A 56,515-nucleotide genomic window follows, 5' to 3' on the forward strand; every position below is an offset into this window, starting at 1 on the left:
GACTTCGCCGTTTTCGACATCGCGGATGAACTTGGCGCCGATAATGTCGAGCGCGCAGGTTTCCGAGCAGAAGATCGGCTTGCCGTCCAGTTCGCCCATGACGAGCGGGCGGATGCCGGTCGGGTCGCGCGCGGCAATCAGCTTGGTGCGCGTCATGGCGAGCATCGAATAGCCGCCTTCCATCTGGCGGATCGCATCGATGAAGCGGTCGGAGGTGGACGCGTGGCGGGAGCGAGCGATGAGATGAAGGACGACTTCCGTATCGGAGGTCGACTGACAGATGGCGCCGGTGGCGATGATCTGGCGGCGCAGCGTCAGGCCATTGGTGAAATTGCCGTTATGGGCAATGGCGATACCGCCTTCTTCCAGTTCGGCAAAGAGCGGCTGCACGTTGCGCATGGCCACTTCGCCTGTTGTGGAGTAGCGCGTATGGCCGATCGATATGCTGCCGGGCAGGCGGGCGAGCGTCATCGGATTGGTATAATGATCGCCGACGAGGCCCATATGGCGCTCCTGATAGAAGCGCTTGCCGTCGAAGGAGACGATGCCGGCTGCTTCCTGTCCGCGATGCTGCAGGGCGTGCAGGCCGAGAGCCGTGAGGGCGGCGGCATCGGGATGTCCCAGAATTCCGAAAACGCCGCATTCCTCATGCAGCGTATCTCCGTCGAGCGGATCGTCGGTCGGGAAGGAATGGGACTGGTTCATTTCTGCGGGCCTCTGCTCTCACAAGAATGGATCGGCATTTCCAGTATCATATATCGGAAACTTGGCAGCTTTCCGATAACGTCATGCTGAACGACATCCGCTGCCAAAGCCCGCTCGCCGGCTCTGAAACGGCTGAGGTCCGGCGGAGCTGAATACCCGGCCGGACCTTTATTTCACGTCCCGCTCAAATGGCAATTGCCGGACGGCGGGTCAAGCTCTTGAACACTGTGTCAATTCGCCGGCTGCTGTGTGCCGGCTGCAGGCGCGTCTTCCGCCGGAGCCTGATCGGTGGTCGGCGGCGTGGCGCTTTCGCCGCCCTGTGCCGGAGACTGCATCTTATCACGGAAGCTTGCCTCGATCATCTGGGCAAATTGCTCCGGCAGAACCGCCTTCAGCTTCACCACCATCGAATCCAGGAAGGGCTTCGACTTGGCCTCGTTGACCCAGGCCGGGCGGTGGTCGACATCGACGAGCCAGTTCCAGAAAGCGACGGCGACCACCATCAGCAGCAGGCCGCGCGCCGCGCCGAACAGGAAGCCGAGCGTGCGGTCGAGCGCGCCGATGCGGCTGTCGATGATGAAATCGGCGATCTTCATGGTGATGAAGGAGATGACGATGAGTGCGATCAGGAAGACGACCGCGGCCGAACCGGCGATCGCGATGCGGTCGTCATCGGTGTATTTCTGCGCATAGGGCAGCAGGTAGGGATAGAGGTAGTAGGCGGCGGCGGCCGAACCGCCCCAGCTTGCGATCGAAAGAATCTCGCGGGAGAAGCCGCGGACCATCGCCAGTACGGCGGAGAAGAGCACGACGCCGATGACAATACCGTCGAAAATCGTAATGGGCATGTAATATCAACTCCAGGACTGCCGCTTGGCGGCCGTGTCGTGCCTTATCGTGTGCTTCCTATATCATCACCGTTCCCGGCAATGAAAGGATCAAACCTCGTCTTCCACACGCAGCGCTCCCTTCGATCCGGCGATGCGCGCGACCAGATCCGGCAGGCTTTCGACCTCGTTCCATCGCCCGCCGGAACCCTTCGGCAGCTCGGCGGAGGCGGAAGGAAGCAGCGCTGTGGAAAAGCCCAGCTTCTCGGCTTCCTTGAGGCGCTGGGCGGTGTGCGCAACCGGTCGGATGGCGCCCGACAGGCTGACTTCGCCGAAATAGACGCAATCGGCGGGAAGGGCAATACCGGCGAGCGACGAAACGAGCGCCGAGGCGACCGCGAGATCGGCCGCCGGTTCGGAGATGCGGTAGCCGCCGGCGACGTTAAGATAGACGTCGTGCTGGCCGAGCCTGACGCCGCAATGGGCCTCCAGCACCGCCAGGATCATCGACAGCCGGGCCGAATCCCAGCCGACCACGGCACGGCGTGGCGTGCCGAGCGAGGTTGGCGCCACCAGCGCCTGCACCTCGACGAGAACGGGCCGTGTGCCCTCCATGCCGGCGAAGACGGCCGCACCCGGCGATTTTTCGTTGCGCTCGCCGAGAAAGAGTTCGGATGGGTTGGCGACTTCGCGCAAGCCTCTGTCGGACATTTCGAAGACGCCGATCTCGTCGGTCGGGCCGAAGCGGTTCTTGACCGTACGCAGGATGCGGTAGTGATGGCCGCGATCGCCTTCGAAATAGAGCACGGCATCGACCATATGCTCGACGACGCGCGGCCCGGCGATCTGCCCGTCCTTGGTTACATGACCGACAAGCACCATCGCCGCACCCGTCTGCTTGGCGAAACGGATCATCGACTGCACGCCGGTGCGCACCTGCGTCACCGTTCCCGGCGCGGATTCGGCAAGCTCGCTCCACAGCGTCTGGATGGAATCGATGATGACGAGGTCGGGACGCTTGCCTTCGGCGAGCGTCGCCAGAATATCCTCGACATTGGTTTCGGCCGCCAGCATCACGTCGGTATCGGCTGCCGCAAGGCGCTGCGCCCTGAGGCGAACCTGAGCCACCGCTTCTTCGCCGGAGACATAGATGATCCTGTGGCCGCGCCGCGCAAGGGCGGCGGCCGCCTGCATAAGCAGCGTCGACTTGCCGATGCCGGGATCGCCGCCGATCAAGACCGCCGAGCCGCGCACGAAGCCGCCGCCGAGCGCACGGTCGAGTTCCGACATGGCGGTATGGATGCGCGGCGCCTCCTCGATCTCGCCGGAGAGCGCCGTTAGCGTCACCGGCCGGCCCTTCTTCGGCGTCTTGCCGGGGCCGGAGCCGATGCCGCCCATCGGATCTTCCTCGACGATGGTGTTCCACTCGCCGCAATTGTCGCATTTGCCGGCCCAGCGGTTGTGAACGGCGCCGCAACTCTGGCAGATGAATTGTGTCCTGGCCTTCGCCATCAAATGTTTCTTTCAGTCGCGTTCTACAATGAAGCACTCGAGGTCTTCATCGAATCATTGTCGTGCTTGAGATAATGGCTATCGCGACGGATCAAAACTAATGATTTCCCCATCAGCCTTCGCCGTGCCTATGCTTTTCACCTCTGATCACAGCTATGGTGGAAGATGTTCGACTATTCGCTCGCGCACTGGCTTGCATTTCTATCGGCGGCGGTTTTGCTCAACCTCTCGCCAGGCCCCGACATCGCCTTCATCCTCGGCCACACGATGAGGGGAGGGAAACGCGCCGGTTTTTCCGCATTGTTCGGCATCTGGTCAGGCGCCTGCCTGCATGTGCTGATGGCGGCATTGGGCCTTTCAGCCGTGCTTGCCGCCTCTGCCGTCGCTTTCTCAACCGTCAAATGGCTCGGCGCCGCCTATCTCGTTTGGCTGGGCATCCAGGCTTTGCGCACCGGTGGGGGCAGCGGCCTGATCAAGGCGGCCGGTGAAGAATTGCCGACCGCAAGCATCTACCGGCAGGGAATCCTGGTGTCGCTCCTCAATCCGAAAGTGGCGATATTCTTCCTGGCCTTCCTGCCGCAATTCGTCGTAGAGGGGGTGGGGCCGGCATGGGCGCAGCTCATGCTGCATGGTGGCCTCATCATCGTTGTGGCCGCATTCATCGAGCCGCCGCTCGTCCTTGTCGGAGGACGGCTTGCCGATGCGCTCAGGCACAATCAAAAGGTCGGGCTATGGCTCGACCGCGGTCTCGGCGCGCTTTTTGTGGCGCTCGGTGTCCGCCTTGCGCTAAGCAGCCGTTGAGGGGCGAGCTTTATTCTTCGGCGACGTAGCGCCGCTCGTGGCGTAGCCCCATGCTGGTCAGAATCTCGTATCCGATCGTGCCAGCCGCCCGCGCCACGTCGTCGAGCGGCATGTTCTTTCCGAACAGCTCGACATAGTCGCCAGCGCGCACGGCGTTTTCGGGCAGGTCGGTGACATCGAAGATCGTCAGGTCCATGGTGATCCGGCCGGCGACCGGGACCTTGTGTCCGGCGATGAAGCCTTGCCCGCCCTGCGGCACGGCCTGGCGCAGCGGCACGCCGCCGCTCGACTGGCTGCGCATGTAACCGTCGGCGTAACCGGCAGAGACGATCGCTAGCCGGCTGTCGCGGGGAAGCTGCAGCGCGCGGCCGTAGCTGACGGTCTCACCGGCCCCGACGGTTCGCACCTGGATGATGCGCGCTTCCGCGGCGGCGACCGGGCGCATCGGGTTCGCCATGCCGCAGACCGCCTCACCGCCGTAAAGAGCGATGCCCGGCCGGGTCAGGTCGAAGTGGTAATCCTCGCCGAGAAAGATGCCGGCCGAGGCCGCAAGACTTGAATCAATGCCTTCATAGGCGGCGGTAACCCTGCGGAATGATTCGAGCTGCTGCCGGTTCATCGCGTTAGTGGGATCGTCGCCGCAGGCGAGATGGCTCATGACCAGCACCGGTGCGAAGCTTGCCGGCCGTGAGACGTCGTCGGCAAGCGCGATCGCATCGTCGATATGCAACCCCAGCCGGTTGAAGCCGGTGTCGACATGCAGCGCGCAAGGGTAATCGCCATAATCGGCAAGCACCGCCATCCAGAAGGCAAGCTGCTCGTCGGAGGAAATCACCGGCACCAAGTCATTGTCGAAGAATCGACATTCCGTGCCCGGCCATATGCCTGACAGCACGAAGATGCGCGCATCCGGCGCATAGAGGCGAAGTGTCACGCCCTCATCTACGGTCGCGACGAAGAAATCCCGTGCGCCTGCCGTGTAGAGCGCTTCGCCGGCATCCTCGATGCCGAGGCCGTAGGCATCCGCCTTGACGACGGCTGCGGCGCGCGCAGCGCCCGAACGATGCGCCATGTCGCGCCAGTTCTCAGTCAGCGCGGTCAGGTCGACGGTCAGCCGCAGGCCTGCCGAGGCAAAGGTGTCGTCTTCGGGGACGTCGAGAAATTCGCTCATGATCCACATCGAAAAGAGGCCGGAGAAGGATTCTCCGGCCAGATTAAAGGTCGATCTTGTCCAGGGAAAGCCCGATGCTGCAGCATCGCCGGCGATCAGTGCTCTTCATAATGGATGAAGGAGGGATCAGCGAGATCGGCGAAGCGTGTGAATTCCGCCTGGAAGGCGAGCTTCACCGTGCCCGTCGGCCCGTGGCGCTGCTTGGCGATGATGACGTCGGCCGTGCCCTTCACCTTGTCGAACAGCGCTTCCCATTCCGGATATTTCGGATCGTGGGGATCGCGCGGCTCCTGGTTCTTGACGTAATATTCCTCGCGGAACACGAAGAGCACGACGTCGGCGTCCTGCTCGATCGAACCGGATTCACGAAGGTCGGAAAGCTGCGGCCGCTTGTCGTCACGGCTTTCGACCTGACGTGACAACTGCGACAGCGCGATGATCGGAACGTTGAGCTCCTTGCCGAGCGCCTTCAGGCCGGTGGTGATCTGGGTGATTTCCTGGACGCGATTGTCGCTCGATTTGCCCGAACCGGTCATCAGCTGCACGTAGTCGACCACCAGCACGTCGAGGCCGCGCTGGCGCTTGAGCCGGCGCGCGCGCGCCGAAAGCTGGGCGATCGAGATACCGCCGGTCTGGTCGATATAGAGCGGCACCTTCTGCATCATCATCGAGCAGGCGACGAGCTTTTCGAAATCGGCATCGTTGATGTCGCCGCGGCGTATCTTCGAGGAGGAGACTTCCGTCTGCTCGGAGATGATGCGGGTGGCGAGCTGTTCGGACGACATTTCGAGCGAATAGAAGCCGACGACGCCGCCATTCCTGGCCTTCATGCTGCCGTCCGACTGCACCTCGCCCTCGTAGGCGGCGGCGATATTGTACGCGATGTTGGTGGCAAGCGAGGTCTTGCCCATGCCCGGGCGTCCGGCGAGGATGATCAAGTCCGAACGCTGCAGGCCGCCCATCTTGGCGTCCAGCGAGTGGATGCCGGTGGAAATGCCGGAAAGGCCGCCATCGCGTTCCTTGGCGACGGCCGCCATGTCGATCGCCAGCGCCACCGCATCGTTGAAGGACTGGAAGCCGCCGTCATAGCGCCCGTTTTCCGCGAGTTCGAAAAGACGGCGTTCGGTATCCTCGATCTGCGACTGCGGCGGCATGTCGAGCGGTGCGTCATAGGCGATGTTGACGACGTCTTCGCCGATCGTGATCAGCGCCCGGCGCAGCGCCAGGTCATAGATCGCCCTTCCGTAATCCTCGGCATTGATGACGGTGACAGCGTTGCTGACCAGGCTCGCAAGATATTGTGAAACCGTCATGTCGCCGACCTTTTCGTCGGCCTTGAGGAAGGTCTTGATCGTTACCGGGTTGGCGATCTTGCCCATGCGGATAATGTCGCCGGCGACCTCGAAGATCTTCCGGTGCAGCGGTTCGTAGAGATGGATCGGCTTGAGGAAATCCGACACCCGGTAATAGGCGTCGTTGTTCATCAGGATTGCACCCAGAAGCGCCTGCTCGGCTTCGATGTTGTTGGGTGCTTCGCGATAATGCTGCTCCGAGGGAGCAACAGCTGCAATCTTTCGAGCGGCGTCGTTCATCATCATCCGTTCTGTCTTTTTCCAACTCCCGATTTGCAATTCCGGATGGAGAAAATCAAGGGGCTGCAAAAGGCGCGGAGGCCCGCATCGCCTAAATCCCGAACGCTGTGCACGTTGTTCGACTTCTCCACAGTCCGGGGGCGACACAAGCGAGAAATACCGGGAGTGTCACCCTGAGGACACGGCACGGAGCCGACTCAGCTCATTCGTTCCGGAGATGGACATGGTAGCGCGACGACATCGGGCACGCAGCAAAAACATCAGGAAATCCCCCGGTAAAAGGGGATCTCCCCGGTTGTTTCCCCTCAAGCGGATGAAACGAAAAAGCCCGGCGCAACGGCCGGGCTTCCCTCACGCGGATCGTGTCCGGCGCGACTTATGCTTCGTCTTCGTCGATGCCGTCGGCTTCCGGATCGAAGAAGTCTTCCGGACGCAGTGCGTCTTCGTCGACGCCGTAGATCGCGTCGACCGAGGTGAGTTCTTCGCCCTTCGCCTGGCGCTCAGCCTCATCGGCGGAACGGGCAACGTTCAGCTCGACATTGATTTCGACTTCGGCATGCAGCTGCAGCTCGACCTTGTGCAGGCCGATTGCCTTGATCGGCGTGTTCAGGTGAACCTGGTTGCGGCCGATGTTGAAGCCTTCGGCGGCGAGAATCTCGACGACGTCGCGGGCAGCGACCGAGCCGTAGAGCTGGCCGGTTTCGCCGGCGGAGCGCACGACGATGAACGACTTGCCGTCGAGAACGTCGGCGACCTTCTGGGCTTCCGACTTGCGCTCGAGGTTGCGGGCTTCGAGCGTCGCACGCTCGGCTTCGAAGCGGGTCTTGTTGGCGGCGTTGGCGCGCAGCGCCTTGCCGAGCGGCAGCAGGTAGTTACGGGCAAAGCCGTCGCGAACCTTTACGGTTTCGCCCATCTGGCCGAGCTTGGAGATGCGTTCGAGAAGGATGACTTCCATTTTCTTGTCCTTTCTTGTGTCTCAGATTTTCGTATCGGGTTGTTTGGGGGCATCGGCATCTTTCGTCGGGGTCAGCGCGATCGCCTTGCGCGTATCGCTAAGACCCACGACCAGGATGAGCAGAGCTGGCAGCAGCATGAGCATGGACGCCAGGTAGCAGAGGATGAGGGCCGGCAAACGCCAGTCCTTGCCGCGCGTGCGGAAATGCAGCGAGGCGAAGCCGGAGAGCATGAAGCCGGCGCCGAAAGTGCCGATCACGGTCGCGCCGATCAGCGCCGGAACGCCGCCGAAGAAGCAGGCGGCAAGCCCAGCGAGGAAGATGAAGATCGAGTTGCGGTTCATGCGTAGCGACGAGGGAATGTCCTCGCGGGGGCGAAGGCCGCGGCCGGATGCTGCGACGATGCGCACCGCGAAATAATAGGCTGCGAACAGCATCGTCACCCACATGCCGCCCTGCAAAGCCGGCAGCATCAGCAGGATCAGCGATTTGGTCTGCGCGGTCGCCGCCGGATCGGGCATGAATTCCGGCTGCTGCTGCTTGAGAGAGGTAATCAGCAGATCGACGATCGGATCGGTGATCTCGGGCCCGTAGCCGATTATCACACCGATGACGATGACGGCGAACGTCACCAGGCCGCAGAGATGCAGCACAATATCGGAGAGCGGATACCAGGCGAGCAGGTCGTCCGGACCGCCGAGCTCGGACGCGGGACGGGCGAGGTTGGCGAGGTGGCTGAGCCAGCCGGCCGGCAGCAGCGTCACCAGCGTCATGATCAGCGCGAAGGACGGCGAGATGAACACCGCGCCGAGCGCGGCTGCGGTGACGACGGCCACAATTGCGGCGACATTGCCCCAGCCGAGCCCGACAAGCAGGATCGGCATTGCCGAAGCAGTATAGAGGAGCGCACTGAAAAACGACGGCTGCACGCTTGCACCCAGCACCAGCAGGGCAGCGGTCAAGCCGGCGAGGGCGCCGGTCAGCAGCGTTTTAAGATCGAGTCGTTTCAAGGTCGCTGTCCTGCTTCATCAAGCAGTTAGAGGATGTTGCTGAATCGAATTCAGAAACGTCTCAACATGGGTTTTAACAGTTCCGATCCGCGCCCATCGCGGAAGGGAGGCACCCCCCGGATCAGAAATCCGGGGGTCACATATTCTATTAGGCCACGACGTACGGCAGCAGGCCGAGGAAACGGGCGCGCTTGATCGCCTGGGCGAGTTCGCGCTGCTTCTTCTGGGAAACGGCCGTGATGCGGGACGGAACGATCTTGCCGCGCTCGGAAATGTAGCGCTGCAGCAGACGGACGTCCTTGTAGTCGATCCGCGGTGCGTTTGCGCCGGAGAACGGGCAGGTCTTGCGGCGGCGATGGAACGGGCGGCGGACCGGTGCGGAGGAAGCTTCAGACATTCTTATATCTCCTTATGCACGGTCTTCGCGGGGAGCGCGATCCGGACGCGGGCCACGCTGGAAGTCGCCGTCACGGCGCGGCGGACGGTCGCCGAATTCGCGGCGCGGGCCACGGTCGCCGCCTTCACGCGGGCCGCGGTCGTCGCGGTCGCGCTTCTGCAGCATGGCAGACGGGCCTTCTTCGTGCTTTTCGACGGCGATGGTCATGTAGCGAAGAACATCTTCGCTGATGCGCATCTGGCGTTCCATTTCCTGGATCGCAGCAGCCGGAGCATCGATGTCCATCAGCGCGTAATGCGCCTTACGGTTCTTCTTGATGCGGTAGGTGAGGGACTTAAGGCCCCAGTTCTCGATACGCCCGACTTTGCCGCCGTTTGCTTCGATCACACCCTTGTACTGTTCTACGAGGGCATCGACCTGCTGAGCGGAAATATCCTGCCGGGCAAGGAATACATGTTCATAAAGAGCCATGACAGCTTTGCCTTTCTTGCGTTTGGTTCAACCCGATATTCGGCGGCTAAGCCTCAACGACTGCTCCTGATAGGGCGGACCCAGGCAAGAAAAGCGTTTCCGAGACGGTCGAGAGCGGAGACACGGGAGGCTGGAACGCTTCCGTTCCGAACGATTTGCGACTTGCAAACCGGCCCTCCGTTCAGCCACCAGCCAGAAGACCGGGTTAACGAACAGGGCGGCTTATACGGATTTTTCGAGGAAAGGCAACCCCAATCGGACATGCGAGCCCGAAGGGGACCAATCGGCAGCGCCTGGCCGCGTCATCACAGCGTCAGTGGATACTGCCGGTGCACCTTGGCAATCTCCGCCAGCACCTCTTCTGAAAGCGTCAGCTCGGCTGCGCCGAGATCGGTTTTCAACTGCTCCATCGAGGTTGCGCCGATGATGACCGAAGCCATGAAGGGTCTCGACCGGCAGAAGGCGAGCGCCATCGCCGCCGGGTCGAGACCGTATCGGGCGGCGATTTCCAGATAGGCCTTGGTCGCCGGCTCCTGCAGCGGCTGCAGGCGGCCCCCGATATCGGGATTGATCGAAGCGCGCGACCCCTTCGGCCTGCCACCATCGACATATTTGCCGGTCAGGATGCCGCCGGCGAGCGGCGAATAGGCGAGAAGCCCGACATCCTCGTAATGCGAGAGCTCGGCGAGATCGAGGTCGAAATGACGGTAGAGCAGATTGTACTCGTTCTGAACGCTGGCGACGCGCGGCAGGCTCTTCTGTTCGGAGAGGGTCAGGTATTTCTGGATGCCCCAGGTGGTTTCGTTGGAAAGGCCGATCGCCCGGATCTTGCCTTCCTTGACCAGTGCCCCCAGCGTTTCCAGGATGTCGCGCATGTTGGCGACGGCCTTGTCGCGATCCTGGTTGAAGGGGTTGTAGCTCCAATTCTGCCGGAAGTGGAAATGCCCGCGGTTCGGCCAGTGCACCTGGTAGAGGTCGACATAATCCGTCTTCAGCCGCTTCAAGCTGGCCTCGAGCGCCATGCGGATATTCTTTGCATCCGCGCCTTCGCCGCCGCGTATATAATCGCGGCCGCGGCCGGCGACCTTGGTGGCGAGCACGATCTCCCTTCGCTTGCCGGTCTTTTCGAACCAGCTGCCGATATAGTCTTCGGTCCAGCCCTGTGTTTCAGGCGAAACCGGGGTTGTCGGGTAGAGCTCGGCGGTATCGAAGAAATTGACGCCTTTCTCGACGGCATAATTCATCTGCGCATGCGCGTCGCTTTCGCTGTTCTGCGAGCCCCAGGTCATGGTGCCGAGGCAGATCTCTGAAACGGAAATCTCGGTCCGGCCTAGCGATTTGTACTTCATGGGAAAACCTTGGGAGAGAGGTGGAAGTCTTGGGAAGCTCAGCGCGAATCTAAGCCGGATTTGGCGGAGCGCAAGAGCAAAAGCCGGGCTTTTGCGCCGGTGCGAAAGGCTTTGCGCAGAAGGTGCCGCCACTTGACTCTGCCGGAAAGAATGTCAATTGGAGGCAAAACAGCCTCGAGGGGCGCAATCAGGGACATCAGAATGACCATTGCTTTCACTTTCCCCGGCCAGGGCAGTCAGGCCGTCGGCATGGGCAAGGATCTGGCCGAGAATTTCGCGGAAGCCCGCGCCGTTTTCGACGAAGTCGACGAGGCGCTCGGTGAAAAGCTTTCGGACGTCATGTTCAACGGTCCGGAGGACACGTTGACCTTGACGGCAAACGCCCAGCCGGCGTTGATGGCCGTCTCGATCGCCGTCGTCCGTGTTCTCCAAGCCAAGGGGTTGGATCTGAAGTCCAAGGTCGCCTTTGTCGCCGGGCACTCGCTCGGCGAATATTCCGCACTTTGCGCCGCCGGCACCTTTTCGCTCGCCGATACGGCGCGGCTGCTGCGCATTCGCGGCAATGCCATGCAGGCCGCCGTTCCCGTCGGCGTCGGCGCCATGGCGGCGATCATCGGGTTGGAACATGCCGACGTCGCAGCCGTCTGCGACGAGGCCGCCGCCACCGGCGCCTGCCAGATCGCCAACGACAATGGCGGCGGCCAGATCGTCATTTCGGGTGAGAAAGCGGCCGTCGAAAAGGCCGCCGGGCTTGCAACCGACAAGGGCGCCAAGCGCGCCATCCTGCTGCCGGTCTCGGCCCCTTTCCATTCCAAGCTGATGGCGCCTGCCGCCGAGGCCATGCGCGCGGCGCTGACAACGGTTGCCAAGTCCGATCCCGTGGTGCCTCTCATTGCCAATGTTCGCGCCGCCCCGGTAACGGGCGCCGACGAGATCGCGAACCTCCTGGTCGAGCAGGTGACCGGCCAGGTCCGCTGGCGCGAGACGGTGGAATGGTTCGCCGGCAATGGCGTGAGCACACTTTATGAACTCGGTTCCGGCAAGGTGCTGACCGGCCTTGCCCGCCGCATCGACAAAACAGTCAACGGCATCTCCGTCGGCGGTCCGGCGGATATCGACGCGGCCGTCGCCGCCCTCATGGCCTGATTGATATCTCCAGATATAAGGAACGTTTCCATGCTCGATCTTTCCGGCCGCAAGGCTCTCGTCACCGGCGCATCGGGCGGCATCGGCGAGGAAATCGCCCGCCTTCTTCATAAGCAGGGCGCCACCGTCGGCCTGCACGGCACTCGCGTCGAGAAGCTGGAAGCGTTGGCGGCCGAGCTCGGCGAGCGCGTCAAGATCTTCCCGGCCAACCTGTCCGACCGCGACGAGGTCAAGGCGCTCGGCCAGAAGGCCGAAGCCGAACTCGATGGCGTCGATATTCTCGTCAACAATGCCGGCATCACCAGGGACGGTCTCTTCGTGCGCATGAGCGACGAGGATTGGGACGCCGTTCTCGAAGTCAATCTGACATCGACCTTCCGCCTGACGCGCGAGTTGACGCACCCGATGATGCGCCGCCGCTATGGCCGCATCATCAACATCACCTCGGTCGTCGGCGTCACCGGCAATCCGGGGCAGGCCAACTATTGCGCCTCCAAGGCCGGCATGATCGGCTTCACCAAGTCGCTGGCGCAGGAAATTGCCACTCGCAACGTGACCGTCAACTGTGTCGCGCCCGGCTTCATCGAAAGCGCCATGACCGGCAAGCTGAACGACAAGCAGAAGGAGGCGATCATGGGAGCGATCCCGATGAAGCGGATGGGCACGGGCGGCGAAGTCGCCTCGGCGGTTGCCTATCTTGCGTCCTCCGAGGCTGCCTACATGACCGGCCAGACGCTGCACGTAAACGGCGGCATGGCGATGATCTGAAACGACAAACCGTCGGCATGGGGGTATTTCCGCCAATAGCATGTTGAGCAATCACGAAGCGTTGATTTTCTGGCTTTGCGGCAGACTTAAACCATGTTAAGCGGGCCATGACTGTGAACAGTCGTCCCGAGAAAGCAGACGGACCGGCGGGCTTTTCGCAAGCCTCGGAAATCTCTGAAGCCGGGTAAACGAGTTTGCCGAGGATGTCTGAAAACATCGCAGGCTGAAACAGGGTAGGGGTGCCGCAAGGGCATTCCGATCAGGACATAAGGTCGAGGAAACCGACATGAGCGATATCGCAGAACGCGTAAAGAAAATTGTTATTGATCATCTTGGCGTCGATGCCGACAAGGTCGTCGAGAGCGCCAGCTTTATCGACGATCTGGGCGCCGACTCGCTCGACACGGTCGAACTTGTCATGGCTTTCGAAGAAGAATTCGGCGTTGAAATCCCCGACGACGCAGCTGACTCGATCCTGACGGTCGGCGATGCAGTGAAGTTCATTGAGAAGGCCCAGGCCTGATCCTATATATTTGAGAAAGGGCGGGCCTGGAGTCCGCCCTTTTCTTTTCGGCCTATTTCTCCATAGAACATAAGAGACGGGGGAAAGCACGCGATGAGACGTGTCGTCATCACAGGTACCGGCATGGTATCACCCTTGGGATGCGGAACTGAGGTGACGTGGTCGCGGCTGCTCGCCGGCCAGAACGGCGCCCGCCTCGTCACCGAATTCGAGGTCGATGACCTTCCCGCCAAGATCGCCTGCCGTATTCCGCTCGGCGACGGTGCCGACGGCACCTTCAATGTCGATCAGTGGATGGAGCCGAAGGAACAGCGCAAGGTCGATCCCTTCATCATCTTTGGCATGGCTGCCGCCGACATGGCGCTTGCCGATGCCAACTGGCATCCCGAGAGCGATGAGGATCAGATCGCCACCGGCGTGCTGATCGGCTCCGGTATCGGCGGCATCGAAGGCATCGTCGAGGCGGGTTACACCCTGCGCGACAAAGGCCCGCGCCGTATCTCCCCATTCTTCATTCCCGGCCGCTTGATCAATCTGGTTTCCGGTCAGGTTTCGATCCGCCACAAGCTGCGCGGACCCAATCATTCGGTCGTCACCGCCTGCTCGACCGGCGCGCATGCGATCGGCGATGCCGCGCGGCTGATCGCGCTTGGCGACGCAGACGTCATGGTCGCCGGCGGCACGGAATCGCCCGTCAGCCGCATTTCGCTGGCGGGCTTTGCCGCCTGCAAGGCGCTGTCGACCCAGCACAACGACGACCCGCAGAAGGCTTCGCGCCCCTATGACCGCGACCGCGACGGCTTCGTGATGGGCGAAGGCGCCGGCATCGTCGTGCTCGAAGAGCTGGAACATGCCAAGGCGCGCGGCGCCAGGATCTACGCTGAAATCGTCGGCTACGGCCTGTCGGGCGATGCCTATCACATCACCGCGCCGTCAGAAGACGGCGAGGGGGCCGGCCGCTGCATGGCGATGGCGCTGAAGCGCGCCGGGCTGACGCCGGCCGACATCGACTACATCAACGCCCATGGTACTTCGACCATGGCCGACACGATCGAACTCGGGGCGGTCGAGCGGCTGGTCGGCAACGCGGCCTCGAAGATCTCCATGTCCTCGACCAAGTCGGCGACCGGACACCTTCTCGGTGCGGCCGGCGCCATCGAGGCGATCTTCGCTACGCTCGCCATCCGTGACAATATCGCTCCGCCGACACTCAATCTCGATAATCCTGAGCGCGAGACGGCGATCGATCTTGTTCCGCACAAGGCTCGCGAGCGAGAAATCAACGTGGCGCTGTCCAATTCGTTCGGATTCGGGGGCACGAACGCATCGCTCGTGCTGCGCCGTTACGGGGAGTAAAGAGGCCCGCTGCAGAGGCGTGCTGGAGTTGAACGACCGGCAGCGGCTTCGTTGAACCGTGGCAGAACCTGTTTTTGCCGCATTGCTTCGCGAAATAGCGGAATAAGGGCCAAGTTTTAGAGGATTGCCGGTGAGCGATACGACGAACCAGAGCAACGACAGCCAGGCGCAGAAGGGACCGATCATCCCGAAGTCGCCGAACGAGGCCCTGCGTCCGGAACGTGTTCCTGAGCCGCCGAAGCGCTCCAGGAACGCACGCAGCCAGATCGTCCTCTTTCTGAACTTCATCATGACGATGGCGGTCCTGGTCTGCGTCGTCGCAGTCATTGGCTTCTACTACGCGACATCGACCTATCAGAGCCCGGGTCCGCTGCAGACGAACACCAATTTCATCGTCCGCAACGGCGCGGGTCTCGCCGAAATCGCTACCAACCTCGAGCGCAATGCGATCATCTCCGACGCCCGCATCTTCCGATATCTGACGGCGACACATCTTTCCGCCGGCGAGAGCCTGAAGGCCGGCGAATACGAGATCAAGGCGAGAGCCTCCATGAGCGATATCATGGAGCTGCTGAAATCAGGCAAGTCCATTCTCTATTCGGTTTCCTTCCCCGAAGGTCTGACGGTTCGCCAGATGTTCGACCGCATGCTGCAGGACCCGGTGCTGGAAGGCGACCTGCCGGCTGCGCTGCCGGCCGAAGGCAGCCTGCGTCCGGATACCTACAAGTTCTCGCGCGGCACCAAGCGTTCGGAAATCGTCGAACAGATGGCGGCGGCACAGCAGAAGCTCGTCGATCAGGTCTGGGACAAGCGTGATTCCTCGCTGCCGCTGCGATCCAAAGAGGAATTCGTCACACTCGCCTCCATCGTCGAAAAGGAGACCGGCGTTCCCGACGAACGTGCCCATGTCGCTTCCGTTTTCCTGAACCGGCTTGGCAAGGGCATGCGCCTGCAGTCCGATCCGACGATCATCTACGGGCTCTTCGGGGGCGAGGGGAAGCCGGCCGACCGGCCGATCTATCAGTCGGACCTGAAGCGGGATACGCCGTATAATACCTATGTCATCAAGGGTCTGCCGCCGACGCCGATCGCCAATCCCGGCAAGGATGCGCTGGAAGCCGTCGCCAACCCTTGGAAAACCGAGGATCTCTATTTCGTCGCCGACGGTACCGGCGGCCACGTTTTCGCCGCGACGCTCGAAGAGCACAATGCCAACGTCAAGCGCTGGCGCAAGCTCGAGGCCGACAAGGGTTCGGATCCGAACATCGCGGTCGATGGCCAGCCGGAAGAGCAGCCGGCCGAGAATGGCGCGACTGTCGCGCCGCCGCCGAAGAAAAAGAAGATCAACTGAAGATTTCGGAGGCTCGCATGGCTTTGCAGTCCATGACCGGTTTTGCGCGGCGAGAGGGAACGAGCGGCCGCTGGCGCTGGGCATGGGAATTGCGCTCGGTCAACGGCAAGGGCTTCGACCTGCGCCTGCGCCTGCCGCCCGGTCTTGAACGCATGGAGGCGGAGGTCCGCCGCCTTGCCGGCGAAAGTTTCAGCCGCGGCAACCTGCAGGCTTCGCTCTCGGTCACCGCCGACGAGAACCGTTTCGAGGCGGTGCTGAACAGGCAAGCGCTTGCCGCCGTGCTTGCCATGCGCGAGCAGCTGGTGGACGTGATCGATCCGGCGCCGCTGAAGCTCGATACGCTGCTTCTGGTGCGCGGCATCGTGGAGTTCCGCGAGGGCGAGGACGGCGAGGAGGCGCTGGCCGCCCGGGATGCCGATATTGCCGCCGGCCTCATGGCCGCGCTTGCCGACCTCCGGGCGATGCGCGAACAGGAAGGGGCGGCGCTCTCCCGCATTCTTCTCGATCATGTCGCAACGATCGAGGGCCTGACGCGAACGATCGAGACGGATCCCTCGCGCTCGCCGCAGGAGATCGCCTCCCGGCTCGCGGCACAGGTCGCCTTGCTGATGGACGGCATGGCCGCTCTCGACCGCGACAGGCTGCATGCCGAAGCCGCGCTGCTGGCGACCAAGGCGGATCTGCGCGAAGAAATCGACCGCCTGAAGGCGCATGTCGCCGCAGCGCGTGATCTCCTGGTGAAAGGCGGACCTGCCGGGCGCCGGCTGGACTTCCTTGCACAGGAATTTAACCGCGAATCGAATACCATCTGCTCGAAGTCGAATGCCTCGGCGGTTACTGCCGCCGGCATCGAACTGAAAGTCGTGATCGACCAGTTCCGCGAGCAGGTCCAGAATTTGGAGTAGGACATGAAACCGGCGAAATCCTCGCCCGTGCAGATCGCCCGCCGCGGTCTGATGCTTGTCATTTCGTCGCCGTCCGGCGCCGGCAAGTCCACCATCGCACGCACGCTTCTGGAGACCGACAAGCATATCGGTCTTTCCGTCAGCGTCACCACGCGCCAGCGCCGCCCGAGCGAGGTCGAAGGTGTGCATTACCACTTCAAGAGCGTGCGCGAGTTCGAGCGGCTGCGCGACAGCGACGCCCTGCTCGAATGGGCCGAGGTGCATGGCAATTTCTACGGCACGCCGCGCGAGCCGGTCGAGCAAGCCATGGCCGAGGGCCGCGATATGCTCTTCGATATCGATTGGCAGGGCGCCCAGCAGTTGCAGGAAAAGATGTCGGCCGACGTCGTGTCGATCTTCGTGCTGCCGCCGACCATGACGGAACTCCAATCGCGGCTGCACCGCCGTGCCGAAGATTCCGAGGAAGTCATTCAGACGCGCCTCGCCAACAGCCGTGCCGAGATCAGCCACTGGCGCGAGTATGACTATGTCATCGTCAACGACGATCTCAACACCGCCTTCGACGCCGTCCAGTCGATCGTCAAGGCCGAACGCCTGCGCCGCGACCGCCGCCACGGCATGTTCGATTTCGTCCGCGAATTGCTGGAAGAGACGCCGTCGCTTTAAAGCGCATCAAATTTGATTCATGCGACGCGCTTTGGCCTTTTTTATATGCATTTCGTTGTCCCGGAACCGCTGCACACTTCCGGGCGACATGCATTAAAGGCAATTTGCTAACAGGCAGAATTCCTCGACGGACAGGGTCTCCGCCCGCCGGGCCGGATCGATCCCGGCCTTGACGAGCAGGCTCTCGCCGCCGAGCGGCTTCAGGCTCTGGCGCAGCATCTTGCGGCGCTGGCCGAAGGCGGCCTGGGTCACCTTTTCCAGATTGGCGACGGAGCAGGGGATGGGATTTTCCCGCGGCGTCAGATGCACCACCGTCGACGTCACTTTCGGCGGCGGCGTGAAGGCTTGCGGCGGCACGTCGAAGGCCATGCGCGCCTCGGTCCGCCAGCCACTGAGCACGCCGAGCCGGCCGTAATGGTCGTCGTCCTCGCCGGCGACGATACGCTCGCCGACTTCCTTCTGAAACATCAGCGTCAGCGACTGCCAGAACGGCGGCCAGGCCTTCGGCAGCAGCCAGTTGACCAGCAGCTGCGTGCCGACATTATAGGGCAGGTTGGCGATGATCTTGACCGGGCCTTCCGGCGCCAGGGACTCGAAATCCGTTTTCAGCGCATCGCCTTCGATCACCTCCAACCGGCCCGGATAGTGGTCGGCGATCTCGGCAAGCGCCGGCAGGCAGCGTGTGTCCCGTTCGATGGCGATCACCTTTTTGGCGCCGAGCGCCAGGATCGCCCGCGTCAGCCCGCCGGGACCGGGGCCGACTTCGAAAACGGTGGTCCCTTCGAGCCCGCCCGCCGTGCGGGCGATCTTCTGCGTCAGGTTCAGGTCCAGCAGGAAGTTCTGCCCGAGCGCCTTGCGCGCATCAAGGCCGTGACGCTGGATGACGTCGCGAAGCGGCGGCAGGCCATCGAGTGCTGCCATCAGCGGCGGCTTTCCCAAGTGCGGCCGAGCTGCGCGGCGAGCTTCAGCGCCGCAACGAGGCTCTGCTCGCGCGCCAGCCCTTTGCCGGCAATGCCGAAAGCGGTGCCGTGATCCGGCGAGGTGCGCACGAAGGGAAGTCCGAGCGTGACATTGACGCTGTCGTCAAAACCGAGCGCCTTGGCGGGGATCAGGGCCTGATCGTGATACATGCAGATGGCGACATCGTACCGCGCCCGCGCCTCGTCATGAAACATCGTATCGGCGGGCAGGGGGCCAATGGCGTCGATACCCTCGTCGCGCAGGCGCTCGATTGCCGGGCGGATGAGATCCTCGTCTTCCCTGCCGATCGTTCCGGTTTCGCCGGCGTGCGGATTGAGGCCGGCAACCGCCAGCCGCGGCGCATCGATACCGAAGCGCTGCCTCAGATCTCCGTGAGCAATCCGGCAGGTTTCCATGACCAAATCCTCCGTCAGCGCCTGCGGCACGTCCCGGAGCGGAATGTGAATGGTGACGGGAATGGCCCTGAGCTTCGGTCCGGACAGCATCATCACAGGGTTCACCGGCCGGCCGGTTGCTCTGGCGGCGAGATCGGCGAGAAATTCGGTATGGCCGGGAAAGCGGAAGCCCGCCTCATAGAGCACGGCCTTGGCGATCGGATTGGTGACGACTGCGAGCGCCTCGCCGCCGATGACAAGCGATACGGCTTTCTCGATCGCCGCGATCGTGCCTTTCGCCGTTGCCGCATGCGGCTCACCCGCCACGACCTCAATGCCAACAGGCACGCTCATGACGGGCAGCGCATCGGCAAATGAGCCGGTAGATTCGTCGGCGCTGTCGATCTCACGGATGGAAACCGCCAGGTTGAGCTGGCGGGCTCGCAAGGCCAGGACATCGGGATCGCCGATCAGGAAAAAAGGCGGCAGGCCGAGTTCACGCCGCCGGAGCCAAGCCATCAGAGTGATATCCGGCCCGATGCCGGCAGGGTCGCCCTGGCTCAGCGCAAGCGGTCGTGAGAACGGTATCGCCATCGTGGTCAGCGATAGGCGATCTGCGCCTTCTTGCGCAGTTCATCCAGGTATTTCTTGCTGTTCTCGTTTTCCGGCGGGCCATTCTTGCCGGCCTTGGACTTGTCGAGATCCTCCTGGCGGAAGACCATTTCAGCGGCCTGGTCGTCGGAAACCTGGCGCTGGCTGCAGATCGCCAGATATTCGACGCCCTTGTCGGTGACGCGGGTACCAGTCGTGTTGCCCTTGGCCTGCTCGACCAGAGGCTTCCAATCCGGCGGGATCTCGGGAGCGAGCATGCGGCCGAGGTCGCGCACGGCGACATCGCGCATCGTTGCGGCAAAGACCTTTGACTGGTCGCAACCGGGGAATTTCGAGCGCGACGCCTCGGCCTCGCCCTTGCGCTTGCCGGTGATGGCGGCGCGCTTGGCTTGCGGGATGACGAAGATGATCTGCTGCAGCATATATTCCGTCGTCACCGGCTTCTGCTTGTTGTTCTGCATCATGCGCGAGACGAGATCGTAATTCGACAGCCGCGAGGTCGAGCCGTAACGCGCATTGACGACACGCGGCCAGCTCATCTGCACGGCGATGAAGCCTTTGAAATGGTCGACGCCGACGCCGGCACGATCGAGGATTTGCGACATCTGTTCGACGGAAAGCTTGTTGCCGGCCGAAAAGCGCGCGAAAGACGCATCGACGTCCTGCTGCGAAACCGACATGCGGACGCGGGCGACCTCCTGCCGCTTGAGCGTTTCGTCGATCAACTGCTCCTTGGCGGTCTTGGCATCGGCCTTCGTATGCTGCAGGCGCAGGAAGGCCTGCCGCTTGGCGACATCGCCGCTGGTGATGGCAGTGCCGTTCACCACGGCCTGGACTTCGCTTGCTGCCAGCGCCGGGCCGGCAAGGCCCATCAAGGCAAGCGCTGCGCCGGCGAGGAAGGCGGTTATGGCTTTTTTCGCGTCAATCATCTGTTGACCTCCCATTAGCGCCGCGTGACGTTGTTCGCGGCGTCCTTACCACAGTGCGAGACACGCGGAAATCGCCTCCGTCACGGCGCAAATCCCCTATGCCTCAGATATCGGCTGGCGGCAATGTCCTGCACAGGCTTACGGCGAAAGAATGACCTGAAGCCATGTTTACGCCGTTCGCCTGCTAGTTGGAGAGGCTATCGGAGCCGATCTTGATGTCGCCGAGCGTGCGGAACGTCAGCCGCGCGCCGATTGTCCAGTCGCTTGCCGACTCGTCCTCGGAATCCCGGCTGTCGGTATAGGCGATCGTGAAGATCGTGCACTCGTCCTCATAGGAAAGGCCGAGCGTCCGGCGGCTGATCACATCATTGTTCAGATCCCAGGCGATGCCGCCGAAGATCGACCAATAGTCCTTGAACTTGACTCTGCTGCTGGTCTGGATCTCGTCATTGTCCTCGGCGAAGCCGTAGGCCGGCTGGGCGCTGAGATGGGTGTAGGTCACCTGCGTCTGGAAGGTGTCGTTCTGGTAGGCCGTTGTCAGGTCGCCGCGCCGGAACTCGAAATCCTTCTCGTCGAGACGGTAGGAAGCGGCGACGGACACACCGTATGGCGTTTCGACGCCGCCGAGACCGACATAATCGGAGCGGTCGGTTTCGAGGCCCGAATCCGCGCCGACATTGACGAGGTCATCGGTCGCGAACGAGTTCTGGCCGGCGATCTGGTAAGACTGGCCGAATATGCCGTGCAGCTTGTAACCGCTGTCGAAAGTCCCGGTATACTGGACGCCGAGATTGGCGCGGGTGCCGCCTTCAATACGGTCGTAGCCTGAGAACTTGTCGCGATCGAAAAGCGACGTCGCGTCGAAGACGAAGCTCTGAGCATCCTCGTTCGGCAGCCGGCCGGCGAGTTGCTCGTCGGGGCGGGCATAGATCTGTGCGATCGGCTCGAGGATATGGGTGCTGTTATCAGTCGTCATCAGAATGGGATAACGCACCTCCAGCCCGGCGGTGAGCATCGAACGGGTGGCGGAATTGTCGTCAAGGTAATTGCCGGCGTAACCTGTGGGGTCGTTCATGTTCAGCGCGAAAGCGTCGCCGCGCGCGGCCAGAAGCGGCGTGATCACCAGGCCGGTCGGCGTAACGTAGGTGCGTTTCCACTGAAGTTCGGCGGTCAGGCGCGACGTCTGGCCCTTCAGGCCGCGGAAGCGGTCGAAGCCGTCGACAGTGTAAAAGTCGTCATGTGTGCGCGAAATATTCGTCAGGTTGACGTCCGCGGAAAGCTCGCCGCCTGCAAGCGGCTGAGGCGCTACATAATGATAATCGAGCGAGGGATAGACGATCGCCTGCTGTTTCTCGGCGGTGTTCGTGCGGTCGGCATCCTGGACGTCGAAATAAAACGCCCGCATGTCGAAATAATTCCGCTTGCCGAGCCCAGTCAGGTAGATCTGGTTCGTGCGATCCGTGCCGCTCAAGCCACGGAGCTTGTAGGTCTTCGAGAAATTGTTGTCGCTCTGCATCATGACGTCCCAGCCGAACGTCCAGCGCGGATTGATGCGGAACTCTGCCTTCGACGCCACCATGCCGCGCTGCTCGGCTTCGGCATCGCTGGTACCGGAGCTGAAATTGCCCGGGTTCGCTTGGTCGATGCCGGCGACGCGCAGAATATGCGTGCCGTTTTCGAAGCGTTGGCGGAATTCGCCTTCGACGAGGAAGCCCTGCGCCGTGTAGCCGGTTGCGGTGACCGTCGCATCCATGCTCGGCGAGATCACGTAATAATAAGGAATGGAAAGACCGAAGCCGAGATTCTGCGACAGGCTCATTGTCGGGAACAGGAAACCGGACTTGCGCTTCACCGTATTGTCGGGAACCTCGATGAACGGCACGAAGGCAATCGGGTAACCGAGCAACTCGAAGCGGGCTCGCTCCAGACGGATCGTATGGGTCTCGCCATTCTGGATCACGCGCTTGGCCTTGACTTGCCAGAAGGGCGCGCGCTTCGGATCTTCGGCGCAGGGAAGGCAGGCGGTGTAGACGCCCTTGTTGAGAATCATCTTCGTGCCGCCGACACGCTCGCCGCTCTCCGCGACGATACGCGTATTATCGGAGGTCTCGATGCGCAGCGAGTTTAGGAATCCGTCGGCAAAATTGTCGGTCACGTCAAGGTTGTCGGCATAGATGCGGTTGCCGTCCGGACTGACCATCTCGACATTGCCGATCGCAGTCATCCGGCCGGTCTTCTGATTGTACTCGACCTTCTGCGCGACCATCTTGTAGCCGCCATAGTTGATCTGCACGCCGCCGACCGCCGAGACGATTTCGGCGTCACGGTTATAGACGAGTTCATTGGCGGAAAGCAGAAGCTTGGCGCCTTCAGGAATCTTATTCTCGATATTTTGCTCAGGCGTGCTGGCCTGGCCGTAGGAGGCCGGGACGCTGCCGAAATAGGAACATAGAGCCGCACCGACAAGCAGGGCAACCGATTGTTTACTAATATACTTGCGGTCGCCTACCGCCACTAGCCGTCCTCCTGATGAAGCAAAATAGTCGCGCCCAAGGCCAGCGCGACGACCACCGGTATCCAGGTCGCCACGAAGGGAGGCACGACTCCACTGCTTCCGAATGCTTTAACAAGCACGGTGATGACATAAAGCATGAAGCCTGACAGGATTCCACCCAGAATCACGGAGCGGGATTGGTTGAACCGGCTAAATTTTAGGGACACTGTTGCAGCAATGAGAGTCATGGCCACCAGCAGCAATGGCTGGGACAACAGAGAGTTGAATTGCGTCTCCAATGCCTTGGTCGAGATGCCGAAGGATTTGGCCGCCGCAATGCGGTTGGAAAGGTCAAAGAAACCAATTGTTTCCGGCGCTGTCAGCCGCTCCTGAACGAAATCCTGTTTCAGATTGGTGCGAAGTTGGACCGAAGCTTTGCGCAGCGGGATTTCGCCAGGCTTGCGCTCGACGACACCGTTAAGCTGCCAGTAACCATCTTCCAACTTAGCCGTGGCGGCATCCTGTCTCATAATGACTCGGCCGCTTGAATCGAAATGGATCAACACGGCGTCGACCAGCTTGGTTCCGTTCTCCTGGACCGTCTGGGCGCCGATGATGACATCGTCCCGGCCGCTGATCTGGCGCAGCCACGGAATCTGGGGCGCCTTGCGCAGAACCGCGTTTTCGCCGCGCCAGTCGGATTCGACGAGCAGCGCCTGGCGCTGTCCCCAGGCGGCAAGCGGGTTGAGCGCCGTCGTCGTCAGCACGCCGAGCGCCAGTGAGCCGGCGACGAAGGGGAACATGAACTGCCAGACCGAGATGCCGGCTGCGCGGGTGACGACGAGCTCATATTTGCGATTGAGCCCGATCAAAACCGTCATGCCGACGAAAAGCGCGACGAAGGGGATTGTCTGCTGCAGAATGAGCGGCAGGCGCACGGCCGTCATCACGATGCCGCCGCCGATCGTGTAGCCGGGCAGGCCGGACATGCGCCCCGCCGTCTCGCTGAAATCAAGCAGAAAGGCGATTGCCGACGCACCGATCAGGAACCAGGCGGTCGTCGCCAGGTAGCGACGAAAGAAATAACGCGACAATGTCCCGAACATCATTGGGCAGCGCCCCCGCCGGACCTGCTGGTCGCGGCAAGCAGTCGTTCCTGCGTTCGTCTCCAGGAAGCCGATATTCGGTCCCTTATGAACGAAGGCATGACCAGTCGCTTGTGCAGGCTGAGGAAGATGATCGAGACGACGCTGCTGACGATCGGAAGGGCGTAGAGAACGGCGATATATTCCGGATCGGTGTCGATCTGGTTCGCCGCATAGAAAGCAGCCCATCGCAGCGCGAAGGCATAGCCGAGCGCGCTCACCATCGGATGCAGCCGCGCTTCGCGGTGCGAGCGCGCGTCGCCGGCGATTGCCAGCGAAAACAGGGCAAAGACGACGGGCAGGATCCAGTCCGTCAGCCGCCGATGCAGTTCGGCGCGATAGCTCTGCGGCCGGATCGTAAAGTCTTTGTCGTTCGGATCCGGATTGAACAGGAACCACAGGTCACGGTCGCTGGCTTTCAGTGTCGCCTGGCCGCGGCTCTCGGTCATGTCCGAGAGGTCGAAGGAATAGGAATCGAAATTGATGACCGAGACGTTGCCGTCGGGCGTTTTGCGATGCACCTCGCCGTCATGCATGATCAGCGTCGTGCCGGTATCGTCGACGGCGCCTTCCTTGGCGTAATAGATCAGCTCATATGCCGGATCCCGCTCGTCGGCGACGAACAGGCCCTTCAGCATGCGGCCCGCCAGGCGCTGCGAGATCTGCACGTAGAGACCCTCGTCGAGCTTACGGAAGGTCTTTTCTTCGATGACCGAGGAGAGAAGATCGGCGTAGGTCTCGGCGATCATCTGACGCGCCACGGTCTTTGCCCGCGGCTCGACGATATTGTCGACGAAGAAGGAAAAGACGCTGATGACGGCGGCGAGCAGCAGGATCGGGCGGATCAGAATGCTGCGCCGTGCCCCGGCCGCGTCGATGACGGTCAGCTCGGAATCGTTGTTCATCGTCGTCAGCGTCTGGGTGATGGCGATGACAAGCGCGAAGGGCAGCACGACAGGAATGATCGACGGCAGGATCATCGTCGCCAGTTTGGCGAACGAACCGATCGACTGGCCGCTGTCGGTGACGAGGTTGATGCGCTGCAGCACCTGTGTCGTCCAAATGATCGCCAGCACCGGCAGGAGCGCCACGAGAAACATCTGGCTGACGCGCCGCAATATGTATGTCTCGAGTAGTTTCATGCCGGCCCTTGAAAGCACCTGCAGGCCCAAACGGCTTGCAGGAGAATCCCTCTACGCTCTTTGTCGCGGTTTTGCGACAAGCAGGTGTCAAAAATTCATTCAAATTTCAGAATTTTTTTGGTGCTGTTGCGACTCAGTTAACGCCAGCAGCGCTGCGAAGACGACCAGCGAGGAGAGCCATCCGAGCGTGACATCGGAGAGATAGTGTGCGCCGAAGGACAGCCGCAGGGCCGGGGTCAGGATGGAGACGGCGACGATCGGGGGCACCAGAGCATAGCGCAGCGATTTCGGAACGAAGAGCAGCAGGCAGAACAGCCAACCGGCGCTCGCCGCCTCGCCGGAGACAAAGGAGCAGTTGGAGACGCATTTGCCGGCAAGCGAACCGGCCTCGACGAAATGCAGGGCGCCGCCGAAAATATCCGTCTGCACCGGCCGCGGCCGGCCCCAATGTTCCTTCAGGACGACGTTGACCAGCAGCACCGGGCCGATCAGCAGCGTTCCCAAGGCGACCTTAAGCTTGCGCGCCCGATCGGCATTGAAGGTCGCGCCATGCTGCTGGTAGCACTCGATCAATTTCCACAGCATCACGATCGCCACGACATAGGGGAGGCGGAAGAAGATGGTGCGCAGCAGGTCGAAGTTCCCCGAGTCGCGATAGGGAAAACCGCCGCAGATGCTTCCGGCAGCGGCGGTCGCGTCACAACCGGTCTCCAGGAAAAAAAGCTGGGAAAAATAGATGTCGATCCCGGGGAAGGCGCGGAAGACGATCAGCAGCCCCCACCACGCCCAGAACAACAGCATGAATGCACCGAAAGTCGTCTTCGGCAGGCGGATCACCGGGCTCCGCCATCGATTTTTCGAAAAATCTGTCAACGCGAATATCTACGAAACTGACGGAAACATGTGGGCCTGGACGGCCGCGGGCGACCATAACAAGTGTCGCAAGCCATTGACAGACCCGGCAAACGCGAAATTATCCGCCAGGGACGGATTTCCAAGAATCCCAGCGGAGAAGACATGTCAGCAAAGTTCGAAATTTCATTCGCGAAGTCGGCAAAGCTCAATAGTGGGCTGGCGATCCTGTTGAAGACCGTGGAGGCCGACGCCGCCGCCGGCGCTGAAACGGCCGATCCGGCAGGCGTGATCGCCAAGGCTGCGAAGATCGCGCGATTCTCCGGAAAATCCATGGCCGCGCTCGATATCGTCGCCCCGGAAGGCGCACCGGTCGAGCGCATCGTCGTTCTCGGCCTTGGCAAGGCGGCCGAACTTACCGCTCATGACTGGCTGAAGGCCGGCGGCGCTGCGGCATCGAAAATCAAGAATACAGACAGGGCGGCCGTCTTCCTCGACGTTCCCGGCGTCGCGACGGACGCGCGCGCCGCCGCCGATTTTGCGCTCGGCATGCTGCTACGCGCCTACAGCTTCGATTCCTATAAGACAAAGAAGAATGACGATGAGGAGAAGCCGACGAAATCCGTCAAGGTGACGATCGTCACCGCCGATGCGACCGGCGCCAAGAAGGCGTTTTCCGCTTCCGAAGCGATAGCCGGCGGCGTCAATCTCGCCCGTGACCTCGTAAACGAACCGCCGAACGCACTCGGACCTGTCGAATTCGCCGCCAGGGCAAAGGAGCTGGAAATGCTCGGCGTCGAGGTGGAGATCCTGACCGAGAAGGAAATGCGCCGTCTCGGCATGGGCGCCTTGCTCGGCGTCGCCCAAGGTTCGGTGCGCCCGCCACGCCTGGCGGTCATGCAGTGGAAGGGCGGCAAGGGCAAGGATCGTCCGATCGCCTTCATCGGCAAGGGCGTCGTCTTCGACACCGGCGGCATTTCGATCAAGCCGGCCGCCGGGATGGAGGACATGAAGGGCGATATGGGCGGCGCCGCAGCCGTGACCGGGCTCATGCATGTGCTCGCCTCCCGCAAGGCCGCCGTCAACGCCGTTGGCATCATCGGCCTGGTCGAGAACATGCCTGACGGCAACGCCCAGCGTCCCGGCGATATCGTCACCTCTATGTCCGGCCAAACGATCGAGGTGATCAATACCGATGCCGAGGGCCGCCTCGTGCTCTGCGATGCGCTCTGGTATTGCAACGATCGCTTCAAGCCGCAATTCATGATCAATCTCGCCACCCTGACCGGCGCGATCGTCGTGGCGCTCGGCAATGTGCATGCGGGTCTGTTCTCAAATGACGACCAGCTTTCCGCCCAGCTGACGGCAGCCGGCCTTTCCACAAATGAGAAACTCTGGCGCATGCCGCTCGGCAAGGATTACGACAAGCTGATCGACAGCAAGTTCGCCGACATGAAGAACACCGGTGGCCGGCAGGCCGGCTCGATCACCGCCGCGCATTTCCTCAAGCGTTTCGTGCAGGAGACACCCTGGGCCCATCTCGATATTGCCGGCACGGCGATGGGCTCGCCGCAAGACGAGATCAACCAGTCGTGGGGTTCCGGTTTCGGCGTGCGCCTGCTCGACGAACTTGTCCGCGCCCATTATGAATCCTGATGACCGACATTCTCTTCTATCATCTGACCGAAACCAAGCTGGAAGACGCGCTTCCGCCGCTTATCGACAAAAGCGTCGAGCGCGGCTGGCGCGTCGCCGTGCAGACGCGTGAGCCGGCGCGGCGCGATGCTCTCGATGCGCATCTTTGGACGTTCCGCGAGGAGACCTTCCTGCCGCACGGCACCGACGAGGCCGATTTCGCCGAGAACCAGCCGGTGCTTTTGACGGTCACACCTGACAACGCCAATGCGGCCACGGTGCGTTTCATCGTCGACGGCGCCGAGCCGCCGCCGGCAGACTCTTACGAGCGCATCGTCTTCATGTTCGACGGTCACGATCAGGAGCAACTGGAAGCGGCGCGCGCGCAATGGAAGAGGCTGAAAGGCGAGGGGCATAACCTCACCTACTGGCAGCAGACGCCGGAAGGGCGGTGGGAGAAGAAGGCCTAAGAGCCTTCGGGGCGGTCCTTGCCGTCGGGCTGAAACAGGCAAGGACCGCCAAGTGGCTCAATCGTGGAAGGCTTCGACGAATTTCCGTTTGCCGAGCATGAAGGCGTCGGCGACATGGCGCAGCGGCGCCAGATCGACATCCGATTTGCCGGTCTTGATGATTTCGGCAAAGCGACGGTAGAGCGAGGGATATTCCTGCTCCGGCTCGGCGAATGTCAGCGTGCCGTTAATCGAAAGCTTGGCGCCGCCTTCGGCAAGCACCATCTGACCGGCCGCCGTTTCGGCGACAATGTCCCAGCTCTGCTTGCCGGTCTGGCGCCAGTCGAATTCAGCTCGAACCGGCAGGCCGTCGGCATTGCGGAAATGAATGTCGGCGGCGATCGGCGCATCGCGGTTTTCGGGGAATTCGAGCACGGCCTCGGTGATGAAGATCGGCCGCGGCAGGATGTGGGTGACGATCGACAGCGCATTGATGCCGGGATCGAAAACGCCGAGACCACCGGCCTGCCAGATCCATTCCTGGTTCGGATGCCAGTGGCGGACGTCTTCCTTCCAGATCACATGCACGCTCTCGATCGTCGTCGAAGCAAGAAACTCCTTGGCGGCTTCGACCGCCGGCGCATAGCGCGAATGCCAGCTGGCAAACAGCGACGTGCCCTGCTTTGCGGCAAGCGCCTCGAGGTCGGCGACTTCGCTCAGCGTCGCACCGGGCGGCTTTTCCAGGAAGACGTGTTTGCCGGCGACGAGCGCCTTATAGGCGGCCTCGTAGCGATATTGCGGCGGCATGCAGAGCGAAACCGCATCGATCGAAGGCTTGGCGTCGAGCATCGCCTCGATCGTCGTATAGCTGTTGATGCCCTCGACCGTGCCGTGGCGGCTGGCGGTGGCGACGAGTTTGAAATCGGCGTTCTTGGCGATGGAGGGGAGGTGCTGGTCGCGGACGATCTTGCCGACGCCGACGATGGCGAGATTGATGGGAGACATGGGTGTTTCGCTCGAACCTGTGAAAAGTATGATTTATTACGCTTCTTGTAGCAGAAAGAGGAGCGGCGACAAGCTCTCCTCCTTCATTCATTGCATCATCCTACCCCATGATGGCCCGTCTATCTCATGATAGTTTGGCGAAGGAAGCTGTAACCCATCGCCGCGCGGGCGGCGCGCTCTTGCGAATCGCCGTCGCCGCCATGCCCGCCCATGCCGAATTCATGGAAGAGCGGCTTGTGTCCTTCCTCCTCCAGCCGCGCGGCAAAGCGGCGTGCATGCGAGGGATGCACACGGTCGTCATTGGTGGAGCTTTCGATATAGATCGGAGGATAGGCAATCTCGCTCGCCGGCCTGACATTATGAAGCGGGGAATAACCGAGCATGAAGTCCCGATCCACCGAGACCTCCGGATCGCCATATTCGTCCATCCAGGCCTGCCCGGCGCTGAACAGGTGAAAGCGTGTCATATCGAGCACCGGCACCTGGCACCAGATCGCGCCGAAATCATGCGGATAGCGCGTCAGCATCACGCCGGTCAGCAGGCCGCCATTGCTGCCGCCCTGGCAGGCGATCCGCGATGGCACGGTGTAGCCGCGGGCGACGAGATCGCGGGCGATGGCGACAAAATCGGCAAAGGCCCGGTCTCGCCCCTGCCGTTTGGCGCTGCGATACCAGTCGGGCCCGAATTCGCCGCCGCCGCGGATATAGGCCTGTACATAGGCCCCGCCTTCTTCCAGCCAGCGACCGGTCACGCCGGAATAATTCGGCGACAGCGAAACATCGAAGCCGCCATAGCCGTAGATCAGCACCGGCAGCGCGCCCCTGGTCCACTGTCTCGGCAGGACCAGCCGATAGGCAACCCTCGTTCCGTCTTCAGAAACCGCCTCCAGTAGCTCGGATGACATGCCGGTGGCATCGAAATAGCTCGGCGCCACGGCGGTGAAGGCCGGCTCGGGCTGTTTGCTGCGATCGGAGAGTTCGAGGCGGTAGCAGGTGGGCGGCTGCAGGAAACCCTGACCGACAATGTAGAGCGTGTCGTCACCAAGATGCAGATCCGCATAGAGCGGCCTGAAATGCGCCGTCTGCATATCCGCCGGCAGCGCGATCTCGCGCTGTCCGGCATCGGGCTTCGTCAGGTCGAGCACCATGAGACGCGGGCGCAGCCGATCGGAGACGATGAACACGCACCACTCGCGCATCAGCATCATCTGCGAGATCGACTGGCCTTCACCGGGTTGAAACAAGATCCGCTCCGGCCCGAGCGGAACTGTCTCAGAGTTCGGATCGAAGCGCTGCAGCACCAGGCTGCCTGTCGCAACGCGCTCGTCGGTCTTTGCCCGCCAGAGGCAGTGATCGTGGTTGAACTGAAAGTCCGCCTCCTTAGGCAGGTCGATGCGCCGTTGCCCGCCGTCATCGGATATCAGGTAGGCGCTGGCGACGCCGATCTCGTGCGCGGCGACGAAGATGTCGATCAAGCCGGCATCCGCTGAGGTGCCCGACAGGGCAGGGTCGATAACGAGATTGAAGCCATAGACGTCCTCGTCGGCGGCTTCGAACAGGATGGCGGCATCTTCCGGCCGCTGCCCGCGCTTCAATCGCCGACCGACGCGCGGCCATCCCGAACGGGTCGCCGAAAATCGGTCGATCGAGCCGAAATAGCAGATCTCGTCGCGGCTTAGCCAATTGGCATGCGATCGCGCCGCCGGCGTGTCGAATCCGCCCGTCACGATCTCTTTGTTCTCTGCGTCGAATTCGAGCAGGCGGACAAGGTCTGACCCGCCGTCCGAAAGCGTGAGCAGCACGCGCGTCGGTTCCCAGGGGCAGGTGACGACGCCGCGCCAGGTCCAGCGCTTGCCTTCACTGAGGCAGAAGGCGTCGAGATCGAAGACCTCCTCCCAATCGGCCTCCGGCAACGGCTGCTGATCGGCCGGCAGGCGCAGCCAGACCCCGAGCGGATTGTCCTTGGACTGGCGGAAATCGAACAGCCACCCGCCGCGGCGCATCGGCACGATCAGCCGGTCCTGACGCTCGATCAGCGTCTTGATCGCGTCGCGATCCTCAGCGAATTCCGGCGTTCTCAATGCCGCATCGGACAGCGCATTATGTTCGTCGATGAACTGGCGGGTGCGCGGATCCTCGTCCGCTTCGAGATGAAGGTTCATGTCTGAGTTGCCGGCCTCCGTTGACGTCTCACAGATCTAGCGCATGATGTTGATAAGCGTGAGCGGTTTTCGATGATATCAGTTTCTGACTGTTCAAATGGCTTACCGCTTCCGGAGAGGGTGCAGACACGACGTTTCGAACCAAGCCAAGTTCGCCTGACGCTTACTCTTCAAGCTGGGCGTCATGAGCCTTTTTCAGCGCGTCGCATCCCCCAAGCGCGTCCACAGTAGTTGATGCCCATTCCTGCACCTGTTGGTCGGACATCTCTAATGTGGGGTTTCCGTCTTGAGCGAGCAGTTTCAGGCTGGCGCCCTCCAATCGTGCGATAGCTGCCTCAACATCTGTGTAGATCTCGGTTCCTGGGTTGCATCCCTGCTTCTCGATGTATCCAAGAAACCGTGGACGCATCGATTTTGGTTCAGCTCTGCAGTATCTTTCCGCGAGAACATGAATGACCAGCGCGTATTCAAGCCCCATGAATCGCAACTCGACCGGTTCGTTCGGCTTGATACTGTTTCTGCAAAAATTTGCAGATTCAGCATTGGCGGCAACGAGCGGTACCAAAGCTAACAGCGCGCCATAAAGATAGCGAAACAAAACACTTTTCTCCCGATATCCTCTGAATCACAATACGGCCGAAATCCCTTAGCGCACAGTCACGAAACCGGCCGAGGCGACGAGGTTGGTCGGGGCCTGCGTCTTCTTGAACTTCAGCGTCACGACCTTGTAGCCTTCGGCTTCGAGTTTCGAAAGCAGGGTCGGCAACATCTTCGCCGTGCGCTTGTGGATGTCATGCATGAGAATGATGCCGTGGCCGCGCTTGTGCAACTGGTCCATCGTCCGCTGCGTTACGGAGGCCGGCGTCGTGGTGAAATAGTCCTTGCTGTCGATGTCGAGATCCATGACCACCATGTCGCGCATGGCGAGGGTGGCGCGACTGTGGCTATCCCGCCATCGCTTCTTCGTATTCCGACGACAGCATCAGCCATTCTTCCTCGGCAGCAGCGAGTTTTGCCGCGGCCTCGCCGCGCTGCTTTGCCTTTTCGGCGGCCTTGGCGGGCGTTTTCTCGTAGAGGGCGGGATTTGCAAGTTCCGCGTCAAGCGCCTGAATCTGTTTCTCCAGCTTGGCCGTCAAGGATTCGATTTCGTTGATCTTTTTCTTCAGCGGCGTCAGCGAAGCGCGCCGCTCCGCATTGAGCTTGCGTTGATCGGCCTTGGAGGTCGCATCGTCAGCCGGCTGCAGCTTTTCTTCTTTTTTTTTGCCCGAGGCGACGATCAGGTCGCGATATTCGTCCATATCGCCTTCGAAGGCGGTGACGGTGCCGCCGTTGACCAGCCAGAGCCGGTCGACCGTCGCCTCGATCAGGTGACGGTCGTGCGAGATCAGGATGACGGCGCCTTCGTAATCGTTCAGCGCCTCGATCAGTGCGCGCCGGCTGTCGATGTCGAGATGGTTGGTCGGCTCGTCGAGGATGAGCAGGTTCGGCGCATGGAAGGCGGCAAGCCCCATCAGCAGGCGGGCTTTTTCGCCGCCGGAAAGATCCTTGGCGGCGGTAGCCATCTTCTCGGTCGCCAGTCCCATCTGGGCGACACGGGCGCGCACTTTGGCCTCCGGGTCGCCAGGCATCAGCCGCCGCACATGCTCCACCGCCGACTGCTCGGGGATAAGGTCGTCGAGCTGGTGCTGCGCGAAAAAGCCGATCTTCAGGGAGGGTGCGAGCTTCACTTCGCCACTCTCCGGGGCAAGCCTGCCGGAGATGAATTTCGCGAAGGTTGATTTGCCGTTTCCGTTCGAACCGAGAAGGGCGATGCGATCGTCATTGTCGATGCGCAGATTGAGGTTCTTCAGGATCGGTTTGCCTGGCTGGTAGCCGACGGCGCCGCCCTGGACCGCGACGATCGGCGATGCCGGCTGCTTTTCGGGCTCGGGAAAGGTGATCGGCTGTACGTGGTCCTCGATGACGGCCGCAACCGTGCCCATGCGCTCGAGCGCCTTGACGCGCGACTGCGCCTGCCGGGCCTTGGAGGCCTTGGCCTTGAAGCGATCGATGAAGCTCTGCAGATGTTTGCGCGCCGCCTCGTTCTTGGCCTTGGCCTTCGTCTGGAGTTCGTCGGCTTCCGCCTTCTGCCGCTCGAACTGATCGTAATTGCCGCGGTAGAAGGTGAGCTTTTTCTGGTCGAGATGGACGATGGAATTGACCGCATTGTTCAAGAGGTCGCGATCGTGGCTGATGATGATCACAGTGTGCGGATAGCGGCGGATGTAATCCTCCAGCCACATCGTGCCTTCGAGGTCGAGATAGTTGGTCGGCTCGTCGAGCAGAAGCAGGTCCGGCTCGGCAAACAGCACGGCGGCGAGCGCCACGCGCATGCGCCAGCCGCCCGAGAAGGAGGAAGCGGGACGGGCTTGCGCGTCCCTGTCGAAGCCGAGGCCGGCAAGAATGCTCGCGGCGCGCGCCTCGGCCGAATGCGCGTCGATATCGACGAGGCGCATCTGGATTTCGGCGATGCGGTGCGGATCGCTTGCCGTTTCCGCTTCGGCAAGCAGGGCCGCGCGCTCCTTGTCGGCGGCAAGCACGATCTCGATCAGGGGCTGCTCGGTCCCCGGCGCTTCCTGGGCCACCTGGCCGATGCGTGCCGCCTTCGGGATCGACACCGATCCGGTCTCCGAGCCGAGATCGCCGGTAACGACGCGAAACAGCGTGGACTTGCCGGCGCCGTTACGGCCGACGAGGCCGGCCTTGGTGCCCGAAGGCAGCGACAGGCTGGCATTGTCGAGAAGCAGGCGCCCGGCTATGCGGGCGGAAATTTCGGTGAGCGTGATCATGGCCGGCGTTTTGGCCGAAAGCGCCGGCCAAGGCAAGAGCGCTTGGCGCCGGTCAGCTTGCTTGCCGGCCCGGCAAGGCTCTTATCCGCCGCAAGAGATCGAAACCGCCTCAGCGGCCGAAGGCCTGCACCGGCTGGCGCGGGTTCGATTGAGCGTCGAGAAGGGCGACGCGGGCATTGGCCTGCAATTGCCCCGGTGTTGCCGCGTCCGTGCTGAGCGCCACGCCGACCGAGATGGTCAGCCTGCCGCTATCGCCCTTGTCTGAGGTCGCGAAGACCAGATTGTCTTCGACGGAGGCGCGCAGGCGCTCGGCAATCGCCATCGCATCCTGCATGCCGACATTGGAAAACAGCAGGGCGAATTCGTCCGCCTCGGTGCGGGCGACGAAGTCGTTCTTCTTGACCGATTTTTGGAAGAGGCCGGCGAGCTTCTTCAGGATCTTGTTGCCGGCCGGCGTGCCATATCTCTCATTGAGATCGGTGAAATTGTCGACATCGACCATGACAAGCGCACTGCCGGCGGCACCCTCTTCGCGCTCGTAGAGGTCGGCGATCACGCGGTTGAGCGCGATGCGATTGGGAAGTCCGGTGATCCTGTCGGCGACGGCGGCCGCCTGCATCGCCGAAATGCCGCGCTCGAGCGTTTCCAGCCTCTTGATATCATCCGCCAGCCTGGCGCCGATTTGCATTTCCGCCGACGATACGCTCGTCAGCGAGGCCGAGAGATAGTCGAGCTCGCCGATGAAGGCGGCAAGGCTCTGGTCCTCATGGCTGGAGACGGATTTCAGGATCGTGTCGCAGGCGCGCGCAAAGGCATCCCGGTACCGCATCCCTTCGGCAAGCCTCTCCGCTACCTCACGCAGCAAACGGCTCGCCTCGTTGCGCGACGTCTCGCCTGCCAGCCCGCAATGGCCGACGAGGCGGTATTTCAGCCCGAGCTCGTCAAGCATCGCTTGGTGCGGGTGAGGCCCGAGCGCAGCGATATCCTGGGCGAGACCTGCGTTGAGCCCGACGATTGCCTCATGGAAGATTTCATAGTTGCGCGGCAGCCCGGCGACGTTGAGACGCGCCATGTGCTGGGCGATCTTCTGGATGTCCGCGATGGGCCCAGGGCGTGTCTCGCGCGGCACCAATGCGTTTGCGCTTGCATTCTGCATGACGATCCCTCGCGGCCCCGGCCTTTTCCGTCATTCCGCTATGCCCGCAAGCTTTTAAGAGAGGCTGAATCTGAGGGTGGGAAGCGCTGGATTCCAGGCGCAACCGGTAAAGGCGGTTAATGCCCTGTTGATACGGAGACGCTCACATCCACTCGCGGCCCTCGCTGCGCAGGAAATAGATCAGGTCGAGCCCAAGGCTCGGCTTGCCGAGCGCCGTCAGCGTCATGTGGCACTGGCCGCGATGGTGGGTCTGGTGGTTGAAGAGATGGGAGAGCGCGGTCCACAGCGGCTGTGTAATCGCGATCGGTTGGCTCACCGGCGAGTAGGTGAAGTTGGCAGCAAGGCTTGTCTCGTCCAGCGTGCCCGTCCAGCCAATGATCCGCTCGTCCTCTGCCTTGCGTGCAACGGGAAGCGCATCGAACTCCTCGAAAAGCACGGCATCGAGGCTCGTCGGCGCCTCGCCGGTGCCGGTGAAGCGCTTCATCCATATTCGGTCGGCAACGAGCAGATGGTTGAGGGTTCGATGCAGCGAGCCGAAGAAGGCGCCGCGGTCGCTGCGGAATTCCGCATCGCTGAGTTCGGCCGCCGCCGCATAGACCTGGGCATTGGCCCAGCGATTATAGGCGGCGAACATCCTGTATTGCCTGAGCATGTGCTCCTCCTGTCCTGGGAAGGGCAATCTAGAGCCTTTCCTGGTTAGATTGAATCATTCTGTTGGCTCAAACGGAGTCGGATGGTCGACCGGCCGGCGCGCGTCGTAGCCCAGTTCTACGGCCAAGCCGGCCGGTCGATCAGCCGGCCCGTTTCAGCCAACCCTCCCGCAGATTTGCCTGGCAAATCTGCAAGACTCAAAAGCGCCGGACGCACTTATCGCTTCGCCATAGCGAAGCGGTGCGGCCGGTGGGCCGGGCATCTTTCCGCCAGGATCAGAGGCGATCGGCTCGGACATACCTGGGGTATGCCCATTGCCAATCGCCTCTGCCCTGACGAAAACCTGCTCCGGCAGAATGCTTCAATCTAACCAGGAAAGGACCTAGCTTGCTTCCGTAGAAATCGCAGTGATGACGCCATGAAATTTCCTGATTTGATCGCAGGCGCGTTCTGTCGTCGAATGCGGGGAGTTGCGATCACGAAAGGACTGTCATGACCAGAGCTCTCTATTCCCTCTGCGGCGCCGATGAGCGGCGCTTCTTTTCGCCCCATTGCTGGAAGGCGGTGATGGCGCTGGCGCATAAGGGACTCGATTTCGAAGAGATTCCGACGACCTACGCCCGCATCCGCGAAATCGGCGGCGGTGTCTCACCCACTCTGCCCGTCCTCGACGACAATGGCAGGCTGATCCCCGACAGTTTCGCCATCGCTCTCTATCTGGAGGAGGCCTATCCGAAGCAGCCGTCGCTCTTCAACGGCGAGGGCGGCAAGGCGCTGTCACGCATGGTGGAAGGCTATTCGCAGATGATCATCCATCCGGCGATCATGCGGATCGGGCTTCTCGACATCCATGCGATCCTCGACGAGGGAGACAAGGCCTATTTCCGCGAAAGCCGCGAGGCTCGTCTTGGCAAATCGTTTGACGTCATTGCCGCCGATAGCGAGGCGGAGAAAGCCGCCTTCGGCGCCAAGCTGGAGCCGCTGCGGCATATGCTGAAGTTCCAGCCCTTCATCGGCGGTGAGACGCCGCTCTTTGCCGACTATATCGTCTTCGGCGCGCTGCAATGGCTGCGAGTCTGCACCGGCCTTGCAATGCTCGCGGCCGACGATCCGGTCATGGCTTGGTTCGAACGCTGCCTCGATCTTCATGAAAGCCGCGGCCGGACTGTGACAGCGGCGTGAAATTGCCGCCTACCTCTTGTTTTCGGGCGTTGGGGCGGGTAAAGACCGCCCACTTTTCCCGAGAAAACAGAGGATTTGACTATGGCGATTGAACGCACCTTCTCGATGATCAAGCCGGACGCGACCAAGCGCAACCTGACGGGTGCCATCACCAAGATGCTCGAAGATGCCGGCCTGCGCGTCGTCGCCTCGAAGCGCGTCTGGATGAGCCGCCGCGAAGCCGAAGGCTTCTACGCCGTTCACAAGGATCGTCCCTTCTTCGGCGAACTGGTCGAAGGCATGACCTCCGGCCCGACCGTCGTCCAGGTTCTGGAAGGCGAAGGTGCCATCCTGAAGAACCGCGAGATCATGGGCGCGACCAACCCGGCAAACGCTGATGAAGGCACGATCCGCAAGGTTCATGCGCTGTCGATCGGCGAAAACTCGGTTCACGGCTCGGACGCTCCGGAAACCGCTGCCCAGGAAATCAAGTACTGGTTCTCCGACACCGAAATCGTCGGCTGAGGTCATAGGTCGGCATTCCCTTCCAATGCCTTGAATTGACTCTCGAAAGCCGGGGCTTCGCTCCGGCTTTTTTATGCCGGGCATTTGTCGGTGTTCGAGAAATCGACGCTGCCGTCCGGCTTGAAGACCTCCGGGTTCTTGTCATAAAACGCACCCACGACGAGCGGCTTGCTCGGCAGCACGGTCTGGTCGAGGTCGGAGCGGAACTGCGTCTTCAATTCCTGCAGCACCTTGCCGTCCTTGTCGACCAGCCGGACATTCACCGTATAGGGACGATCCTTGCGCACGCAGTGAAGGTTTTGGCTCTGCAGCGCGATCTTGTCGTCGATCGGGTAGACTTTCTCGTTTAGCACCAGCGGCGCGCCGCCCTGAGGATTTTCGAATTCGGCGATGATGACCGAGCCGTCAGGGATGGGACCGGTCTTTTTCAGCGTCAGCAGATAGGTGGCGCTCGCCACCCGATAGTTGAAGACGAACAGATGGCCAGTGACCTCGACCAGATTCTCGGCCTCGCGCTGGCAGGCGGACAGCACGAGGCCGATTGCTGTCGCCGTGACGATCAGATGTTTCCTCATGGGATTTCCTCCTTCTTGCGGCGATAATGCCGGTTCGCCTTGGCGCGGTTGCCGCAGACCGCCATGTCGCACCAGGCCCGGCTGCTGTTCTTGCTGCGGTCGACAAACAGCCAGCCGCAATTGCCGCAGATCTTCATGCGTTCCGGATCGGGCATAGCGATCAGTCGCAGCACCGAATGGGCGGTCGCCGCCGCCACGCTGCCGGGGTTTGCTTCGCGCAGCACCTTCGCCACCGCCTCCAGCAGTGCCGCCAGCGATTGGTCGTCGCCGCCCGTCAGTATACGCTCGCGGAAATAGAGGTCGATCGCTTCCCGCAGCGCGATGAAATCCGCCTCGTTTTCCTTAGCCACCGGGGCGATATTGCCGAAGAGGGCGCGTTCGGCGCAGAATTCGGCGGCAGCGTGCGGAAAGTCGCGCATCTGATTGCTGACAGCTAAGCGGTCGATCCGCCGTGCTGCATCGTGGCGCAGAACGACGCTGTTGGCGACATCGAGCGCCAATGCGCCGCCGGCAAAACGGTGAGGGGTCCAGGAAAAGCTCATCATAAAATTATAACTGGTGAAATGAGTTTTACCAGTTATAATTTTGGTGACGCGGAGTGTCCGGAATGGCCTATCTTCTGCAGCAACTGGCGAATGCGGTTCCGCTTGCCGCCCTCTATGCCGCGCTCGCCTTCGGTTATGCCGTCGCCTTCGGCATCACCAAGCGAGCCGATATCACCTATGGGGCGATCTTCGCCTTCTCCGGCCAGATCCTGCTGCTTTTCACCGAGCTCGCCTTCAACCGCTTCTGGCTGGTGCTGCCGGCCGCCCTTGCCGTCGGCGCCTGTGCCGCGATCACCTATTCGCTGGCGGCGGGCATCTGGATCGGCCGCTCGATCATGCTGCCGCTGGTCAGCAAGTCGCCGAACACGGTCATCGTCGCTGCCCTCGGCATCATGATCGTGCTGATGGAAACCGCCCGGCTCGCCGCCGATACCAGGGCGATCTGGCTGCCGCCGTTTCTGAACGACACGGTCGTCTTCTGGAGCGATGGGCCGTTCGAGGTGACGCTCACCCATATCCAGCTGATCGATACCGCACTGATGGCGGCCATCGTCGCAGTGGGTACGCTGATCCTCCGGCGCACCGCCTGGGGCCGCCTCTGGCGCGCGGTCACCGACGATCCGCTGGCCGCCGAGCTCTGCGGCACCAGCGCCAGCCGCGTCTTCCTCGTCGCCTATGTGGCCGCCGCCCTCGTTGCCACGATCTGCGGCATCCTCGCCACTTTCTATTACGGTTCGATGGATTTCGGCGCCGGCCTGATGTTCGGGCTGAAGGTGCTGCTGATCGCCGCCGTCGGCGGCTATTCCGATCCGCTGCGCTCGGCCGGCGGCGCCGCCGGGCTTGCCGTCGTCGAAACCCTATGGGGCGCCTACGGCCCCTTCGTCTGGCGCGATCTCGTCATCTTCTCGCTGCTCGTCCTATTGCTGGTCATGAGCCGCAGAGAGCGCGTGGTGCTCTGAGCAATTCCAGCAAAAGTGCGCAGCGGTTTTGAGTCCGGAATTGCGTAAAACAAGAAGAGCAGCGCATTTCCGTCGCTCGAATAATCAGGAAATGCGCTGATTTATTTCCACTTGTCGCGCGCCGCGTCGTCGGCGTCCTTCGCCGCGACCCAGTCGCCGGCAGCGCCGTCCTTGCCGTGTTCTTTCTTCCAGAAAGGGGCCGCGGTCTTCAGGAAATCCATGACGAAGTTGGCGCCGTCGAACGCCGCCTGCCGGTGCGGCGCGGCCGCAACGACGAGGACGATATTCTCGCCCACAGCGATCTTGCCGTAGCGGTGGATCGCAGTCAGGCCAAGCAGCCCGAAACGCTCGAGGGCAAGTTTGCCGATGCGGGCCATCTCGGCTTCGGCCATGCCGGGATAATGCTCGAGTTCCAGCGCCGCCAGCACACCGCCGTCATCGCGGCAGAGGCCGGAGAAGGTAACGACCGCGCCGATGCCGGGCTTGCCCTTGGAGAGCAGGTCGACTTCGGCCTGCAGGTCGAAGTCGTCGCGCTGGACGCGGATGGTGGGGGTGATGGTCACCACAGGGGCCTCCGCTGCTTTGATGCGCTGCCGTATCCCCAACCTCCCTCATTCCTGTGCTTGTCACAGGAATCCAGCCACCGCGCGTCGGCGCGGTGAATGACTTTTTCCTTTTGGCAAGTGCTTCTCTCGCGCCCAAGGACTTGGGCGCACTGGATTCCTGTGACAAGCACAGGAATGAGGGAGAGAAGGGAAAACGCAGTCGTACCCATTGGCAGCTTTCCAAAGCCCAGGCGGATGAGTCTTATCCCCCCGTCATCGGCGGAAAAATCCCAATCTCGCGGGCGCCCGATATCGGCTCGTCATGCTCGACATGCTCCATATCGAGCGCCACCCTGATCACCTCGGGATATTGAAGTGCGGCCTCATATTCTTCGCCCAGCGTCTTCAAATGATTCAGAAGATCGGCGACGGTGACGACGGAGGAGGGGAGGTCAATCTCCTCCTCACCCTTGCCGATGCGCTCGCGCACCCAGGCGAAATAGACAAGCCGCGTCATTCCTCGTCATCCACGATATGTTTCAACCCGGCGCGGAAATAGTCGTAGCCGGTATAGATGGTCAGCAATGCTGCGATCCACAACAGTGCGATACCGGTCTGCGTCGTATAGGGGAAAATCTCGTCGCCGGCAGGACCCGCGAGCAGGAAGGCGATGGCGACGAGCTGCAGCGTCGTCTTCCATTTGGCAATACGTGTCACCGGCACGCTGACCTTCAGCGCCGCCAGATATTCACGCAGGCCGGACACCAGGATCTCGCGGCAGAGAATGGTGATCGCTGCCCAGATCGACCAGCCGGCGATGGTCTGGTCGGCCGCTACCAGCAGCAGGATCGAGGCGACCAGCAGTTTGTCGGCGATCGGATCGAGCATGCGGCCGATATTCGACGTCTGGTTCCAGATGCGGGCGAGATAGCCGTCGAGGAAATCGGTAAGCGAGGCGATGATGAAGATCCACAACGCCACCCAGCGCGCCGTATTGCTGATCGACAGCCTGCCCTCGATGAAAAAGCAGAGAACGATCACCGGCACGGCAAGGATGCGGCCGTAAGTCAGAAGGTTGGGAAGGCTGTACGCACGCGATGCCATGGATCGTTTCTCTGATTGATGCGCCGCGATAGCGCCGCGCGTCTTGACGAAAATCGATTCCGATTTTCGGGCCGATGCCGTAGATGACGGCTTTGAGCGTAGACCGTCAACATTGTTTCTGTCTTTTCGTCCCCTTTGCGTGGAATTTGCGACGGACGGCGGTTATTTCGCGGCGTCGTCGTGGAAATGGTTGTAGACCTGCTTGGCAACGGCCTCCGAAATGCCTTCTACCGCCATCAGGTCGGACAGAGCGGCGCGCGAAACCGCTTTCGCGGTGCCGAAATGCTGCAGCAGCGCCCGCTTGCGCGACGGGCCGATGCCGCCGATCTCGTCGAGCGGGTTCTTGACCATTTCTTTCTTGCGCCGCGCCCGGTGCGAGCCGATCGCGAAGCGATGCGCCTCGTCGCGCATGCGCTGGATGAAGTAGAGCACCGGATCGCGCGGCGGCAGCGTGAAGCTCTCGCGCCCTGGCGGAAAAAAACGCTCGCGCCCGGCATCGCGGTCGACACCCTTGGCGATGCCGATCGCCATGACGCTGTCGGTGATGCCGAGCTCGGCGAGGATGGCGCGCACCGCCGTCATCTGCCCCTGGCCGCCGTCGATCAGGATCACATCGGGCCAGGCCGGGAAGGGCATGTCGGCGGCGTCTGGAGCAGCTGCCTGCGCTGTCCGGTCGGGAATGCCTTCCTCCTTGATCAGCCGCGAGAACCGCCGTGTCATCACCTCCTTCATCATGCCGAAGTCGTCGCCGGGGGTGATGTCGGTCGATTTGATGTTGAACTTGCGGTACTGGTTCTTCACGAAGCCTTCCGGCCCCGCCACCACCATGCCGCCGACGGCATTGGTGCCCATGATATGCGAGTTGTCGTAGATCTCGATGCGCTGCGGCGCATAGGCAAGCCCGAAGGTCTCCTTGAAGCCTTCGAGCAGTCGTGACTGCGACGCCGTCTCGGCAAGCTTTCGCCCATGCGCCTCGCGCGCATTGCCGATGACGTGCTCGACGAGATCGCGCTTTTCGCCCCGCTGCGGCACGAGGATGGAAACCTTGTGGCCGGCCTTTTCGCTGAGTGCGGCGGCGAGCAGTTCCAGTTCCTCGACCGTCTCCGACAGCATGATCTGCTTCGGCACCGGCTTGTCGTCGTAAAACTGCGCCAGAAAAGCATTCAGCACTTCGGCGCCGGAAAGCTGCGGGTCGGCCTTCGGAAAATAGGCGCGGTTGCCCCAGTTCTGACCGGTGCGGAAGAAGAAGACCTGGATGCAGGAGACGCCGCCTTCGTGATGGATGGCGAAAACGTCCGCTTCCTCAACGCCGGCCGGATTGATGCCCTGGTGGCTCTGCACATGCGAAAGTGCCGCCAGGCGATCGCGATAGATCGCCGCCCGCTCGAAGTCGAGATCCTCGGCGGCCTGGTTCATCGCTTCGGCCATATGCGACTTCACCTTCTGGCTTTTGCCCGAAAGGAAGTCCTTCGCCTCCTGCACCAGTTCGGCGTAACCCTCGTCGCTGACCTCATGGGTGCAGGGCCCGGAGCAGCGCTTGATCTGATAGAGCAGGCAGGGGCGGGTGCGCGTTTCGAAGACGCTGTCGGTGCAGGTGCGGATCAGGAAGGCGCGTTGCAGCGAATTGATCGTCCGCCCGACCGCGCCCGCCGACGCGAAAGGTCCGAAATAGTCGCCCTTTCGCGCCCTGGCGCCGCGATGCTTGAAAATCGCCGGCGCCCGGTGATCGCCGGTGATCAGAATATAGGGAAACGACTTGTCGTCGCGCAGCAGCACGTTAAAGCGCGGCCGCAAGCGCTTGATCAGATTCGCTTCCAAGAGCAGCGCTTCGGTTTCCGTGCGCGTCGTCACGAATTCCATATTCGCCGTCTGGCGCACCATCTGGGCAATGCGGTTGGAATGCACGCGGCCGACCGCGTAATTGCCGACACGCTTCTTCAGGCTGCGCGCCTTGCCGACATAAAGTACGTCACCTTCGGCATTGAACATGCGGTAGACGCCGGGACTGTTCGGCAGGCGTTTGACGAATTCGCCGATCAGTTCGGCGCCGATGAGCCCAGTCTCGTTGAGGCTGCCGGCGTTCCAGTCGACCGCCGCCGCGAGGGGGGCGGCGGAAACCTCGCCTTCCACCTCGATCTCGTCTTCGCTCTCATCCGTTTCGTCGTAGAGAACGCCGCCATCCAGCAGCTTTCGTCCGTTCATTCCGTAATCTCCGCCACATCGGGCGTCTGCCAGGCGAGGTGCTGGCCGCCGTCGAGGGCAATCATCTGGCCGGTGATCGAGGGCGTGTCGAAGAGGAAGCGAATCGTTCGTCCGAACTCGCCGAATCCCGGCCCCGCCTTCATGATAAGCCCGTCGATCTGAGCCTGGAAGTCCTCTTCCGATTGCCGCGCGCTGCGCACCGTCGGGCCGGGGCCGATGGCGTTGACGCGCAGCTTCGGCGCAAAGGTCTGCGCCATCGTCTGCGTCGCCGTCCAGAGTGCCGCCTTGGAGAGCGTATAGGAATAGAAGCCCGGATTGAGCGCCCAGACGCGCTGGTCGATGATGTTGACGATCAGTCCGGTCGCTTCATCAGGCAGCTGTTCGGCAAAGGCTGCGGCAAGAATCGAGGGCGCGCGCACATGGATATCGAAATGCTGCGCCCATGCTTCCGCATCGAAACTGCGGGCCGAATCCTGACGGAAGATCGAGGCGTTGTTGACGAGCAGATCGATCGGACCGAGCGCCTCCGCCGCTCTTTTTATGAGGGCGCCGGTTTCGCCGCTATCGGTAAGGTCGGCTTTGAGCGCGATCGCCCGATATCCCTTCCGCCGCAATTCCGCCGCCAGTTCTTCGGCTTCGCCGAGGGAGCCGTTCGCGTGAATCGCAACGGAAAAGCCATTTGCAGCAAGGTCTTCGGCAATTGCCCGGCCTATTCTCTTGGCGGCCCCCGTTATCAGGGCCGCGCGAAGTCTTTCGTCGTTCAAAATCTAGCCTTCTGATCCCGCGAGTCTGTTTGTCGACTATATAGGGGCGGGCGGAGATTATATAAATAGGCCGCTGCGGTTGCCATCGTTGCCCTGATATTCTATGTATTATTTAAGAATGCGATTTCCTAAAATAAGTATTTTTAGTTTAACCCTTCAGTAGGGTTAATGAAGTGTATGTTGCGCTCAAGCAACATCGAATTTCAGCCATGTGGCCGCCACAATGATATCACAATTTGGCTCTTTCAAATCCGCATTTCAGTTTCAATTTCAGTGCCGATCCGGAAGGGACATCTGGCAATTTCCCCGCCAATGCTTCGCTGATAGACAGATGAAAAGCGGCGCGGGACTGAAAGGAGAAAAGTATGCGTGTACTCATTGCTGGCCTCATGGCCTCTGCTTTTGCAATCGCGGGCGTCTCGGCAGCTCAGGCGGCCGATGCCGTCGATCAGGTTCCGGAAGCACCGGTCGCCCAGGACGCCCCGGTCAAGCCGGCCGGCAACTGGGAGGGCTTCTACCTCGGCGGCGCCGGCACCTACAACATGGGTGACTTCGGTTCCGACCGTCACACCTATGGTTTCGGCGGCCAGGTCTTCACCGGCTATAACTGGCAGGCCGGCCAGATCGTCTACGGCGTTGAATCTGACCTCGGCTACAGCGGCGACGACGTTTCCTCGGGCGGCGTCGAGAACAAGTATGGCTGGAACGGCTCCGTCCGTGGCCGCGTCGGCTACGACATGAACCCCTTCCTGCTCTACGGTACCGCCGGTCTTGCCCTCGGCAACATCAAGGTTTCCGATGACACCTCGGACGAAAGCAAGACGGCTTACGGCTATACGGTCGGCGCCGGCGTCGAAGCCTTCGTGACTAACAACATCACGACGCGCCTGGAATATCGCTACACCGACTACCAGAGCAAGGATTACGACCTCGACTCCGGCAGCTTCTCGCGCGGTTACGACGAGAACAGCGTCAAGCTCGGTATCGGCGTCAAGTTCTAAGCCGACTGGACAGAAATACGAGGAAGCCGGGCACGTCGCCCGGCTTTTTTGTTGGCTCGATCCTCGTAAATCGGCTGCCGGATCAGGCGCTGGCCTTGAGCTCGCTATGAGCCGGGAATTTCTTTTCGAATTGCGCCAGCCAGTCGATCAACGGTCCATGATCGGCTTCCCACTGGTCTTTGAAGCGCAGGTCGAGATAGTCGAGCATGGCGGCGAGTGCAAAATGCCCGCCATTGAGCTTCTTTCCGAGTTTCGGCGGCTTGGCTCTGAGATGGGCAAGCCCGGCCGTCACCTTCTTCCATTGCCGGTCGATCCAGGGCTGATGGACCTTTTCCTCGTCGCGGAAGCGCCGCTCGTAGACGATCGTGAGCAGGCAGTCGCAAATGCCGTCGCACAGTGCTTCGAGCACTTCTGCATCCGTGCGTTTGCCATTTTTGGAAGGATAGAGCCCGCCCTTCGTCAGCCGGTCGAAATAATGCATGATTGCCACGCTGTCGAAGATCGACGCCCCGTCATCCGTCAGAAGCGTCGGAATTTTCCCAAGTGGATTGTTGTCCACCAGGATCGCAGGCCCGGTATTGGTGTCGACTCGGACGGCGTTCAACTCGATACCGAGGAAATGCGCGGCCATCCGCACCTTGCTGGAATAGGGCGATGCGGGCGAACAGAGGAGCTTCATGGGACACCTGACGAGATTGTGAATGGCGCGGACTATCCCCGAAGCCGATGGTAGGGTCAATCGCCCTTGGCCGTCTTGTTCTCGCCGCGCAGCCAGAAGGCGCGTTGCGAGGCGAAGCGGTCCTGCGCCAGGTGGTCCTTCAGCGCGGGAAGCATCTGGTGCAACTCGTCCTTCAGGGTGAAGGGCGGATTGACGATGACGAGGCCTGAGCCGGTCAGTCCTGTCGTGCCGCGATCGCTGCGCACGGTCAGTTCGGCGCAGAGCATTTTCGGAATGTCGAGCGCCTGCAGCGTCTCGTGGAATTCCTTGATCGGCGCGCCCTTCTTCAGCGGATACCACAGGCAATAGGTGCCGCCGGGAAAGCGCCGATAGGCCCTCTCCAGCCCCTTGGCCAGGCGCTGATATTCGTCCTCTTCCTCGAAGGGCGGATCGACGAGCACGATGCCGCGCTTTTCCTTCGGCGGCAGATGCGCGCCGAGCGCCAGCCAGCCGTCGAGTTCGGTGATGCGCGCATGGTGATCGCCTTCGAACAGCCGGTGCAGACGCGCATAGTCCTCGGGATGCAGCTCCATCGCCGACAGCCTGTCCTGCGGCCGGAACAGCATGCGCGCCAGTTTCGGCGATCCGGGATAAAAGCGGATGCCGCCCTCCGGATTGAGTTCGCGAATTGCCGAGAGGTAGGGTTCCAGCAGCTCGGAAACCTGCGGTCCGAGGTCGGCCTCCATCAGCTTGCCGATGCCCTCAAGCCATTCGCCGGTTTTCTGCGCCTCCTCGGAGGAAAGGTCGTAGAGGCCGATGCCGGCATGCGTGTCGAGCACGCGGAAGCCGCCATCCTTCTTCTGCATGTAGCGGATCAGCCGCGCCAGCACGGCATGTTTCAGCACATCGGCAAAATTGCCCGCATGGTAGATGTGGCGGTAGTTCATTTTCGCTGATGTCCGTATGAATTCGCGTCATGGGGAGTTTTTCTGGCTTTTGGCCATTCAAGCCTTGGAATATACAAATGCCATGAACATTGCGACCCCCATCGACGCCAAATCCCCGAAGCCGGACAGCAAGGTCGGCCACACGGCCTGCCCGCACGACTGTCCCTCCACCTGCGCGCTGGAGGTCGAACTATTCGAGGATGGCCGCATCGGCCGCGTGCGCGGCGCCAATGATCATTCCTACACCGCGGGCGTCATCTGCGCCAAGGTCGCCCGTTATGCCGAGCGGCTCTATCATCCCGACCGGCTGATGCATCCCCTGCGCCGCAGCGGTGCCAAGGGGGCAGGGCAGTGGCAGCAGATTTCCTGGGACGACGCGCTTGACGAGATCGCCGAAGCCTTCGTGAAGGCCGAGGCTAAAGACGGCAGCGAGGCCATCTGGCCCTATTTCTACGCCGGCACCATGGGCTGGGTACAGCGCGATTCGATCGACCGCCTGCGCCACGCCAAGCGCTATTCCGGCTTCTTCTCCTCGATCTGCACCAATCCGGCCTGGACCGGCTTCACCATGGCGACCGGCACGCTGCGCGGCCCCGATCCGCGCGAGATGGACCGAACCGATTGCGTCGTCATCTGGGGCACCAATGCGGTCTCGACACAGGTCAACGTCATGACCCACGCCATCAAGGCGCGCAAGGAGCGCGGCGCCAAGATCGTCGTCATCGACATTTACGACAACCCGACGATGAAGCAGGCCGACATGGCCTTGATCGTCAGGCCCGGCACCGATGCGGCACTTGCCTGCGCCATCATGCACGTCGCCTTCCGCGACGGCTATGCCGACCGGAATTACATGGCGCGCTATGCCGACGATCCCGCCGGCCTCGAAGCGCATCTGAAAACCAGGACGCCGCAATGGGCGGCCGAGATCACCGGCCTTTCGGTCGAAGAGATCGAAGCCTTCGCCCGCCTTGTCGGCACGACGAAGAAGACCTTTTTCCGCCTGGGCTACGGCTTCACCCGCCAGCGCAACGGCGCGGTCGCGATGCATGCGGCCGCCTCGGTCGCCACCGTCCTCGGCTCCTGGCAATATGAGGGCGGCGGCGCCTTCCATTCCAACAGCGATATCTTCCGCATGAACAATGCGGAACTGACCGGCCGGTCGATGAAGGATGCCGATAACCGCATGCTCGATCAGTCGCAGATCGGCCGCGTTCTCACCGGCGACCCCGTGGCGCTGCGCCATCGAGGCCCGGTGACGGCGATGCTGATCCAGAACACCAATCCGGCAAACATCGCCCCCGAGCAGCGCCTGGTCAGGCGCGGCTTTGCCCGCGACGACCTGTTCGTCGCCGTGCACGAGCAGTTCATGACCGAAACGGCTGAGATCGCCGATATCGTCATCCCGGCAACGATGTTCGTCGAGCATGACGACATCTACCGGGCCGGCGGCCAGAATCATATCCTGCTCGGGCCGAAGCTGGTCGAGCCGCCGCCGAGCGTGCGCACCAATCTCTTCGTCATCGAGGAACTGGCAAAACGCCTCGGGGTCGCCGATCGCCCGGGCTTCGGTTTTTCCGCCCGCGAGATGGTCGACCGCATCCTGAAATCGAGCGATCTGCCGGATTACGATCACTTCCTCGAGCATAAATGGTTCGACCGTCAGCCGGCCTTCGAAGAGGCGCATTTCCTGAACGGGTTTGCCCATCCGGACGGCAAATTCCATTTCCGTCCGGACTGGATCAACCAGCCGGCGCCGAATAAGCCGCCGGCGGCGATCGGCGAGCTCGGGCCGCATGCGGAGCTTCCCGTTTTTCCGGATCAGGTCGATGTCATCGAGGTCGCCGATCCCGAGCATCCCTTCCGTCTCGCCACGTCGCCCGCCCGCAACTTTTTGAATTCGAGTTTCTCCGAGACCAAGACGTCGCGCCAGAAGGAAGGCCGCCCGGAGGTCATGATCAATCCTGTTAATGCCGAGGCCATTGGCATCGCGCATGGCGATCTCGTCCGCATCGGCAATAGCCGCGGCGATCTGCGCATCCATGCCCGCATCACCACCGAGGTCAAGCCGGGCGTGCTGATCGCCGAGGGCCTCTGGCCGAACAAGGCGCATGTCGACGGCGAGGGCATCAACGTTCTGACCGGCGCCGACCCCGTTGCGCCCTATGGCGGAGCGGCCGTACACGACAATAAAGTCTGGCTTCGCAGGGACACAGCATGACTCAGCCGAAATCACGCATGAAGATCGTCAGCGAGCAAACGCTGTCGAATGGCTGGACACGATTGAGTAGCTACCTGCTCGATTACATCGATCGCAAGGGCGCGACCCAGCAGTTGAAGCGGGAGGTCTATCACCGCACGCCCGCCGCCTGCATCCTGCTCTATGATCCCAAACGCGACGTCGTCGTTCTCGTCCGCCAGTTCCGGCTTGCCGTGCATCTGAACGGCGATCCAGCCTGGATGATCGAGGTGCCGGCCGGCTTGCTCGATGACGATCATCCCGAACAGGCGATCCGCCGCGAGGCGATGGAAGAAACCGGTTACCACCTGCGCGACGCGCGTTTCCTCTTCAAGTGCTACCCGTCGCCCGGCGCCATCACCGAAGTCGTCCACTTCTTCGTCTCGCTGATCGACATAACCGACCGCGTGGCGGAAGGCGGCGGCCTGGACGAGGAGCACGAGGATATCGAGGTTCTCGAAATCCCGCTCGATGAGGCCGCCCAGATGATCGAAAACGGCGAGATCTTCGACGCCAAGACGATCATGCTGCTGCAATGGGCTCTGTTGAACAGGAATAAACTTCGATAGCGGATGAGCGGTCTCGAGCAACCCGCCGGGTTGGACTCAGGACGGTTTCGCTATCGCGGTTATGGCGTTCGAAAGTTCATACGTTTGTCACGAAGCGGTTCTATCCGCTGCGGTCAGTCAATCATCGATGCGGTCAGGAGAAAGCCCATGTGGCTCAGCAATTTCACCCTCGTTCTCCCGAACGAGGTGGTGAGCGAAGGTTCTGTGCGTGTTGAGGACGGCGCCATCGCCGAAATCCGGCCGGAGCCGGTCGCCGGCGCTGCCATCGATGGGGGCGGGCGGCTGCTGATGCCGGGATTCGTCGATCTGCATGGCGACATGATCGAGCGCGAGATCGCGCCGCGGCCGAACGCGACGATGCCGATCGATTTCGGCATCCACGAGCTCGACAAGAAGCTTGCCGCCGCGGGTGTCACCACCGCCTTTGCCGCCGTCTCCTTCGCCACCGAAAGTGTCTACGGCCATGTGCGCTCGCTGGAGACCACATCGGCGGTGATCGAGGGCATCAACCGCCTGCGCGATAATCTGCTGATCGACCACCGCGTCCACGCCCGCTACGAAGTCACCAATGTCGGCGCCGCGCCGGCTCTCGAGCGCCTGCTGAATGCCGATCAGATCGACATGGTTTCGCTCACCGACCATACGCCCGGCCAGGGTCAGTACAACAATCTGCAGAGCTACATCCTCAGCATTTCCGAGCGCCGCGCCATTTCCGAGGACATGGCCGCCGAGATCGTCGCCAAGCGCATTGCCATGCGCAATAACCCCGACATCGAGACCAGGCTGAGAGAGATCGTCGCGCTGTCGCTGAAGCACGAGCTGTCGCTCGCCTCGCATGACGACGACAGCATCGAGAAGGTCGCCGAGATGCACGATCTCGGTGTCACTATCAGCGAGTTTCCGGTCACCGCACCGGCGGCGGAAGAGGCGCGCCGCCGCGGCCTCTGGACGCTGATGGGCGCGCCGAATGCGCTGCGCGGCCAGTCGATGTCGGGCAATCTCAGCGCCCTCGATGCCGCAAGGGCCGGACTGCTCAGCGTCATCGCCGCCGATTATCACCCGGCCGCCTTCGTGCCCGGCATCTTCAAGCTCGCAGACACGGTCGAAGGCGGCTTGCCGGCCGCCGTCGCCATGGCGACCGGCAACGCCGCCCGCTCCGCCGGCCTCCTGGACCGCGGCGAGATCGCCCTCGGCCAGCGCGCCGATCTGGTGGCGGTCGAGCCCGGCGACATCAACCGCATCCGCGCCACCTTCCGCGCCGGCCGCTTCGTCTACAGCGACGGCACGCTGCATCCGCTGCGGGCGCTGGCGGCTTAGTACATTTCCCTAGAACTTGCGGTTCGTACCGGTGGTTGCCCCTCACCCTAACCCTCTCCCCGTAAACGGGGCGAGGGGACGTGCCAAATGTAGCGTCAAGGTTGAGGAAGCCGGTGCGGCATGTCCCTTCGCCCCGCAGGCGGGGAGAAGGTGGCGGCAGCCGTATGAGGGGCCACGATCGCATAGGGCGTTGATTGACTTTGTTCGCAGCCTGAACCGCGTCGCGCGGAGATGCGCTCTAACCGCGGTCGCCGATCAGCGAGATGAGCTGGGCCTTGGGCGTCACGGACGAAACCTCGGCGCTTACGGCCTTGCCGCCTTCCATCGTCACGCGGCCTTCGGCAAACAGCCGCAGCGCCTGCGGATAGATCTGGTGTTCGACGGTCAGTACGCGCGCGGCAAGGCTTTCGGCCGTGTCGCCGGAAAGGACCGGAACGGCGGCCTGGCCGATCACCGGGCCTTCGTCCATGCCTTCGGTGACGAAGTGCACCGTGCAGCCGGCAATGCGCATGCCGGCGTCGATGGCGCGCTGATGGGTGTGCAGGCCTGGGAAGAGCGGCAGCAGGGAAGGGTGGATGTTGAGCATCCGGCCTTCATAACGCTGGATGAAGGTCGGCGTCAGCAGCCGCATGTAGCCGGCCAGGCAGAGGATATCGGGTGAAAGTTCGTCGAGCGCCGAAAAGATCGCCGCTTCATGCGCGTCCTTGCTGGCATAATCCTTGCGGGGAAAAGCGAAGGTGGCGATGCCTTCGGCCGCCGCCTTGGCAAGCCCGCCGGCATCCGCCTTATCTGATATCACGCCGACGATCTCGGCCGGATAGTCGGCGGCCTTCGCCGCCGCGACCAGCGCCATCATGTTGGAGCCGCCACCGGATATGAGGACGACGACGCGTTTGCGCGGCGTGCTCATATGGCAAGCGTACCCTTGTAGACTGTGCCGGCAGCGCCTTCGGCGCGGGCGATCATGCGGCCGAGCGTGACGACTTTTTCGCCTTCGGCTTCAAGCGCCTTCGATACCGCGGCGACATTCTCTGCGGCGACGACGACGATCATGCCGATGCCGCAGTTGAAGGTGCGCAGCATTTCATTGGCTTCGACGCCGCCGGTCCTGGCGAGCCACGAGAAGACTGGCGGAACCTTGACGGCCGCAAGGTCGATCTCGGCCGCCAAATGCTTCGGCAGCACGCGCGGAATATTTTCCGGGAAGCCGCCGCCGGTAATATGGGCGAGCGCCTTCAGCGCACCCGTCTCGCGGATCGCCTTCAGCAGCGGCTTCACATAGATGCGGGTCGGCTCCAGCAGCGCTTCACCGAGCTTCTTGCCTTCGGCGAACGGCGCCGGTGCATCCCAGCCGAGGCCGGAAAGCGAAACGATCTTGCGCACCAGCGAGAAGCCATTGGAGTGGACGCCGGAGGAAGCGAGGCCGAGAATGACGTCGCCTTCGGCAATGTCGCCGGAGGGGAGCAACTGGCCGCGTTCGGCAGCGCCGACGGCAAAGCCGGCAAGATCGTAATCGCCGGAGGAATACATGCCCGGCATTTCGGCCGTCTCGCCGCCGATCAGCGCGCAGCCGGCCTCGCGGCAGCCGGCGGCAATGCCGCCGACGATCGCAGTACCTTGGTCGGGGTCGAGCTTGCCGGTGGCGAAATAATCGAGGAAGAACAGCGGTTCGGCGCCCTGGACGACGAGATCGTTGACGCACATGGCGACGAGGTCGATGCCGACGGTGTCGTGATAGTCCGCGTCGATGGCGATCTTCAGCTTGGTGCCGACGCCGTCATTGGCGGCGACGAGAACCGGGTCGGTAAAGCCTGCGGCCTTGAGGTCGAAGAGCCCGCCGAAGCCGCCGATTTCGCCGTCGGCCCCGGGACGCCGCGTCGAGCGCACCGCCGGCTTGATCTTCTCGACGAGGAGGTTGCCGGCATCGATGTCGACGCCCGCGTCGCTGTAGGTCAGGCCGTTTTTCCCAGACTGGCTCATGCTGGTCTCCGATGGCTGTTTTCAGGCGGCCGACACGCCGCGTCATCTGCCGGTCGCAATTGCATGACAGGGCCGTTTATGCAAGCGCTGCATGGCAAAAGCCCCCAATTTCCCGTGTCTTCAGCCGGCATTTTCCGGAATTGCCGCGACAGGGTTGACCATCTTTACGCCTGCATCCTATGTGCTGAATGACCGCGTCGCAGACGACGCGGCGTTCAGCGGCGGCGAGCGATCAGCGGGGAAGCGATGCCACAGCAAATCAGCGGCAACAGTCTCAAGCGCCAGATCTTCTTCTGGCTGGCTGTACTCGTCTTCTTCATCGCCTTTCTCTATGTCTTCAGCTCGATCCTTCTGCCTTTCATCGCCGGTATGGCGATCGCCTATTTCCTCGATCCGGTGGCAGACAGGCTGCAGCGGCTTGGCCTCAGCCGCTTCATGGCGACGATCGTCATCCTGATCGCCTTCGTGATCACCTTCACCCTGGCGCTGATGATCCTTATTCCCGTGCTCGTCAGCCAGTTCAACGATTTCGCCGAGCGGCTGCCGGGCTATATCAGCCATTTGCAGCAGTTCATTGATAGCTCGAAAAACTCGCTGCTGCCGGAATGGGTCAGGAGTCAGGCCGGCACGATCAAGGATAATTTCTCCGGCATCCTCTCCGAGGGCATGGGTTTCTTGACCGGCCTCTTTGCCCAGATCTGGAATTCCGGCAAGGCGATCGTCGACGTCATATCGCTGCTCGTCGTCACCCCGGTCGTCGCCTTCTATATCCTGCTCGATTGGGACCGCATGGTCTCCAAGGTCGATCAGTGGATACCACGCGATTACGTCGCCGATGTCCGCCAGATCGCCAAGGAGATCGATCAGGCGATCGCCGGCTTCATCCGTGGCCAGGGCTCGCTCTGCCTCATCCTCGGCATCTATTATGCCGCAGGCCTCTCGCTCGTCGGCTTGAATTTCGGCCTGCTGATCGGCCTCTTTGCCGGCATGATCAGTTTCATCCCCTATGTCGGCTCGCTGGTCGGCCTCGTTCTTTCCGTTGGCGTAGCGATCGTGCAGTTCTGGCCGGATTATCCCTGGATCGGGCTGGTGATCGTCGTCTTCTTCAGCGGCCAGTTCCTCGAAGGCAACATTCTGCAGCCGAAGCTCGTCGGCTCCAGCGTCGGCCTGCATCCGGTCTGGCTGATGTTTGCGCTGTTTGCCTTCGGCGCGCTCTTCGGTTTCGTCGGTCTTCTGGTCGCCGTGCCGGCCGCCGCCGCCGTCGGCGTTCTTGTTCGCTTCGCGCTTTCGCGCTACCTTCAGAGCGATCTTTATTTTGGCGGGTCGCCGAGTGGCCGCGCTCAGAAGACGAAATCAGTTCCCAATGAATGACGTGAAGAACGTTGCGCTGAAGCGCAAGGCCGCGGAGCAGTTGTCGCTGCTCTTTTCGCACGATGCCGCCAGCGGCCGGGACGATCTCCTGATCTCGGAGCGTCTTGCCGCCGCCGTTTCGATCGTCGATGCCTGGCCGGAATGGCCGTCGCCGGTCGTCGTGCTCGCCGGCCCCGTCGGCTCGGGAAAATCCCATCTCGCCCGCATCTGGAGCGAGTTGAGCGGCGCCGTCAGCATTCATCCCGAACTTGGCTCGGACGCGGCAGTTGCCGCGGCCGCCGGCCCGGTGCTGTTCGAGGATGCCGATCGCCAGGGCTTTGACGACAATGCGCTCTTTCATGTCATCAACAGCGTTCGCGAAAACGGCACCAGCCTGTTGATAACAAGCCGTCTCTGGCCGATGTCCTGGCCGGTTCAGCTGCCCGATTTGCGCTCGCGCCTGAAGGCTGCGACGGTCGTCGAGATCGGCGAACCCGATGAGGCGCTGCTGTCGCAGGTGATCGTCAAGCTCTTCGCCGACCGGCAGCTTTATATAGATGACAAACTCGTGCTCTATATCGTTAACCGCATGGAGCGGTCGCTGAACGCGGCGCGGACGATCGTCGACCGGCTCGACCGGCTGGCCCTGTCGCGGGGCACGAAGATCACCCGGTCTCTTGCTGCCGAAGTATTGAATGAATTGGGAAATTCGGAACCGGCCGATTGACTGTCACAGTTCCGTCGTGAAACTGATATAATTGCCGTCGCGATTGAAAACGGGGTAGTGGACCATGGATAGCGCAGTCGCAGAACATCAGGAACTCTCTCCGGAAACCAACGACAACACGCCCCCGCTGGAAGAGCTGCTGACCAGCCCCGAACGCTTCATCAACCGCGAATTCTCCTGGCTTCAATTCAATCGCCGCGTTCTCGAAGAGACCTTGAATACCGAGCATCCGCTGCTCGAGCGCGTCCGCTTCCTGTCGATTTCCGCCGCCAATCTCGACGAGTTCTTCATGGTGCGCGTCGCCGGCCTCGAGGGCCAGGTGCGTCAGAACATCGCCATCCGCAGCCCTGACGGCAAGACGCCGGCCGAGCAGCTCGACTCGATCCTGCAGGAGATCGACCATCTGCAGATGGAGCAGCAGGCCTCGCTCGCCGTGCTGCAGCAATATCTCGCCAAGGAAGACATCCTGATCGTGCGTCCCGGCGCGCTCAGCGATGCCGACCGCCAATGGCTGGCTGCCGAATTCGAACAGGCGATCTTTCCGGTGCTGACGCCGCTGTCGATCGACCCGGCCCACCCGTTCCCGTTCATTCCCAATCTCGGTTTTTCGATCGGCCTGCAGCTCGTCAGCAAGAACGGTCGCGAGCCGATGACGGCGCTCTTGCGCCTGCCGCCGGCGCTCGACCGCTTCGTCCGCCTGCCGGATGATGCGAACACGATCCGCTACATCACGCTGGAAGATGTCGCCAACATCTTCATCCACCGGCTCTACCCGGGTTACGAGGTGCAGGGCTCCGGTACTTTCCGCGTCATCCGCGACAGCGATATTGAAGTCGAGGAAGAGGCCGAGGATCTCGTCCGCTTCTTCGAAACGGCGCTGAAGCGGCGCCGCCGCGGCAAGGTCATCCGCATCGAGACCGACTCGGAAATGCCGGCTTCGCTGCGCCAGTTCGTCGTTCAGGCGTTGAGCATCCCCGAGAACCGCGTCGCCGTTCTGCCGGGACTTCTGGCGTTGAACACCCTGTCGGAGATCACCAAGGCGCCGCGCGACGATCTCCGGTTTCAGCCCTACAATGCGCGATTTCCCGAACGCGTCCGCGAACATGCCGGCGACTGCTTCGCCGCCATCCGCGAAAAGGACATGGTCGTCCATCACCCCTACGAATCTTTCGACGTGGTCGTCCAGTTTCTTCTCCAGGCTGCGCGCGATCCTGACGTCCTGGCGATAAAGCAGACGCTTTACCGCACCTCCAACGACAGCCCGATCGTCCGTGCGCTGATCGACGCCGCCGAGGCCGGCAAGTCGGTGACGGCGCTGGTCGAGCTCAAAGCGCGTTTCGACGAAGAGGCGAACATCCGCTGGGCGCGCGACCTCGAACGCGCCGGCGTGCAGGTCGTCTTCGGCTTTATCGAGCTCAAGACGCACGCC

At 62.0% G+C, this 56,515-nt stretch carries 54 protein-coding genes and 1 pseudogene (2 of these 55 only partly in view); 20 read left to right on the top strand and 35 right to left on the bottom strand.

The genetic code is table 11. The annotated features are described in order from the left end of the window. The 3 genes from purF to radA all read right to left on the bottom strand — a co-directional run. On the bottom strand, positions 1–705 hold the start of the coding sequence (gene purF / locus N2597_RS05585) for an amidophosphoribosyltransferase (RefSeq protein WP_038687987.1). It extends 786 nt beyond the left edge of the window; the window shows 705 of its 1,491 coding nt (coding positions 1–705); the start codon lies at positions 703–705; its stop codon lies off the left edge, out of view. Between the two features lie 230 nt (positions 706–935). Then, positions 936–1,553: a CvpA family protein gene (locus N2597_RS05590; RefSeq protein WP_077993183.1), complete on the bottom strand. Its 618-nt coding sequence runs from the start codon at positions 1,551–1,553 to the stop codon at positions 936–938. Positions 1,554–1,643: 90 nt separating this feature from the next. Further along, positions 1,644–3,044: a DNA repair protein RadA gene (radA, locus tag N2597_RS05595; protein ID WP_038687992.1), complete on the bottom strand. Its 1,401-nt coding sequence runs from the start codon at positions 3,042–3,044 to the stop codon at positions 1,644–1,646. Between the two features lie 165 nt (positions 3,045–3,209). Here radA and N2597_RS05600 point away from each other — a divergent pair, with 165 nt between their 5' ends. Beyond that, positions 3,210–3,845, top strand: coding sequence for a LysE family translocator (locus tag N2597_RS05600; protein WP_183596918.1), 636 nt, complete (start codon positions 3,210–3,212; stop codon positions 3,843–3,845). 10 nt (positions 3,846–3,855) lie between these two features. On the opposite strand, the gene alr is transcribed toward N2597_RS05600, so the two are convergent. From alr to N2597_RS05635, 7 genes are all read right to left on the bottom strand, one after another. After that, positions 3,856–5,025, bottom strand: a complete 1,170-nt coding sequence (gene alr, locus N2597_RS05605; protein WP_406549639.1) for an alanine racemase — start codon at positions 5,023–5,025, stop codon at positions 3,856–3,858. A gap of 86 nt (positions 5,026–5,111) precedes the next feature. Next, positions 5,112–6,608, bottom strand: a complete 1,497-nt coding sequence (locus N2597_RS05610) for a replicative DNA helicase (protein WP_183597050.1) — start codon at positions 6,606–6,608, stop codon at positions 5,112–5,114. 376 nt (positions 6,609–6,984) lie between these two features. Next, positions 6,985–7,563, bottom strand: a complete 579-nt coding sequence (gene rplI / locus N2597_RS05615) for a 50S ribosomal protein L9 (RefSeq protein ID WP_038687995.1) — start codon at positions 7,561–7,563, stop codon at positions 6,985–6,987. A gap of 21 nt (positions 7,564–7,584) precedes the next feature. After that, complete coding sequence (locus N2597_RS05620) at positions 7,585–8,571, bottom strand: DUF2232 domain-containing protein (RefSeq protein ID WP_183596914.1); 987 nt, start codon at positions 8,569–8,571, stop codon at positions 7,585–7,587. A gap of 148 nt (positions 8,572–8,719) precedes the next feature. Next, entirely contained in the window at positions 8,720–8,968 is a 249-nt protein-coding gene (gene rpsR, locus N2597_RS05625) for a 30S ribosomal protein S18 (protein WP_004680498.1), read from the bottom strand. Positions 8,969–8,980: 12 nt separating this feature from the next. Beyond that, positions 8,981–9,439 (bottom strand): 30S ribosomal protein S6, encoded by a 459-nt coding sequence (rpsF, locus tag N2597_RS05630; RefSeq protein ID WP_004680499.1) that lies wholly within the window; start codon positions 9,437–9,439, stop codon positions 8,981–8,983. 305 nt (positions 9,440–9,744) lie between these two features. Next, on the bottom strand, positions 9,745–10,788 hold the full coding sequence (locus N2597_RS05635) for an aldo/keto reductase (RefSeq protein ID WP_183596912.1): 1,044 nt from the start codon (positions 10,786–10,788) through the stop codon (positions 9,745–9,747). Between the two features lie 201 nt (positions 10,789–10,989). On the opposite strand from N2597_RS05635, the gene fabD reads away from it, so the two are divergent. The 7 genes from fabD to gmk all read left to right on the top strand — a co-directional run bounded on the left by fabD (position 10,990) and on the right by gmk (position 17,503). Next, positions 10,990–11,934, top strand: a complete 945-nt coding sequence (fabD, locus tag N2597_RS05640; RefSeq protein WP_183596910.1) for an ACP S-malonyltransferase — start codon at positions 10,990–10,992, stop codon at positions 11,932–11,934. Between the two features lie 30 nt (positions 11,935–11,964). Continuing rightward, positions 11,965–12,702 (top strand): 3-oxoacyl-[acyl-carrier-protein] reductase, encoded by a 738-nt coding sequence (gene fabG / locus N2597_RS05645; protein WP_077993196.1) that lies wholly within the window; start codon positions 11,965–11,967, stop codon positions 12,700–12,702. A 286-nt stretch (positions 12,703–12,988) separates the two neighbouring features. Then, positions 12,989–13,225, top strand: a complete 237-nt coding sequence (locus N2597_RS05650; protein WP_003547058.1) for an acyl carrier protein — start codon at positions 12,989–12,991, stop codon at positions 13,223–13,225. Positions 13,226–13,318: 93 nt separating this feature from the next. Further along, positions 13,319–14,581 (top strand): beta-ketoacyl-ACP synthase II, encoded by a 1,263-nt coding sequence (gene fabF, locus N2597_RS05655; protein WP_077993198.1) that lies wholly within the window; start codon positions 13,319–13,321, stop codon positions 14,579–14,581. Between the two features lie 130 nt (positions 14,582–14,711). Beyond that, on the top strand, positions 14,712–15,932 hold the full coding sequence (gene mltG, locus N2597_RS05660; RefSeq protein ID WP_096762226.1) for an endolytic transglycosylase MltG: 1,221 nt from the start codon (positions 14,712–14,714) through the stop codon (positions 15,930–15,932). Between the two features lie 17 nt (positions 15,933–15,949). Then, positions 15,950–16,837 carry a YicC/YloC family endoribonuclease gene (locus N2597_RS05665; RefSeq protein ID WP_038688007.1) on the top strand — a complete coding sequence of 296 codons (888 nt, stop codon included), beginning with the start codon at positions 15,950–15,952 and terminating at the stop codon, positions 16,835–16,837. A 3-nt stretch (positions 16,838–16,840) separates the two neighbouring features. Beyond that, positions 16,841–17,503 carry a guanylate kinase gene (gmk, locus tag N2597_RS05670; RefSeq protein ID WP_077993199.1) on the top strand — a complete coding sequence of 221 codons (663 nt, stop codon included), beginning with the start codon at positions 16,841–16,843 and terminating at the stop codon, positions 17,501–17,503. 93 nt (positions 17,504–17,596) lie between these two features. Here the strand turns inward: gmk and rsmA are convergent, their stop codons facing one another. From rsmA to N2597_RS05705, 7 genes are all read right to left on the bottom strand, one after another. Beyond that, positions 17,597–18,424 (bottom strand): 16S rRNA (adenine(1518)-N(6)/adenine(1519)-N(6))-dimethyltransferase RsmA, encoded by an 828-nt coding sequence (gene rsmA / locus N2597_RS05675; protein ID WP_096762186.1) that lies wholly within the window; start codon positions 18,422–18,424, stop codon positions 17,597–17,599. Continuing rightward, positions 18,424–19,452, bottom strand: a complete 1,029-nt coding sequence (pdxA, locus tag N2597_RS05680) for a 4-hydroxythreonine-4-phosphate dehydrogenase PdxA (RefSeq protein ID WP_183596908.1) — start codon at positions 19,450–19,452, stop codon at positions 18,424–18,426. Before pdxA ends, rsmA begins: the two co-directional genes overlap by 1 nt. Before the next feature lie 5 nt (positions 19,453–19,457). Further along, positions 19,458–20,399 (bottom strand): SurA N-terminal domain-containing protein, encoded by a 942-nt coding sequence (locus N2597_RS05685; protein WP_009993161.1) that lies wholly within the window; start codon positions 20,397–20,399, stop codon positions 19,458–19,460. Positions 20,400–20,583: 184 nt separating this feature from the next. Beyond that, the gene (locus N2597_RS05690) at positions 20,584–22,914 is read right to left on the bottom strand and encodes an LPS-assembly protein LptD (RefSeq protein WP_077993202.1); all 2,331 of its coding nucleotides are present in this window, start codon (positions 22,912–22,914) and stop codon (positions 20,584–20,586) included. Continuing rightward, positions 22,914–24,002 carry an LPS export ABC transporter permease LptG gene (lptG, locus tag N2597_RS05695; protein WP_009991368.1) on the bottom strand — a complete coding sequence of 363 codons (1,089 nt, stop codon included), beginning with the start codon at positions 24,000–24,002 and terminating at the stop codon, positions 22,914–22,916. The genes N2597_RS05690 and lptG overlap by 1 nt, the downstream gene beginning before the upstream one ends. Beyond that, entirely contained in the window at positions 23,999–25,180 is a 1,182-nt protein-coding gene (lptF, locus tag N2597_RS05700; protein WP_106795387.1) for an LPS export ABC transporter permease LptF, read from the bottom strand. The genes lptG and lptF overlap by 4 nt, the downstream gene beginning before the upstream one ends. 99 nt (positions 25,181–25,279) lie before the next feature. After that, positions 25,280–26,053 carry a phosphatase PAP2 family protein gene (locus N2597_RS05705; RefSeq protein WP_183596906.1) on the bottom strand — a complete coding sequence of 258 codons (774 nt, stop codon included), beginning with the start codon at positions 26,051–26,053 and terminating at the stop codon, positions 25,280–25,282. Positions 26,054–26,197: 144 nt separating this feature from the next. Between N2597_RS05705 and N2597_RS05710 the strand changes: the two genes are divergently transcribed. Beyond that, positions 26,198–27,688, top strand: coding sequence for a leucyl aminopeptidase (locus N2597_RS05710; protein ID WP_077993205.1), 1,491 nt, complete (start codon positions 26,198–26,200; stop codon positions 27,686–27,688). Continuing rightward, complete coding sequence (locus N2597_RS05715) at positions 27,688–28,137, top strand: DNA polymerase III subunit chi (RefSeq protein WP_009988967.1); 450 nt, start codon at positions 27,688–27,690, stop codon at positions 28,135–28,137. The genes N2597_RS05710 and N2597_RS05715 overlap by 1 nt, the downstream gene beginning before the upstream one ends. Positions 28,138–28,194: 57 nt before the next feature. Here N2597_RS05715 and N2597_RS05720 read toward each other — a convergent pair whose 3' ends face one another. The 7 genes and pseudogenes from N2597_RS05720 to N2597_RS05750 all read right to left on the bottom strand — a co-directional run bounded on the left by N2597_RS05720 (position 28,195) and on the right by N2597_RS05750 (position 35,919). Beyond that, positions 28,195–29,121: a Gfo/Idh/MocA family protein gene (locus N2597_RS05720; protein ID WP_183596904.1), complete on the bottom strand. Its 927-nt coding sequence runs from the start codon at positions 29,119–29,121 to the stop codon at positions 28,195–28,197. A gap of 119 nt (positions 29,122–29,240) precedes the next feature. Further along, positions 29,241–31,283 carry a prolyl oligopeptidase family serine peptidase gene (locus tag N2597_RS05725; protein WP_183596902.1) on the bottom strand — a complete coding sequence of 681 codons (2,043 nt, stop codon included), beginning with the start codon at positions 31,281–31,283 and terminating at the stop codon, positions 29,241–29,243. 163 nt (positions 31,284–31,446) lie between these two features. Beyond that, positions 31,447–31,881, bottom strand: coding sequence for a hypothetical protein (locus tag N2597_RS05730; RefSeq protein ID WP_183596900.1), 435 nt, complete (start codon positions 31,879–31,881; stop codon positions 31,447–31,449). Between the two features lie 48 nt (positions 31,882–31,929). Continuing rightward, positions 31,930–32,232, bottom strand: a pseudogene (locus N2597_RS05735) (polysaccharide deacetylase family protein); the annotation flags it as partial. After that, a complete protein-coding gene (locus tag N2597_RS05740) occupies positions 32,228–34,111 on the bottom strand; it encodes an ABC-F family ATP-binding cassette domain-containing protein (RefSeq protein WP_183596898.1) in 1,884 nt (627 codons plus the stop codon). The pseudogene N2597_RS05735 and the gene N2597_RS05740, both read right to left, overlap by 5 nt. Before the next feature lie 109 nt (positions 34,112–34,220). Next, positions 34,221–35,267, bottom strand: a complete 1,047-nt coding sequence (locus N2597_RS05745; protein WP_183596896.1) for a GGDEF domain-containing protein — start codon at positions 35,265–35,267, stop codon at positions 34,221–34,223. Positions 35,268–35,409: 142 nt separating this feature from the next. Continuing rightward, positions 35,410–35,919 carry a DinB family protein gene (locus N2597_RS05750; protein ID WP_183596894.1) on the bottom strand — a complete coding sequence of 170 codons (510 nt, stop codon included), beginning with the start codon at positions 35,917–35,919 and terminating at the stop codon, positions 35,410–35,412. A gap of 491 nt (positions 35,920–36,410) precedes the next feature. On the opposite strand from N2597_RS05750, the gene N2597_RS05755 reads away from it, so the two are divergent. Both N2597_RS05755 and ndk read left to right on the top strand, forming a co-directional pair. Continuing rightward, the gene (locus N2597_RS05755) at positions 36,411–37,100 is read left to right on the top strand and encodes a glutathione S-transferase family protein (RefSeq protein ID WP_183596892.1); all 690 of its coding nucleotides are present in this window, start codon (positions 36,411–36,413) and stop codon (positions 37,098–37,100) included. An 81-nt stretch (positions 37,101–37,181) separates the two neighbouring features. Then, complete coding sequence (ndk, locus tag N2597_RS05760; RefSeq protein WP_004680549.1) at positions 37,182–37,604, top strand: nucleoside-diphosphate kinase; 423 nt, start codon at positions 37,182–37,184, stop codon at positions 37,602–37,604. Between the two features lie 71 nt (positions 37,605–37,675). Here the strand turns inward: ndk and N2597_RS05765 are convergent, their stop codons facing one another. Together N2597_RS05765 and N2597_RS05770 are read right to left on the bottom strand one after the other, a co-directional pair. After that, positions 37,676–38,179, bottom strand: a complete 504-nt coding sequence (locus N2597_RS05765; RefSeq protein ID WP_096769367.1) for a hypothetical protein — start codon at positions 38,177–38,179, stop codon at positions 37,676–37,678. Further along, on the bottom strand, positions 38,176–38,721 hold the full coding sequence (locus tag N2597_RS05770) for a CGNR zinc finger domain-containing protein (protein WP_183596890.1): 546 nt from the start codon (positions 38,719–38,721) through the stop codon (positions 38,176–38,178). Before N2597_RS05770 ends, N2597_RS05765 begins: the two co-directional genes overlap by 4 nt. 65 nt (positions 38,722–38,786) lie before the next feature. Between N2597_RS05770 and N2597_RS05775 the strand changes: the two genes are divergently transcribed. Continuing rightward, the gene (locus N2597_RS05775) at positions 38,787–39,683 is read left to right on the top strand and encodes a branched-chain amino acid ABC transporter permease (protein ID WP_183596888.1); all 897 of its coding nucleotides are present in this window, start codon (positions 38,787–38,789) and stop codon (positions 39,681–39,683) included. A 101-nt stretch (positions 39,684–39,784) separates the two neighbouring features. Here N2597_RS05775 and N2597_RS05780 read toward each other — a convergent pair whose 3' ends face one another. The 5 genes from N2597_RS05780 to N2597_RS05800 all read right to left on the bottom strand — a co-directional run bounded on the left by N2597_RS05780 (position 39,785) and on the right by N2597_RS05800 (position 44,298). Continuing rightward, positions 39,785–40,246 carry a molybdenum cofactor biosynthesis protein MoaE gene (locus N2597_RS05780; protein WP_183596886.1) on the bottom strand — a complete coding sequence of 154 codons (462 nt, stop codon included), beginning with the start codon at positions 40,244–40,246 and terminating at the stop codon, positions 39,785–39,787. A gap of 244 nt (positions 40,247–40,490) precedes the next feature. Continuing rightward, the gene (gene moaD, locus N2597_RS05785; protein WP_009992132.1) at positions 40,491–40,745 is read right to left on the bottom strand and encodes a molybdopterin converting factor subunit 1; all 255 of its coding nucleotides are present in this window, start codon (positions 40,743–40,745) and stop codon (positions 40,491–40,493) included. Then, the gene (pgsA, locus tag N2597_RS05790) at positions 40,742–41,332 is read right to left on the bottom strand and encodes a CDP-diacylglycerol--glycerol-3-phosphate 3-phosphatidyltransferase (protein ID WP_064682126.1); all 591 of its coding nucleotides are present in this window, start codon (positions 41,330–41,332) and stop codon (positions 40,742–40,744) included. The genes moaD and pgsA overlap by 4 nt, the downstream gene beginning before the upstream one ends. Positions 41,333–41,494: 162 nt before the next feature. Then, entirely contained in the window at positions 41,495–43,534 is a 2,040-nt protein-coding gene (uvrC, locus tag N2597_RS05795; RefSeq protein ID WP_183596884.1) for an excinuclease ABC subunit UvrC, read from the bottom strand. Beyond that, positions 43,531–44,298 carry an SDR family oxidoreductase gene (locus tag N2597_RS05800; protein WP_183596882.1) on the bottom strand — a complete coding sequence of 256 codons (768 nt, stop codon included), beginning with the start codon at positions 44,296–44,298 and terminating at the stop codon, positions 43,531–43,533. The genes uvrC and N2597_RS05800 overlap by 4 nt, the downstream gene beginning before the upstream one ends. A 365-nt stretch (positions 44,299–44,663) precedes the next feature. On the opposite strand from N2597_RS05800, the gene N2597_RS05805 reads away from it, so the two are divergent. Next, positions 44,664–45,299, top strand: a complete 636-nt coding sequence (locus N2597_RS05805) for an outer membrane protein (RefSeq protein WP_038688042.1) — start codon at positions 44,664–44,666, stop codon at positions 45,297–45,299. 82 nt (positions 45,300–45,381) lie between these two features. Here N2597_RS05805 and N2597_RS05810 read toward each other — a convergent pair whose 3' ends face one another. After that, a complete protein-coding gene (locus N2597_RS05810) occupies positions 45,382–45,978 on the bottom strand; it encodes a glutathione S-transferase (RefSeq protein WP_183596880.1) in 597 nt (198 codons plus the stop codon). 56 nt (positions 45,979–46,034) lie between these two features. Continuing rightward, positions 46,035–46,904, bottom strand: coding sequence for a 23S rRNA (adenine(2030)-N(6))-methyltransferase RlmJ (locus N2597_RS05815; RefSeq protein ID WP_009990753.1), 870 nt, complete (start codon positions 46,902–46,904; stop codon positions 46,035–46,037). Between the two features lie 16 nt (positions 46,905–46,920). Between N2597_RS05815 and N2597_RS05820 the strand changes: the two genes are divergently transcribed. The 3 genes from N2597_RS05820 (at position 46,921) to N2597_RS05830 (ending at position 51,029) form a co-directional block, all read left to right on the top strand. Continuing rightward, on the top strand, positions 46,921–49,125 hold the full coding sequence (locus N2597_RS05820) for a molybdopterin oxidoreductase family protein (protein ID WP_183596878.1): 2,205 nt from the start codon (positions 46,921–46,923) through the stop codon (positions 49,123–49,125). Continuing rightward, the gene (locus tag N2597_RS05825; RefSeq protein ID WP_038688048.1) at positions 49,122–49,712 is read left to right on the top strand and encodes an NUDIX domain-containing protein; all 591 of its coding nucleotides are present in this window, start codon (positions 49,122–49,124) and stop codon (positions 49,710–49,712) included. The genes N2597_RS05820 and N2597_RS05825 overlap by 4 nt, the downstream gene beginning before the upstream one ends. A gap of 147 nt (positions 49,713–49,859) precedes the next feature. Beyond that, on the top strand, positions 49,860–51,029 hold the full coding sequence (locus tag N2597_RS05830) for an alpha-D-ribose 1-methylphosphonate 5-triphosphate diphosphatase (RefSeq protein ID WP_183596876.1): 1,170 nt from the start codon (positions 49,860–49,862) through the stop codon (positions 51,027–51,029). A 238-nt stretch (positions 51,030–51,267) separates the two neighbouring features. Here the strand turns inward: N2597_RS05830 and purN are convergent, their stop codons facing one another. Together purN and purM are read right to left on the bottom strand one after the other, a co-directional pair. Then, on the bottom strand, positions 51,268–51,939 hold the full coding sequence (gene purN / locus N2597_RS05835) for a phosphoribosylglycinamide formyltransferase (protein WP_183596874.1): 672 nt from the start codon (positions 51,937–51,939) through the stop codon (positions 51,268–51,270). After that, on the bottom strand, positions 51,936–53,009 hold the full coding sequence (gene purM, locus N2597_RS05840; RefSeq protein WP_183596873.1) for a phosphoribosylformylglycinamidine cyclo-ligase: 1,074 nt from the start codon (positions 53,007–53,009) through the stop codon (positions 51,936–51,938). Before purM ends, purN begins: the two co-directional genes overlap by 4 nt. A gap of 246 nt (positions 53,010–53,255) precedes the next feature. Between purM and N2597_RS05845 the strand changes: the two genes are divergently transcribed. The 3 genes from N2597_RS05845 to N2597_RS05855 all read left to right on the top strand — a co-directional run. After that, a complete protein-coding gene (locus tag N2597_RS05845) occupies positions 53,256–54,380 on the top strand; it encodes an AI-2E family transporter (protein ID WP_183596871.1) in 1,125 nt (374 codons plus the stop codon). After that, positions 54,373–55,086 (top strand): DnaA regulatory inactivator HdaA, encoded by a 714-nt coding sequence (gene hdaA, locus N2597_RS05850; RefSeq protein WP_183596869.1) that lies wholly within the window; start codon positions 54,373–54,375, stop codon positions 55,084–55,086. The genes N2597_RS05845 and hdaA overlap by 8 nt, the downstream gene beginning before the upstream one ends. Positions 55,087–55,213: 127 nt before the next feature. Further along, a protein-coding gene (locus N2597_RS05855; RefSeq protein ID WP_423228309.1) for an RNA degradosome polyphosphate kinase crosses the window boundary here: on the top strand, positions 55,214–56,515 show its 5' portion. The gene runs 840 nt beyond the window's last position; only the first 1,302 of its 2,142 coding nucleotides appear in the window; it begins with the start codon at positions 55,214–55,216; the stop codon falls past the right edge of the window.

It is taken from the genome of Rhizobium sophoriradicis, from assembly GCF_025200795.1.
Classification (GTDB): domain Bacteria; phylum Pseudomonadota; class Alphaproteobacteria; order Rhizobiales; family Rhizobiaceae; genus Rhizobium; species Rhizobium sophoriradicis.

Coding starts and splice junctions, on each gene's coding strand:
- rpsF (WP_004680499.1), bottom strand. CDS start 9,439: ATGGCTCTTTATGAACATGTATTCCTTGCCCGGCAGGATATTTCCGCT.
- pgsA (WP_064682126.1), bottom strand. CDS start 41,332: ATGGCATCGCGTGCGTACAGCCTTCCCAACCTTCTGACTTACGGCCGC.
- uvrC (WP_183596884.1), bottom strand. CDS start 43,534: ATGAACGGACGAAAGCTGCTGGATGGCGGCGTTCTCTACGACGAAACG.
- N2597_RS05725 (WP_183596902.1), bottom strand. CDS start 31,283: ATGAACCTTCATCTCGAAGCGGACGAGGATCCGCGCACCCGCCAGTTC.
- N2597_RS05775 (WP_183596888.1), top strand. CDS start 38,787: ATGGCCTATCTTCTGCAGCAACTGGCGAATGCGGTTCCGCTTGCCGCC.
- N2597_RS05825 (WP_038688048.1), top strand. CDS start 49,122: ATGACTCAGCCGAAATCACGCATGAAGATCGTCAGCGAGCAAACGCTG.
- pdxA (WP_183596908.1), bottom strand. CDS start 19,452: ATGGCGATACCGTTCTCACGACCGCTTGCGCTGAGCCAGGGCGACCCT.
- N2597_RS05590 (WP_077993183.1), bottom strand. CDS start 1,553: ATGCCCATTACGATTTTCGACGGTATTGTCATCGGCGTCGTGCTCTTC.
- N2597_RS05720 (WP_183596904.1), bottom strand. CDS start 29,121: ATGTCTCCCATCAATCTCGCCATCGTCGGCGTCGGCAAGATCGTCCGC.
- N2597_RS05685 (WP_009993161.1), bottom strand. CDS start 20,399: ATGATTGACGCGAAAAAAGCCATAACCGCCTTCCTCGCCGGCGCAGCG.
- rplI (WP_038687995.1), bottom strand. CDS start 7,563: ATGGAAGTCATCCTTCTCGAACGCATCTCCAAGCTCGGCCAGATGGGC.
- N2597_RS05765 (WP_096769367.1), bottom strand. CDS start 38,179: ATGAGGAAACATCTGATCGTCACGGCGACAGCAATCGGCCTCGTGCTG.
- moaD (WP_009992132.1), bottom strand. CDS start 40,745: ATGACGCGGCTTGTCTATTTCGCCTGGGTGCGCGAGCGCATCGGCAAG.
- rpsR (WP_004680498.1), bottom strand. CDS start 8,968: ATGTCTGAAGCTTCCTCCGCACCGGTCCGCCGCCCGTTCCATCGCCGC.
- lptG (WP_009991368.1), bottom strand. CDS start 24,002: ATGATGTTCGGGACATTGTCGCGTTATTTCTTTCGTCGCTACCTGGCG.
- N2597_RS05710 (WP_077993205.1), top strand. CDS start 26,198: ATGTCAGCAAAGTTCGAAATTTCATTCGCGAAGTCGGCAAAGCTCAAT.
- N2597_RS05635 (WP_183596912.1), bottom strand. CDS start 10,788: ATGAAGTACAAATCGCTAGGCCGGACCGAGATTTCCGTTTCAGAGATC.
- rsmA (WP_096762186.1), bottom strand. CDS start 18,424: ATGGCAGCACTCGATGGCCTGCCGCCGCTTCGCGACGTCATCCAGCGT.
- N2597_RS05740 (WP_183596898.1), bottom strand. CDS start 34,111: ATGATCACGCTCACCGAAATTTCCGCCCGCATAGCCGGGCGCCTGCTT.
- N2597_RS05650 (WP_003547058.1), top strand. CDS start 12,989: ATGAGCGATATCGCAGAACGCGTAAAGAAAATTGTTATTGATCATCTT.
- N2597_RS05610 (WP_183597050.1), bottom strand. CDS start 6,608: ATGAACGACGCCGCTCGAAAGATTGCAGCTGTTGCTCCCTCGGAGCAG.
- ndk (WP_004680549.1), top strand. CDS start 37,182: ATGGCGATTGAACGCACCTTCTCGATGATCAAGCCGGACGCGACCAAG.
- N2597_RS05755 (WP_183596892.1), top strand. CDS start 36,411: ATGACCAGAGCTCTCTATTCCCTCTGCGGCGCCGATGAGCGGCGCTTC.
- N2597_RS05745 (WP_183596896.1), bottom strand. CDS start 35,267: ATGCAGAATGCAAGCGCAAACGCATTGGTGCCGCGCGAGACACGCCCT.
- N2597_RS05600 (WP_183596918.1), top strand. CDS start 3,210: ATGTTCGACTATTCGCTCGCGCACTGGCTTGCATTTCTATCGGCGGCG.
- N2597_RS05665 (WP_038688007.1), top strand. CDS start 15,950: ATGGCTTTGCAGTCCATGACCGGTTTTGCGCGGCGAGAGGGAACGAGC.
- N2597_RS05750 (WP_183596894.1), bottom strand. CDS start 35,919: ATGCTCAGGCAATACAGGATGTTCGCCGCCTATAATCGCTGGGCCAAT.
- N2597_RS05830 (WP_183596876.1), top strand. CDS start 49,860: ATGTGGCTCAGCAATTTCACCCTCGTTCTCCCGAACGAGGTGGTGAGC.
- purM (WP_183596873.1), bottom strand. CDS start 53,009: ATGAGCCAGTCTGGGAAAAACGGCCTGACCTACAGCGACGCGGGCGTC.
- alr (WP_406549639.1), bottom strand. CDS start 5,025: ATGTGGATCATGAGCGAATTTCTCGACGTCCCCGAAGACGACACCTTT.
- N2597_RS05715 (WP_009988967.1), top strand. CDS start 27,688: ATGACCGACATTCTCTTCTATCATCTGACCGAAACCAAGCTGGAAGAC.
- fabD (WP_183596910.1), top strand. CDS start 10,990: ATGACCATTGCTTTCACTTTCCCCGGCCAGGGCAGTCAGGCCGTCGGC.
- gmk (WP_077993199.1), top strand. CDS start 16,841: ATGAAACCGGCGAAATCCTCGCCCGTGCAGATCGCCCGCCGCGGTCTG.
- hdaA (WP_183596869.1), top strand. CDS start 54,373: ATGAATGACGTGAAGAACGTTGCGCTGAAGCGCAAGGCCGCGGAGCAG.
- radA (WP_038687992.1), bottom strand. CDS start 3,044: ATGGCGAAGGCCAGGACACAATTCATCTGCCAGAGTTGCGGCGCCGTT.
- N2597_RS05815 (WP_009990753.1), bottom strand. CDS start 46,904: ATGAACTACCGCCACATCTACCATGCGGGCAATTTTGCCGATGTGCTG.
- N2597_RS05805 (WP_038688042.1), top strand. CDS start 44,664: ATGCGTGTACTCATTGCTGGCCTCATGGCCTCTGCTTTTGCAATCGCG.
- purN (WP_183596874.1), bottom strand. CDS start 51,939: ATGAGCACGCCGCGCAAACGCGTCGTCGTCCTCATATCCGGTGGCGGC.
- N2597_RS05770 (WP_183596890.1), bottom strand. CDS start 38,721: ATGAGCTTTTCCTGGACCCCTCACCGTTTTGCCGGCGGCGCATTGGCG.
- N2597_RS05820 (WP_183596878.1), top strand. CDS start 46,921: ATGAATTCGCGTCATGGGGAGTTTTTCTGGCTTTTGGCCATTCAAGCC.
- N2597_RS05845 (WP_183596871.1), top strand. CDS start 53,256: ATGCCACAGCAAATCAGCGGCAACAGTCTCAAGCGCCAGATCTTCTTC.
- fabG (WP_077993196.1), top strand. CDS start 11,965: ATGCTCGATCTTTCCGGCCGCAAGGCTCTCGTCACCGGCGCATCGGGC.
- N2597_RS05810 (WP_183596880.1), bottom strand. CDS start 45,978: ATGAAGCTCCTCTGTTCGCCCGCATCGCCCTATTCCAGCAAGGTGCGG.
- lptF (WP_106795387.1), bottom strand. CDS start 25,180: ATGAAACTACTCGAGACATACATATTGCGGCGCGTCAGCCAGATGTTT.
- fabF (WP_077993198.1), top strand. CDS start 13,319: ATGAGACGTGTCGTCATCACAGGTACCGGCATGGTATCACCCTTGGGA.